46 protein-coding genes and 8 pseudogenes (2 of these 54 only partly in view) are annotated in these 57,671 nt (G+C 69.1%); 31 read left to right on the top strand and 23 right to left on the bottom strand.

Features of this window, described 5'->3' with window-relative positions; genetic code table 11:
- Together ACIP4Y_RS13005 and ACIP4Y_RS13000 are read right to left on the bottom strand one after the other, a co-directional pair.
- Positions 1-142, bottom strand: partial view of a helix-turn-helix domain-containing protein gene (locus ACIP4Y_RS13005; protein ID WP_401391711.1) — the 5' end (the start) only. Its footprint begins 728 nt before the window's first position; 142 of the gene's 870 nt are visible here — the first part of the coding sequence; the start codon lies at positions 140-142; the stop codon falls past the left edge of the window.
- 180 nt (positions 143-322) lie between these two features.
- Positions 323-904 (bottom strand): annotated as a pseudogene (locus tag ACIP4Y_RS13000) (transcriptional regulator); the annotation flags it as partial.
- A gap of 470 nt (positions 905-1,374) precedes the next feature.
- Between ACIP4Y_RS13000 and ACIP4Y_RS12995 the strand changes: the two are divergent.
- Together ACIP4Y_RS12995 and ACIP4Y_RS12990 are read left to right on the top strand one after the other, a co-directional pair.
- Positions 1,375-2,331: an NADP-dependent oxidoreductase gene (locus tag ACIP4Y_RS12995; protein ID WP_401391708.1), complete on the top strand. Its 957-nt coding sequence runs from the start codon at positions 1,375-1,377 to the stop codon at positions 2,329-2,331.
- Positions 2,332-2,397: 66 nt separating this feature from the next.
- Positions 2,398-3,384: an aldo/keto reductase gene (locus ACIP4Y_RS12990; RefSeq protein ID WP_401391705.1), complete on the top strand. Its 987-nt coding sequence runs from the start codon at positions 2,398-2,400 to the stop codon at positions 3,382-3,384.
- 427 nt (positions 3,385-3,811) lie between these two features.
- Here the strand turns inward: ACIP4Y_RS12990 and ACIP4Y_RS12985 are convergent, their stop codons facing one another.
- Positions 3,812-4,237, bottom strand: coding sequence for an STAS domain-containing protein (locus ACIP4Y_RS12985; RefSeq protein ID WP_401391702.1), 426 nt, complete (start codon positions 4,235-4,237; stop codon positions 3,812-3,814).
- Between the two features lie 322 nt (positions 4,238-4,559).
- Positions 4,560-5,156, bottom strand: coding sequence for a DUF5994 family protein (locus ACIP4Y_RS12980; protein ID WP_401391699.1), 597 nt, complete (start codon positions 5,154-5,156; stop codon positions 4,560-4,562).
- 492 nt (positions 5,157-5,648) lie between these two features.
- Between ACIP4Y_RS12980 and ACIP4Y_RS12975 the strand changes: the two genes are divergently transcribed.
- From ACIP4Y_RS12975 to galE, 16 genes are all read left to right on the top strand, one after another.
- Positions 5,649-5,894, top strand: coding sequence for a DUF5994 family protein (locus tag ACIP4Y_RS12975; protein ID WP_401391696.1), 246 nt, complete (start codon positions 5,649-5,651; stop codon positions 5,892-5,894).
- Positions 5,895-6,739: 845 nt separating this feature from the next.
- Positions 6,740-7,321, top strand: a complete 582-nt coding sequence (locus tag ACIP4Y_RS12970; protein ID WP_401391693.1) for a hypothetical protein — start codon at positions 6,740-6,742, stop codon at positions 7,319-7,321.
- 1 nt (position 7,322) lies between these two features.
- A complete protein-coding gene (locus tag ACIP4Y_RS12965; RefSeq protein ID WP_401391691.1) occupies positions 7,323-8,324 on the top strand; it encodes an ATP-grasp domain-containing protein in 1,002 nt (333 codons plus the stop codon).
- A gap of 32 nt (positions 8,325-8,356) precedes the next feature.
- Complete coding sequence (locus ACIP4Y_RS12960) at positions 8,357-9,070, top strand: PIG-L deacetylase family protein (RefSeq protein ID WP_401391688.1); 714 nt, start codon at positions 8,357-8,359, stop codon at positions 9,068-9,070.
- Entirely contained in the window at positions 9,067-9,579 is a 513-nt protein-coding gene (locus ACIP4Y_RS12955; protein WP_401391685.1) for an NUDIX domain-containing protein, read from the top strand. The genes ACIP4Y_RS12960 and ACIP4Y_RS12955 overlap by 4 nt, the downstream gene beginning before the upstream one ends.
- Positions 9,569-10,531 carry a nucleoside hydrolase gene (locus tag ACIP4Y_RS12950; RefSeq protein WP_401391682.1) on the top strand — a complete coding sequence of 321 codons (963 nt, stop codon included), beginning with the start codon at positions 9,569-9,571 and terminating at the stop codon, positions 10,529-10,531. The genes ACIP4Y_RS12955 and ACIP4Y_RS12950 overlap by 11 nt, the downstream gene beginning before the upstream one ends.
- Positions 10,528-11,376 carry a glycosyltransferase family 2 protein gene (locus tag ACIP4Y_RS12945; RefSeq protein ID WP_401391679.1) on the top strand — a complete coding sequence of 283 codons (849 nt, stop codon included), beginning with the start codon at positions 10,528-10,530 and terminating at the stop codon, positions 11,374-11,376. The genes ACIP4Y_RS12950 and ACIP4Y_RS12945 overlap by 4 nt, the downstream gene beginning before the upstream one ends.
- Complete coding sequence (locus ACIP4Y_RS12940; RefSeq protein WP_401391676.1) at positions 11,373-12,179, top strand: HAD-IIB family hydrolase; 807 nt, start codon at positions 11,373-11,375, stop codon at positions 12,177-12,179. Before ACIP4Y_RS12945 ends, ACIP4Y_RS12940 begins: the two co-directional genes overlap by 4 nt.
- Before the next feature lie 90 nt (positions 12,180-12,269).
- Positions 12,270-13,541, top strand: coding sequence for a sugar efflux transporter (locus tag ACIP4Y_RS12935; RefSeq protein WP_401392517.1), 1,272 nt, complete (start codon positions 12,270-12,272; stop codon positions 13,539-13,541).
- Positions 13,538-14,371, top strand: coding sequence for a hypothetical protein (locus tag ACIP4Y_RS12930; protein ID WP_401391673.1), 834 nt, complete (start codon positions 13,538-13,540; stop codon positions 14,369-14,371). Before ACIP4Y_RS12935 ends, ACIP4Y_RS12930 begins: the two co-directional genes overlap by 4 nt.
- A gap of 112 nt (positions 14,372-14,483) precedes the next feature.
- The gene (locus tag ACIP4Y_RS12925) at positions 14,484-15,731 is read left to right on the top strand and encodes an MFS transporter (RefSeq protein WP_401391670.1); all 1,248 of its coding nucleotides are present in this window, start codon (positions 14,484-14,486) and stop codon (positions 15,729-15,731) included.
- Entirely contained in the window at positions 15,728-16,999 is a 1,272-nt protein-coding gene (locus ACIP4Y_RS12920) for an aspartate aminotransferase family protein (RefSeq protein WP_401391667.1), read from the top strand. Before ACIP4Y_RS12925 ends, ACIP4Y_RS12920 begins: the two co-directional genes overlap by 4 nt.
- On the top strand, positions 16,996-17,910 hold the full coding sequence (locus ACIP4Y_RS12915) for an inositol monophosphatase family protein (RefSeq protein ID WP_401391664.1): 915 nt from the start codon (positions 16,996-16,998) through the stop codon (positions 17,908-17,910). Before ACIP4Y_RS12920 ends, ACIP4Y_RS12915 begins: the two co-directional genes overlap by 4 nt.
- Positions 17,911-17,934: 24 nt before the next feature.
- Positions 17,935-18,957, top strand: a complete 1,023-nt coding sequence (locus ACIP4Y_RS12910; protein ID WP_401391661.1) for a zinc-binding dehydrogenase — start codon at positions 17,935-17,937, stop codon at positions 18,955-18,957.
- Positions 18,958-19,002: 45 nt separating this feature from the next.
- Complete coding sequence (locus ACIP4Y_RS12905) at positions 19,003-19,422, top strand: peptidase inhibitor family I36 protein (protein WP_401391658.1); 420 nt, start codon at positions 19,003-19,005, stop codon at positions 19,420-19,422.
- A 34-nt stretch (positions 19,423-19,456) separates the two neighbouring features.
- Complete coding sequence (gene galE, locus ACIP4Y_RS12900) at positions 19,457-20,491, top strand: UDP-glucose 4-epimerase GalE (RefSeq protein WP_401391655.1); 1,035 nt, start codon at positions 19,457-19,459, stop codon at positions 20,489-20,491.
- A 173-nt stretch (positions 20,492-20,664) separates the two neighbouring features.
- Here the strand turns inward: galE and ACIP4Y_RS12895 are convergent.
- A pseudogene (locus ACIP4Y_RS12895) lies at positions 20,665-20,833 on the bottom strand (integrase core domain-containing protein); the annotation flags it as partial.
- A gap of 344 nt (positions 20,834-21,177) precedes the next feature.
- Here ACIP4Y_RS12895 and ACIP4Y_RS12890 point away from each other — a divergent pair.
- The 3 genes and pseudogenes from ACIP4Y_RS12890 to ACIP4Y_RS12880 all read left to right on the top strand — a co-directional run bounded on the left by ACIP4Y_RS12890 (position 21,178) and on the right by ACIP4Y_RS12880 (position 22,960).
- Complete coding sequence (locus tag ACIP4Y_RS12890) at positions 21,178-21,330, top strand: hypothetical protein (RefSeq protein WP_401391653.1); 153 nt, start codon at positions 21,178-21,180, stop codon at positions 21,328-21,330.
- Between the two features lie 79 nt (positions 21,331-21,409).
- Positions 21,410-22,126 (top strand): annotated as a pseudogene (locus tag ACIP4Y_RS12885) (NPP1 family protein).
- Between the two features lie 117 nt (positions 22,127-22,243).
- On the top strand, positions 22,244-22,960 hold the full coding sequence (locus ACIP4Y_RS12880) for a GntR family transcriptional regulator (protein ID WP_401391650.1): 717 nt from the start codon (positions 22,244-22,246) through the stop codon (positions 22,958-22,960).
- Between the two features lie 10 nt (positions 22,961-22,970).
- Here ACIP4Y_RS12880 and ACIP4Y_RS12875 read toward each other — a convergent pair.
- The 8 genes and pseudogenes from ACIP4Y_RS12875 to ACIP4Y_RS12840 all read right to left on the bottom strand — a co-directional run bounded on the left by ACIP4Y_RS12875 (position 22,971) and on the right by ACIP4Y_RS12840 (position 32,513).
- Positions 22,971-23,818 (bottom strand): annotated as a pseudogene (locus ACIP4Y_RS12875) (amidohydrolase family protein).
- Between the two features lie 136 nt (positions 23,819-23,954).
- Complete coding sequence (locus ACIP4Y_RS12870; RefSeq protein ID WP_401391647.1) at positions 23,955-24,278, bottom strand: L-rhamnose mutarotase; 324 nt, start codon at positions 24,276-24,278, stop codon at positions 23,955-23,957.
- Positions 24,275-25,831: a sugar ABC transporter ATP-binding protein gene (locus ACIP4Y_RS12865; protein WP_401391644.1), complete on the bottom strand. Its 1,557-nt coding sequence runs from the start codon at positions 25,829-25,831 to the stop codon at positions 24,275-24,277. The genes ACIP4Y_RS12870 and ACIP4Y_RS12865 overlap by 4 nt, the downstream gene beginning before the upstream one ends.
- Positions 25,828-26,855 (bottom strand): annotated as a pseudogene (locus ACIP4Y_RS12860) (ABC transporter permease). The gene ACIP4Y_RS12865 and the pseudogene ACIP4Y_RS12860 overlap by 4 nt, the downstream one beginning before the upstream one ends.
- Complete coding sequence (locus tag ACIP4Y_RS12855; protein WP_401391642.1) at positions 26,852-27,928, bottom strand: ABC transporter permease; 1,077 nt, start codon at positions 27,926-27,928, stop codon at positions 26,852-26,854. Before ACIP4Y_RS12855 ends, ACIP4Y_RS12860 begins: the two are co-directional and overlap by 4 nt.
- Positions 27,925-29,013 (bottom strand): mandelate racemase/muconate lactonizing enzyme family protein, encoded by a 1,089-nt coding sequence (locus ACIP4Y_RS12850; protein ID WP_401391639.1) that lies wholly within the window; start codon positions 29,011-29,013, stop codon positions 27,925-27,927. The genes ACIP4Y_RS12855 and ACIP4Y_RS12850 overlap by 4 nt, the downstream gene beginning before the upstream one ends.
- A 35-nt stretch (positions 29,014-29,048) precedes the next feature.
- Positions 29,049-30,133, bottom strand: a pseudogene (locus tag ACIP4Y_RS12845) (sugar ABC transporter substrate-binding protein).
- Positions 30,134-30,371: 238 nt separating this feature from the next.
- Complete coding sequence (locus ACIP4Y_RS12840; RefSeq protein WP_401391636.1) at positions 30,372-32,513, bottom strand: alpha-galactosidase; 2,142 nt, start codon at positions 32,511-32,513, stop codon at positions 30,372-30,374.
- Between the two features lie 176 nt (positions 32,514-32,689).
- On the opposite strand from ACIP4Y_RS12840, the gene ACIP4Y_RS12835 reads away from it, so the two are divergent.
- The 7 genes from ACIP4Y_RS12835 to ACIP4Y_RS12805 are packed head-to-tail and all read left to right on the top strand — an operon-like array spanning position 32,690 to position 42,598.
- Positions 32,690-33,895: an ROK family protein gene (locus ACIP4Y_RS12835; RefSeq protein WP_401391634.1), complete on the top strand. Its 1,206-nt coding sequence runs from the start codon at positions 32,690-32,692 to the stop codon at positions 33,893-33,895.
- A gap of 26 nt (positions 33,896-33,921) precedes the next feature.
- A complete protein-coding gene (locus ACIP4Y_RS12830) occupies positions 33,922-35,235 on the top strand; it encodes an ABC transporter substrate-binding protein (protein WP_401391631.1) in 1,314 nt (437 codons plus the stop codon).
- Positions 35,236-35,260: 25 nt separating this feature from the next.
- Positions 35,261-36,172: a carbohydrate ABC transporter permease gene (locus ACIP4Y_RS12825; RefSeq protein WP_401391628.1), complete on the top strand. Its 912-nt coding sequence runs from the start codon at positions 35,261-35,263 to the stop codon at positions 36,170-36,172.
- On the top strand, positions 36,169-37,095 hold the full coding sequence (locus ACIP4Y_RS12820; protein WP_401391625.1) for a carbohydrate ABC transporter permease: 927 nt from the start codon (positions 36,169-36,171) through the stop codon (positions 37,093-37,095). The genes ACIP4Y_RS12825 and ACIP4Y_RS12820 overlap by 4 nt, the downstream gene beginning before the upstream one ends.
- Positions 37,096-37,142: 47 nt before the next feature.
- A complete protein-coding gene (locus ACIP4Y_RS12815; RefSeq protein WP_401391622.1) occupies positions 37,143-38,954 on the top strand; it encodes an alpha-galactosidase D in 1,812 nt (603 codons plus the stop codon).
- A gap of 57 nt (positions 38,955-39,011) precedes the next feature.
- Positions 39,012-41,387: a glycosyl hydrolase family 95 catalytic domain-containing protein gene (locus tag ACIP4Y_RS12810; protein ID WP_401391619.1), complete on the top strand. Its 2,376-nt coding sequence runs from the start codon at positions 39,012-39,014 to the stop codon at positions 41,385-41,387.
- A 35-nt stretch (positions 41,388-41,422) separates the two neighbouring features.
- Positions 41,423-42,598: an SGNH/GDSL hydrolase family protein gene (locus tag ACIP4Y_RS12805; RefSeq protein WP_401392514.1), complete on the top strand. Its 1,176-nt coding sequence runs from the start codon at positions 41,423-41,425 to the stop codon at positions 42,596-42,598.
- A gap of 263 nt (positions 42,599-42,861) precedes the next feature.
- Here the strand turns inward: ACIP4Y_RS12805 and ACIP4Y_RS12800 are convergent.
- A pseudogene (locus ACIP4Y_RS12800) lies at positions 42,862-43,996 on the bottom strand (IS701 family transposase); the annotation flags it as partial.
- 575 nt (positions 43,997-44,571) lie between these two features.
- On the bottom strand, positions 44,572-45,636 hold the full coding sequence (locus ACIP4Y_RS12795) for a zinc-binding dehydrogenase (RefSeq protein ID WP_401391616.1): 1,065 nt from the start codon (positions 45,634-45,636) through the stop codon (positions 44,572-44,574).
- Positions 45,637-45,804: 168 nt separating this feature from the next.
- On the opposite strand from ACIP4Y_RS12795, the gene ACIP4Y_RS12790 reads away from it, so the two are divergent.
- Positions 45,805-46,344 carry a TetR/AcrR family transcriptional regulator gene (locus tag ACIP4Y_RS12790; RefSeq protein WP_401391613.1) on the top strand — a complete coding sequence of 180 codons (540 nt, stop codon included), beginning with the start codon at positions 45,805-45,807 and terminating at the stop codon, positions 46,342-46,344.
- A gap of 387 nt (positions 46,345-46,731) precedes the next feature.
- Positions 46,732-47,043 (top strand): DUF3500 domain-containing protein, encoded by a 312-nt coding sequence (locus tag ACIP4Y_RS12785; protein ID WP_401391610.1) that lies wholly within the window; start codon positions 46,732-46,734, stop codon positions 47,041-47,043.
- Positions 47,044-47,241: 198 nt separating this feature from the next.
- Here ACIP4Y_RS12785 and ACIP4Y_RS12780 read toward each other — a convergent pair whose 3' ends face one another.
- From ACIP4Y_RS12780 to ACIP4Y_RS12755, 6 genes are all read right to left on the bottom strand, one after another.
- Positions 47,242-47,835 carry a TetR/AcrR family transcriptional regulator gene (locus ACIP4Y_RS12780; protein ID WP_401391608.1) on the bottom strand — a complete coding sequence of 198 codons (594 nt, stop codon included), beginning with the start codon at positions 47,833-47,835 and terminating at the stop codon, positions 47,242-47,244.
- 19 nt (positions 47,836-47,854) lie between these two features.
- Positions 47,855-48,049, bottom strand: a complete 195-nt coding sequence (locus tag ACIP4Y_RS12775) for a hypothetical protein (RefSeq protein WP_401391605.1) — start codon at positions 48,047-48,049, stop codon at positions 47,855-47,857.
- Between the two features lie 120 nt (positions 48,050-48,169).
- Positions 48,170-48,355: a hypothetical protein gene (locus tag ACIP4Y_RS12770; protein ID WP_401391602.1), complete on the bottom strand. Its 186-nt coding sequence runs from the start codon at positions 48,353-48,355 to the stop codon at positions 48,170-48,172.
- Positions 48,356-48,671: 316 nt separating this feature from the next.
- A complete protein-coding gene (locus tag ACIP4Y_RS12765; protein WP_401391599.1) occupies positions 48,672-49,472 on the bottom strand; it encodes a hypothetical protein in 801 nt (266 codons plus the stop codon).
- Positions 49,473-49,647: 175 nt separating this feature from the next.
- Positions 49,648-52,770, bottom strand: coding sequence for a GH92 family glycosyl hydrolase (locus ACIP4Y_RS12760; protein WP_401391596.1), 3,123 nt, complete (start codon positions 52,768-52,770; stop codon positions 49,648-49,650).
- Between the two features lie 213 nt (positions 52,771-52,983).
- The gene (locus tag ACIP4Y_RS12755; RefSeq protein WP_401391593.1) at positions 52,984-54,342 is read right to left on the bottom strand and encodes a beta-1,3-glucanase family protein; all 1,359 of its coding nucleotides are present in this window, start codon (positions 54,340-54,342) and stop codon (positions 52,984-52,986) included.
- A 739-nt stretch (positions 54,343-55,081) separates the two neighbouring features.
- On the opposite strand from ACIP4Y_RS12755, the pseudogene ACIP4Y_RS12750 reads away from it, so the two are divergent.
- Positions 55,082-56,076 (top strand): annotated as a pseudogene (locus ACIP4Y_RS12750) (glycoside hydrolase family 19 protein); the annotation flags it as partial.
- Between the two features lie 11 nt (positions 56,077-56,087).
- On the opposite strand, the gene ACIP4Y_RS12745 reads toward ACIP4Y_RS12750, so the two are convergent.
- Positions 56,088-57,479, bottom strand: coding sequence for an APC family permease (locus ACIP4Y_RS12745; RefSeq protein WP_401391590.1), 1,392 nt, complete (start codon positions 57,477-57,479; stop codon positions 56,088-56,090).
- Between the two features lie 55 nt (positions 57,480-57,534).
- A protein-coding gene (locus tag ACIP4Y_RS12740) for a carbon-nitrogen hydrolase family protein (protein ID WP_401391587.1) crosses the window boundary here: on the bottom strand, positions 57,535-57,671 show its end. Its footprint extends 733 nt past the window's final position; only the last 137 of its 870 coding nucleotides appear in the window; its start codon lies beyond the right edge, outside the window; its stop codon occupies positions 57,535-57,537.

Raw genomic sequence — 57,671 nt, 5'->3', positions numbered from 1 at the left:
GCCGGGCGACCTCCTCCCGCCGCAGCCCGGGGACACGCCGGGGCTCACCGTTGTCGGGCAGACCGACGTCGCCGGGACCGAGCTGTGCACGGCGTGCCCTGAGGAAGGCTCCCAGTTCGTTCAGGTTCGGGTCGCGCTGCACACGCACAGCTTGGCATGGAGCCACGCCCCCGCGCACCGCCTGGTCGCGCGGCCATGCACGCGACCAGGCTCACGGCTGGCGCGTGTTCGCCGCAGACATGGATCGTCCGCCCGTCGGTGGGCTGCAGACGGCGGGGCCCCCGTGCGGTCGACTGCGAGGTCCCGCGGCCAAGGACACGGTTCAGCGGTTGCTCACGCGGTGCGGGTCTGCGGTTGCGCAGGCGTCTGTGGTGGCGGCCCAGGCGGCCAGCAGCTGCAGTGCGTCGTGGGCCGGGGTGTGCGGACCGGCGCTGTACGCGGTCAGGGTCAGGCCGGGCTGTGCAGGCAGTTCCATTGCGTCGAAGTCGAGGGTGATCTCGCCGACGACCGGGTGCCGGAAGGCTCTGCGACCGGTGTGGTGCAGGCGCACGTTGTGCTTGGCCCACGCGGTGCGGAACTCCTCGCTGCGGGTCCAGGAACTGGAAGCGGGCGACGTTGACCGGGCTCGGTGCGTCCTGCGTGTACAGCGGCGCGTACAGGGCGCGGCCGAGGCGGTTGACGGCGAGGATGTCGAGGGGCCGTTGCGGATGAAGGCCGGAGAGTCGGTCATGGAGTCAAGGACGCGCAGGACGCTGTCCGGAAGCGGGCCGCGGGTGCGTTTGGGGCGGCGGGCGGGGCGGCGGGCGACGGCGCGTGCCAGGTCGTGGAGGTGGGAGCGTTCCGCCTCGTCGAGCTGCAGGGCGCCCGCGACGGCGTCAAGGACTTCCTCGGAGGCTCCGGCGAGAACCAACGGCGGCATGAAGCAGACCGGCCGCGATGTCCGCCGACTGTTCTCCGACCGCCTTTTCGTCGGATCGGTGTTCATCACCGGTCTGACCTACGCTGCCCTGTTCGCTTACCTCTCCGGGGCGACCTGCATATTTCAGCAAATGCGCTCAGCGAAGAGGAATCGGAGCCGGTTTTCCGGCAAGCTGTCGAACTGGGTATCGCATTCTCGGACAGAGCCCGCTCGTGCGCGGCCGGCTCACCCGGCCATGGGGTGCGGAGACCCGACGATCGAAGACCGACCCCGCATACGGGCGCCTCTTCGTCGAAGATCACCATGCAGGGGAGAGATCCATCCTGGGAAAAATTCTTCCCCCCTTCGCTCTTCGAACACGGGGTACGGTCGATTTACGGCGTCAGTCGGCCACGCGGAATTTCACCTCGCTGCCGCACATCGCGGCGAAAACAGGAACGTGAGGAAACACCCGGATGAAAGTCATCGGACTGAGGGAGTATGGCGGCCCCGAAGTGCTGCGGACGTTCGAACTCCCGGACCCGCACCCCGGAGCACAGGAGGTGCTGGTGCGGGTCCACGCCGCCGGTGTGAACCCCGTCGACGCGATGCTCCGCTCCGGGCAGCTGCAGCAGATGTACCGGGAGAAGGCGCCCCCGTTCGTCCCCGGGATGGAGGTCGCCGGCACGATCGAGGAGGTCGGCAGCGGGGTGGATCCCCGCTGGGGCCTGGTGGCCGGTGCCGACGTCGTTGGCTTCGTAAGCAGTCAGGGCAGCCACGGTGGTTACAGCGAATATCTCGCGCTTCCCGCACGGTCCGTGGTCCTCACTCCCACAGGCGCCTCCGCCACCGCGGCGGCGGGCTTCCTGAACAACGCGCTCACCGCCCGGAACGTGCTCGACGCCTTCCGACTACCCCCGGGAGCCACCCTCCTGGTCACCGGCGCCGCCGGCTCGGTCGGCGGCTACCTGGTGGAACTCGGCGTCGCAGAGGGCCTGCACGTCGTGACCGTCGCGGCCGAGGACGACGCGGACCTGCTCCGCTCACTCGGCGCGCAGACACTCGTGCCCCGCGGCCCCGACATCGCCGAGCGCGTGCTGAAGGAACTCGGCGGCCCGGTGGACGCGGTGGCGGACGCGGCCCTGCTGCACGAGCGGATCGCTCCCGCCGTCCGGGACGGCGGCCAGATCGGCATCCTCCGCTTCTGGGACGGCGACCCCGGGCGCGGCATCACGGTCAGGCACCTCAATGTGCGGGAACGGGACGAGGACCGCGACGCGATCGTACGGCTCCGCGACCAGGCCGAGGACGGCACGGTCACCCTGCGTCCCGCCCTGCCCTTCGACGCGGACGACGCTGCCGCCGCACACACACGGCTCGCACAGGGCGCCCTGCGTGAACGCATCGTCCTGGCCTTCGACCACAACAGGTGACCATCCCACTCGGCCGGACAGACCCACTCGGCTGATCGAACGGGTTGACCAGCAAGGAGGAGAACGATGCACACACGAACGCTGGGACGGGACCTGCGCGTCTCCGCGATCGGGCTCGGCGCCATGGGCATGTCCCAGAGCTACGGCCCGAACCCCGGTGACCGCAAAGACATGGTCGCCGTACTCGGCGGCGCCGTCGAACGCGGCGTCACGTTCTTCGACACCGCGGAGGTGTACGGTCCGTACGTCAACGAGGAACTCGTCGGAGAGGCTCTCGCTCCGCTGCGCGACCAGGTGGTGATCGCCACCAAGTTCGGCTTCCGCATCGAGGACGGCGCCCCCGCCGGGCTCAACAGTCGCCCCGAGCAGATCCGCGCCGTGGCCGACGCCTCCCTCAGGCGCCTCGGGGTGGACACGATCGACCTGTTCTACCAGCACCGCGTCGACCCGGACGTACCGATCGAGGACGTCGCCGGCACGGTGGGCGAACTGGTCCGGGAGGGAAAGGTGCGCTATCTCGGACTCTCGGAGGCCAGTGCGCAGACCATCCGCCGCGCCCACGCGGTGCACCCGGTGACGGCGGTGCAGAGCGAGTACTCGCTGTGGACCCGGGATCCCGAGCCGGAGGTCCTGCCCACCTGCGTGGCTCTCGGCATCGGCTTCGTGCCGTTCAGCCCGCTCGGCAAGGGATTCCTGACCGGGACGGTCGACGCGTCCACGTCGTTCACGGACGGCGACGTCCGCACCACCATCCCCCGCTTCACCGCCGAGAACCGCGCGGCGAACCAGGCTCTCGCGGACCACGTCGCGACGCTAGCCCAGGCCAAGGACGCCACACCCGGCCAGGTCGCCCTCGCCTGGCTCCTCGCTCAGCACCCGTCGATCGTGCCGATCCCCGGAACACGACGCCTGTCCCGCGTCGAGGAGAACACCGGCGCCACTCAACTTCCGCTCTCGGCTGACGAACTCGCCGACCTGAACGAGCTGGCCGGCCGGATCGGCGTGCAGGGCGACCGCTACAACGAGCACCACATGTCCCTGGTCGACAAGTAAGAGAGGCACGTAAGGCGTAGTCAGCACCAAGTCAGCACGGCGGCCCGGTCGCCGGTACACCGTCGGCCGATCACTTGCTGCAGGCCGCGCTACGTATGCTTCACCGGCGACCTGGATCGAGGAACACGAACCGGTGAAGAGCAGTTGGTGAGGAGCAGCTCATTCACTGGGTCAACCGCATCGAACACACGGAGAAGGGAGTACGCGCGGTGGTGCGCGCACTCTCCACGCTCTGAAGCAGCAACGGGGCGGCCGCACCAGTGACGACGCGACCCTCTTCCTGATCGAATGGCGCGGGGGCGCACAGACGAAAGGGTGGCGGCCCCGCCGACGACGAGCTTCAGGCCGTGGTGGGAGGTCTTGCCGCGTTCGGCACTCACGGCGGGCGGTGAGGGTGAGGCTGCGGTCAATCGGGATCGGAGGCCGGTCAGTGCCCAGGCGTAGGGATCACGGTGGCCGTCGGTGCGCGGGAGGACCCCCCACTTGGGGCTCCGGGCGTCGAGGGAGGCGAAGAAGGCCGCGGTGGGAGGTCGCCCGGGTGGCCGTGGAGCAGGGTGCTGTTACCGGTGAGGGCGATGATGCGAGCCAGCGCCGAGGGCGGGTGGTGCAAGCGGAGGGATCCGCCGGCCACGGCGGTGGCCCGCGACGCGTAGAGGAAGGCGTTGAGGCCGGTCACGTCGCAGAAGGTGACCGTGGTCAGGTCGACGTCGATGGTGCGGATGCCGTCGCGCAGGCATTGCCCCAGTGACTCGCGCACGATGCGCTCCGTTGTCAGATCGATCTCACCCGCCAGGGTGATCAACGCCCGGCTGTGCCTGTCGCGCCGGTAGAGGGTCAGCTGTGGAAAGGGCATGGCACCTCGGTTCAGAAGACCGGGCTGGCAGCGCGAAGGACCGGGCATCCGGCTCTTTTTCCTGTGCTCGGATACACGGTCGTGCTCTCGTGCAGAAAGGCGAACGGCCGGTTCACAGCCTGTGTTTCAGGCGCAGGGCCGACTCAGGGCCTCGTGGATGCACCGGCGATCGGACGGAGTCCACCAGAGCCGCCACCGCCGGGAACGGCCGGAGGGCAAGGTCGCCATGCGATCAGCGTGGCGCGTGGTGAAGAGCTGCATCAGGAGCACGCCCAGGGCGATCATCGCCAGACGCCCACCGTTGTGACGGTCTCCATGCCTCTCACCTTCCTTCTGCCGGGGTGCACGTGGTCGATGACCGCTCGGCATGTGAGGCCGGGCGGCGAGCGTCATGCCCGCCTTCGGAGTCCCAGACCGCCTCCCAGAGCGAGTCCGAGCCGGCCGCTTCCTCTGCCGCGATCCGGAAGCGTTCGGCCTCATGGATCAGACCGGTAGCCGTGAGACTTCGCGACGGGTCGGTGGCCGTGGCCATCAGCCGGGCGGCGATGGCCGGTTCTGTCTCTGGTGGGATCACCAGCAGGTCCCAGCGGCCGACGGTGTAGGAGAGCAGCAATAGCTTGTGCGGGTCTTGCTCGGCTTCGAACCAGCCGACGTGCACCACGTGCCCTTGAACGGGCACCTTTCGCGGGATGACCGGCCAGAACGTGGGGTTCACCGTTACTCGGGTGATCCGCCCCCACAGAGGGTCGAGGACCTCGATGAGTGCCGGAAGCTCCGCAGTCAGGTCGCGGGAGCGGGGCCACCAGGCACCGTCGATCAGGACCGGGGTGGTCTCGCCAGGTGCCAGTACGAGTCGGGGCGGCAACGCAGAAGGGGCCCGCTCTTCGACCGTGGGGGTCAACAGAATGGTCGCAGTCATGATGCAGACCCAACCCCGGGCCGGTCACGACCGGCCCGGTTGTCGTGAATCGCCGAGAACGACCCGGCATGAAAGCCGGTGTACGAAATGCTCTCGGTAATCACCAGGGTACTCCTCGCCGAGGCCCGACGGACCGGGAGGGAGTGACGGGCTGAACGGAGCACGAGCATCACCCCCCACGTAACACAGCCAAGGAGTGCTGGGCCAGGGCACGCGAGCCATCGTGCGTGAGACCGGTCCGGCTACGACGCGCCCCGCCGCCCGCAGCGCACTCCCGCCGGTATCGACGGCCGCTTCGCGGAATGCGGGGACGTCTCCAGGGCCCGCCCCGGCGTGTACGGAGTACCGTCGATACCACCGAGGGCATTTCGCACACTGGCTTCCCCGCCGGGTCGTTCTCGGCGAGAGATGAAGCCCGGGTCGCTGTACAGGCGGCCCGGAGACGGGTTCGCATGGTCACGGCGACCTTGCCCCTACCCCTGCCACACCGATGTGCTGGACCCCTTGTGGGGCCGCATCACCCGCATCGCCGTCAACCCGAAGTACTGGCCGGTCATCCCGCACCACATTCCAGTGGACAGTCATGTCGTCAAGGCCGGTTGGTTCACCCCGGAGATCGCGCAGCTCATGGTCGTAGACGTCCTGGTAGTACGGGACGAGAGGGTCGGTGATCACGTCCAGCCGGGGACGCATGAGCCCGTTGACCACCTCACGCATCGGGAGCACGACGCGACGTAGCTGGACGAGCGATGTGCGGTGCACCCGAGGATCAGAGCACGGACTCGGTGCCGGCGGCGGGCGGCGAGCTGCTGCGCCACGCGGCCCCGCATGGAGGGTGCCGTAGACGTCGGCCCGGGTGGTGCCGCGGTCGCCCAGGACGGCGACGACGTCCTGGGCGACCAGTTCGGTGCTGTGCGGGGTGTCGGGCTTGCCGCTGTCGCCGGTGCCGCGGTAGCCGAGAGTGAGGGTGCTGCGGGCGGGGTGGAAGTCGGCACTGACGGTCTCACCAGGGGTGGTCGTTGGCCTGGCCGGCCAACAGGACCACGTCGGTCCCTCGCCTTGCCAGTTGGTAGGCGATACGGGTCCCGTCAGGTGCGGTCGCGTATGTCATCGGATGGTCCCCTCACTGCTGTGCCGGGCGGGCCGCCCAGTATCTGCCGCATGTGCTCCGTGAGTTGAGCGGGGAGCTGCCAGTGAGGGTGGGGGCGCTGCGCCCGGACGCCGAAGCAAGAAGGAAAACCAGCCACTCGCGACGATGCACGACTTTTCTTAACACGTGAAAAAGGTAGACCGGTCTCAGCGGCGCGCTGAGCTGCGGGGACTCCCACCGTCGAGCTCGCCCCGCGCGAGGTGAGTAGCCGGCCACCACCCCGGCCGCAATCACCGATTGGGGGGCGAATCTGATCATATCCACCCCGTTCGATGCAGCGAGAAAGTTGCTGCCGTTCCCTGGCGTAACGATCTACGTTTGAGGCCGCGGCGAGAGAGAGGAGCTTCGCCGCGGCAACCGGAAGCCCTCCCCCGGTAGGGGAAGTACGCCAGATCGAACGGGCCTTGACACGTGTCCGAATACGAGGAGGAACATGTCTCTTCCGCCGTCGACGAGAGATCCCTGGGCAGACGTCACGAGCGTGCGCGGTTTCCGGTGCGATGAGCTGATATCGGCCCTGCAGAAATACATCCGCCGGGGCAATCTGGAAGAAGCGCTTCTCATCGCCCGGGAGATGTACGAGACCAGCCCGGAATTGGAAGCACACCTATGGACGCGGCTGATGGTGATCTCCGCGTCGGACTGTAATGACGGGACGTTTCAGCAGACACTCATCGTCGAGTCCCTGCACCGTGTGGGAATGCGCATGCAACGAGGCACCGGCGAGCGCTGGCTTTTCCTCGTCCAGGCCGTCCGCTACTTGGTCGGTATCCCCAAGGACGAGACCACGGACGAGATCTGCATGTGGTCGCGTCACACGATGAACAAGCGTCTCCGCAACCCCGTCATACCGGACTACGCACTCGACATCCACACCGAAGCGGGCCGCAAGATGGGCCGGGGGATGACCCATTTCCTCGACGAGGGAACCGTCATCGCCAATCCGTACGAGGGTGCCGACCCGACGTTCGGGAAGCGCGTCCGGGAAATCGTGGCACGAGGAGAGTGGGATTGACGTGAAACGGTTGGTCGTTACGGGAACCGGCGGCGCGTCCGGCTACGCGGTGGCACTGCAGGCGGAGCAGTTCGGTTACGACGTCCTGTGGGCCGACGCCGATCCCCTCTGCCCGGCCCTGCTGGCCAACTCCCCTCAGGCACAGCTGCTCCCGCCGGCCTCGGAAGGCGTTGCCTACCTCGATACCCTCGCGAAAGCAGCGAGGAACTTCGGAGCCACCTGCGTCAGTTTCAACACGGACGCCGAGGTGCGGTACGCCGCGGGCCACCTGGCCGCCCTGGCCGAACTGGGTCTGTCACAGTGGATACCGTCGCCGGGAACTGTGCGTATCTGCTCGGACAAAGCGGAGTTCGCGAACCATCTGGCCCGGGACTCCCGGTTCCGTACGCCGGTCTCCTATGCGGTCGACGACCTGGAGTCCGATTTCCCGGCCACCGGCGTCTTCGCCAAAAAGCGCGCGGGAAGCGGCGGAGCGGACTCCATGATCTGCTCTTCCCGGCAAGAACTCGATGCCTGGCTGTCCCGCAACCCGGACGGATTGCTCCAGGAGGTGTTGACGGGGCAGGAATTCTCCGCCGACTGCCTGTACACGGGCTCGGACCTGCCGCTCGTCGTGCCCCGGCGGCGGCTACGGACACGCTCGGGCATGTCGACGGTCACCGAGACCTTCCACGACGCCTCGCTCGAACGGCTCATCGCCGATCTGGTGCAGGAGCTGCAGGTGGTCGGCCCCTCCTGCGTGCAGGGATTCCTTCAGCCGGACGGTGTCGTCTTCACCGAGGTCAACGTGCGGTTCGGGGGCGGCTGCGCGGCGGCGTTCTGGGGCACGACCCATCTGGTCGAACAGTATCTGACCCTGCTGACCACCGGGGAGCGAAGCCTGCCGGCCGGGCTGTACGGAACACGCACGTCCGGCACGACGACGCTCGTGCGGGTTCCCGGCTATGTGACGCTCCAGGCCGGACCGGAAACGGGTGCACCAGCCGCACCCGAGGAACCGTGAACGGGGGAACTCCAGAAATGAGCCGTGGGAGCGTGCTCGTCATCGCACCACATCCCGACGACGAAACGTTCGGCTGCGGTGGCACCATCGCCACCTTGGCGGCCTCGGGCATGAACGTCTACGTACAGCTCATCGTGCAGCACACCATCAACACGGGTGGCCCGTCGGCGGCGCGCATTGCAGCCGACAGAGGAAAGGAATTCGCGCTCGCCTGCAGCAAGCTGGGCGTGAGCGATTACCACGTGATGATCGAGGACGGCGACCACCGGGACACGCTGCACACGAGCACCGCGCGACTCGTCGAGACGATCGAGTCCGCCTCTCCCCTCTCGATCGACCGGGTGCGGCCACAACTCGTTCTGCTGCCGGCGCGGGGCGCTTTCCACCAGGACCACCAAGTGGCTCATCAAGCCGCGTTCGCCGCGTGCAGGAACCGGGGAACCGGGCATCACACGCCCTCCGTGATCCTGGGCTATCAGTGCCCCGAGGACACCTGGAGTTCCCACTTGGAGCAGGCGACATGCTCTCTCGACATCACCGCGCACTACGGTCAGAAGCAGGCCGCGATCGAGTGTTATCAGTACCAGACCAAGCCGGAACCGCATCTGCGGTCGCTGAGCGGTATCGAACGAGCCGATGCCGTCCAGGGCGCGGCCATAGGAGTCCCGTACGCGGAGTCCTTCGTGACGTACCGGACCACTCTCAAATTCCTCGCTGAGGCGGCTCGCGTGCGGGACCCGGCATGAGGGAACACCTGGAGGACTGGGCGTGGGCCCAGACAATCGTCCGGTTCACCGGCCGGCGCCCCCCGGACCAAGTGGTGCAGAGCGTACGGGCCATTGCTGTGGTCGACGACGGTGTCGTGGTGTGCAGCCTTTCCGACGGCACGCCCTTTCTTCCGGGCGGCACCCGGGAAGAGGGCGAGTCCGTGGACGACTGTCTGAGCCGCGAACTCACCGAAGAAGCGGGGTTCCTGATGAAGGGGCGGCCCCATTGGTTCGCGGCGCACAGCGGTGTTTCCTATCACCGGATCCCGTACAAGCCGTACGCCCCTTTTCCGCTGAAGGCGTGGCTGTGGGGTGCGGTCAAGGGCGAGTTGGTGGGTCCGCCCACGAACCCCGCGGGCGCCGAGCAGGTGGCCGCCGTACAGGTGCTGCGACCGGAAGATGCCGTAGCAGTTCTCGAAAGCGAAGGGCGCGGCTACGCGCAAGCACTCCGGTACTGGATGAGCTTGGGAGCCCCTGTTGATCTCTGAGGAAGACACCGAACGCGATGTGATCGTCGACACCGACACCCTCGGCATCAACGACGACGCTCTCGCGCTCTGCCATCTCTTCGCCCTGGGACTCGTTCCCCGCCTCATCACCACCGTCTTCGGGAACGCCTCCGCGGTCTCCTCGGCGGGACACGCTCGGACGCTGGCCCGTGCCCACTCCCTCGACATCGATGTCGTCCGCGGATGCGAGAGACCCCTGTGGTGGCACGAGCCGTTCCGGGAACAGGTGCGCGCGGTCCTCGCCGCCCTGCCGGCGTCGACCTATCTCGCGTCGCTGAGCGCGGACAACACGCGTTTCTGGGACACCGGCGCCGAGGACGGGCCCGCTCCCGACGCACTGGCCACGGCTCTGACGCGCTCCCACGGGACGGATGTGCTCGCCCTCGGCCCCACCACGAACATCGCCCGGGCACTGCGGCTGGTCGATCCCTCGGTGCCGGCGCGGCACCGCCTGTGGATCTCCGGAGGATCCCTCGGCGGCGGAAACGTGACCGAGCACGCCGAATTCAACACGTTCGCCGACCCCGAAGCCCTGCAGGCGTGCCTGGCGGCGCGCTGGAAGGCCGTGGTGATGGTTCCGCTGGAGGTGATGGAAGCCCCCCGGCTGCTGCCGGCGGCGGTGGAGCGCATCCGGCGCACCGGCACACCCCTGGGTGCCGCCCTGGACAAGCTCGAATGCGAGTCGCCGCGGGGCGAGAACAAGGACCGCGAACCCATCTGGGACGTCGTGGCCGCCGCCCTCCTGGCGGACGCGAGCCTGCCGTACAAGCAGGAGACAGGAGTGATCTCCGTGGCCACCGGTCTGCCCGACCGCGGCACGATCCGCTTCCGGCGAGGAGAGGGGACGCACCACCTGGTGACGGCCATCGATCCCGAGGCGGTGGTCCAGCGATTCGAAGCAGCCGTGAGCCGTCCGAGGAGGTCGCCTTGACCACCGGGAACGCCGACGCCTCGCGCGACCTGACCATCGTCGTCCCCGTGTGCGACGACCCCCTCATCTACCGCTGCCTGGCCTCCATCGACGTCACCTGCCCGGTCGTCGTCTCCACGAACGGATCGCCGGACTGGTTCCTCGAAGGACTCCAGACCTACGCCAAGGCGGCACCGCACGTCACCGTGCTGAGCACCTCGGAACGCGGGATAGGCCTGGCGTACAACAGGGCGATCGCGCTGGTGGACACCCCCCTCGTGCTCCTCATGGACTCCGACTGCGTCTTTGAGCCTGGAGCGATCACGGCGATGCTGGCGGCGGCGTCCGGCGGGCTGGTGAAGGGACGGGTGCGGTTCGAGACCCGGGGACACGGCACCCGCCTGGTCGCCGCGGCGCGGCGGCTGACCGAGGACCCGCTGGTGACCAAGAAGGTCAACGCGTACAGCCCGCCGCTCCTGTACCGCACGAACATCGTGGAGAACATGGGGGGCTACCACTTCGACACAGCCATGAAGTGGCGCGAGGACCGTGACTTCGAGCTGCGCCGCCGCAAGGCCGCGTTACCGGTCCGGCTGGTCCCCGAAGCCGTCATCTGGCACAAGCCCCTCAGCCTGCGCGACGACCTGAGAAGCGTGTGGGCCTACGGCGTGGGCCAGGCTCACGGCGAAGCGCTAGACGTGCTGCCCCGGATGTCCCTGAGACATGAGCTGAAGAAGGCGAGCACCGTGGCCTGGAGAGGGGTGCGGCGCGGCGAAGCCGGCGCGGGCGGCTACGCGGCGGTCAGAAACCTCGTCGTGCTGGCGAGCCGGGGCATCGCGGTACGGGGCCTGCGGGGGGCGCGGTGATCAGGATCCTCTTCTGCGACCTCGACGGAACCCTCGTACGCCCGGGCAACCGCGTCCTCGACGAGGACATCGGCATGCTGCGCGAGGCGACCACGTGCGGAGTGCGTCTGGTCTTCGTCACGGGACGCCCCTCGCGCTGTCTCGACGACCTGCCGCGGGCCGTCACCGAGCTGTCCCGCGAAGTCGTCACCTCCAACGGGGCCTCCGAAGTCGTCGAGGGCGGAACACGCGTCCTCGCTCCGCTGGACGGGCGATGGGTCAGGGACTTCGCCGAGGCGCTCCGCGCGGCCGATCCGAAGGTCAGCTTCGCGACGGAGTTCGAATCGGCCTTCGGCTTCGAGCCAGGGTACGCCTGGTGGCCGGCCACGGACACGGGAGCGGACTCGGTCTGCGCGGACATCCCGGACCTGACCGGTGGCAGCCTCCCCATCACCAAACTGCTCTGCCGCAGCACTGACCTCGACGCCGGACGGCTGGCCCGGACCGCCGAAGCGCTGGGCTTCGACGCGACCGTCACGTACTCCTGTCTACCGGAGGAGGGCGGACCGGTCGAAGTACTGTCGCCCCGCGCCTCCAAGGGGCACGCGGTGCGGCGGATCCTCTACGAGGCGGGCATCGCGCCGGCCGCCGCGGTGGCCTTCGGGGACCGGTCCAACGACATTCCGATGCTCGCGTCCGTCGGTGCCGGTGTCGTCATAGGAACTCCCTCCGAAGCCCGCCTCGCGGTCTTCGAGTCGGCGGCATCGGTGGGGACATGGCTCGCGACGCACCAGGAACGCTGGCGAGGACACCTTGGCACATAGAGGAGCGATGTGAAGCTCGCCCGTTTCGCCCGACCCGGACGTGCGGACGGTCCGCCCGGGTCGCGCCCGTTCAGCCGGACGGCGACGTCACTGGGCGTCGCCGCGGGATGCTACGCCGTGGCGATGTCGGTGTTCGGCACCACCACCAGCCTGTTCCTCGCGGACGCGGTCCATGCGGGGCCGGGACTGATCGGCCTGTACTTCACCGGCTGCGCCGTGGCCGCCGTCGGCATCAACCTCGTCACGGGATGGCTGTCCGACCGGGTGACCGACAGAAGGGCCGCCCTGGCCGCGACCGCGCTGGCCGGGGTCGCCGGTGCGCTGGCGTTCACCGCCGTACGCAACTACGCGGTGGTGTTCGCCACCGGGGCGGTCCTGCTCAGCCTGAACGACGCCTACATCTCCCAGCTGTTCGCATATGTCAAAGAGTTCGCCGAGTCCACCGGCCGGGAGGTGACCCCGTTCAGTTCCGCGGTCCGGTCGGTCTTCTCCGCCGGGTGGGTGGTCGGCCCGCCGACCGGCCTCTTCCTACTGGCCCACACGGGTTTCGGGCTCCTGTACACGAGCGTCGCGTGTCTGCTCCTGCTGACCGCGCTGCTCGGCCGCTGGCTCCTGCCGGCCGTGCCCGCGCCGCCCGGACCGGTGGCCGACGACGACGCCGGCGACAGGGGTGAACGCCGCCTGTCCGGGATGCGCCGAGCCCTCGCCGTCGTGCCGCGCCGCACCTGGCTGCTGCTCGGCGCCGTCACGGCGGTCAACGTGGCGGACCAGATATACCTCATCGCCATCGCCTTGTACGTCACCAAGGACCTGCACCTGTCGGCGGCCCTGGTCGGCGTGATGGCCGGGGTCTGCGCGGCACTGGAGATCCCGCTGATGATCGCGGTGGGCCGGGTGGCCGACCGCGTCGGAAAGCTGCGCGTCGTGGCCGCTGCCGTGGTCCTCGCCGTGGTCTTCTTCTGCCTGCTGCCCGTGGCCGGCTCGGCACCCGTGCTGATCGCCCTCCAGCTGCCGAACGCCATGTGGACCGCGGTGGTGACGAGTATCCCGATGGTGGTGGTGCAGCAGGAGGTGCCCGGCGGCACCGGCTCCGTGTCCGCGCTCTACTCGTCCACCTTCCCCGTCGCCCAGCTGCTGGCGGGAGCCGTCACCGGGGTGGTCGCCGCGCAGGCCGGATACCGCGACGTGTTCTGGATCTGCGCCGGGCTCTGCGCGCTCGCCGCCGTGCTCCTGCTGTGCCGCAGGGCTGCGCGCGGCGCGGACGACGGCCGCAGACGCGCCCCGGGCGCAGCGCTTCGGTACGCCCCTTCGACAGACAGCATCGAGAGCCGTACAGAGGAAGACGGGAGAGACCTGACGTGACGATTCGCTTCGTGTCGGTCGTCGGCGCCGACACCGGCCTGCTGGATGCCGCCATCACGCACTACCGCGACCTGGGGGTCGAGTCCTTCCACATCGCCCGGCACATCGAGTCGTTCGACGACCCGGACTTCCAGCGGTCGCAAGAGGTCGTGGCACGGCACGGGTTCTCCTTCGCCGCCGTGCACCAGGGCCCGTGGGACGAGGACCTGAACGCGTATCTGATCCGGGCCCAGATGCGGCGGCACCCGGCCGACTGGTGGGTCGTCGCGGACCTCGACGAGTTCCATGTGTACGACCGGCCGCTGACCGACGTCATCGCCGCCTGCGAGGCCGGCGGGTACGACTACGTCAAGGGCGCCCTGCTGGACCGGGTGGCCGCCGACGGCAGTCTGCCGGCGTTGCAGCCGGACGTGTCGATCTGGGAGCAGTACCCGCTGGCCGGACTGCTGACCCTGCGCGTGCCGGGAGCGGGGTCGTCGAAGGTGACGCTCGCCCGCGGCAGCGTGCCCCTGCACCTGGGCCAGCACGGGGCGGACGCGGGGCGGCCCATGCCTGCGGAGGAGGCCTTCCCACAGGTGCACCACTTCAAGTGGAACGACTCGGTCCTGCCGCGGCTCATCCAGCGGGAGAAGGCGTACTCCTCCGGCGACTGGCACCTGACCTATCCGGACACCGTCGACGAGTCACGCCGGATGCTCCGCCACCTCGAGGCCAACGGCGGTCGCATCGACGTCACCGCCGAGGAACTCGCGCTGCACCCCTGCGGCAGTGACTACGCGGACTACAAGCCGTGGCCAGACCTCGTTCCCCTGCTGAAGAAGCGCAGATGAGCAACACACCGGCGGTGGCTCGCCGGCCGATCGCCCGGTCCGGCCGAACCGCCGCCCGGCCCCTCTGACAACGCCGCGGGCAGCCGGCACCCACGACACAGGAGGCACCTGAATGGAACCAAGACGCACGGCGGCCCGCGCCGCGGTCTTCGGATACTTCGGCATCAACGGCACGGCGCTCGCCCTGTGGGTGGCCCATGTCCCCGACATCAAGCGGGACCTGGACCTCAGCCCCCTGCAATTGGGCGCGGCGCTGCTGGTCGTCGCCGGTGGAGCGCTGGCCGCCATGCAGGTCGCCGGCCGGCTGATCGACCGCGTGGGGTCGGCCGCCGTGACCAGGGTCAGCGGTGTCCTGCTCCCGCTGACCCTGGTGGGGCCGGCTTTTGCCCCTTCGCTGCCGTGGCTGGCCGTCGCGCTCGCTCTGCTCGGCGCCGCCAGCGGCTTGATGGACGTCTCCATGAACGGGCAAGCCGTCGAGGTCGAACGGCACTACGAGCGGCCCATCATGTCCGCCTTCCACGCCGTCTTCAGCGTCGGCGGAGTCGCGGGCGCCGGAGTCGGCGCCCTGCTGCTGAGCCTGGACGTCCCCCGCGAGATCTCGCTGCCGGTGGCGGCCGCGGTGCTCGCCTCGGCGGCCTGGGCGATCAGCGGCGGGCTACTGCCGAAGACCGTGGCCACGGACGACGAGGACGAAACGGGGCAGGGCGCCACGGGCCGGCTGCCGCTGCTCGCCACGCTCCTGGGCTGCGTCGCCTTCAGCAGTATGGTCGTCGAGGGGGCCGCCGCGGACTGGGGCGGGGTGCACCTCCAGGAGACAGTGGACGCGGACACCGGTGTGGCGGCCCTCGCCTACGCCGCCTTCGCCGGAGCCATGACCACGGGCCGGGCGCTGGGCGACCGCGTCGTCGCCCGGTACGGATCGGTCGCGGTCGTCCGCTGGGGCGGCGCCACGGCCTGCGCGGGCCTCGCGCTGGTCGTCTGGTCCGGTCACCTGGCGCCGATCCTGGTGGGCTGGCTGCTGGCCGGTGCGGGCGTGTCGACCGTCGTACCGCAGATCTTCACCGCCGTCGGCAACCTCAGCGCCGACCAGTCCGGGGCGGCGCTCGCCCGGGCCGCGACGCTGGGCTACTTCGGATTCCTCGCCGGCCCGCCGCTCGTGGGCTGGCTGGCGGACATGACCGACCTGTCGACCGCCCTGTTGATCCCGCTCCTCCTCGCCGCCACGGTCGCACTGAGCGGCCCCCTGGTCCGGCGCGCCGCCGCGGCCAGATCCATGCGGGCGCAGCCCGTCGCGGCAGCGCACTCCGACGCTCTGTCACCTGCGGGACATCACCGGAACGAACCACCGGGAGAAAAATGACCACGGCCGACCACCGGGTGCCGGACGGCATGTACTACCCCGTCTCCGAGCACAAGATGACGCGCGGAGAGGGCGTCTACCTCTACGACTCCCAGGGCCGCGACTACATTGACTGCGCGGCAGCCACGTTCAACCTGAGCCTCGGCTACGGCCACCCCGAAGTCGTGGCGGCGATCCAGAAACAGGCCGAGCAACTGGTCCACGTCACCTCGAGCTTCCAGAGCGAACCGGTCAACGAGCTCGTCGACCGCCTGGTCTCCGTCTCGCCGGCGAACCTGACCAAGGTGCACCTCAAGGTCTCCAGCGGCTCCGCCGCGAACGAGGGCGCGATCAAGATGGCCCAGGCGGCGACCGGGAAGCGGGACGTCATCACCCTGTTCCGCAGCCACCTCGGCCAGTCGATGATGATGGCGTCCCTGTCCGGCAACGCCTTCCGCAAGGCGCCCTTCCCCTCCCTGCTGCCCGGCGGTCTGCAGGTTCCCGACCCGTACTGCTTCCGCTGCTTCTACGGCCAGAACCCGGCGAGTTGCGGGATGATGTGCGTCGACCGGATCGACGACTTCATCGAGTACGCCAGCACCGGCCAGATCGCCGCGGTGATGGTCGAGCCGATCTCCGGGAACGGCGGCAACATCGTGCCGCCGCCGGACTACTTCCCGCAGCTGCGCGCCTTCTGCGACGAACGCGGAATCGTGCTGATCTTCGACGAGATACAGACCGGCATCGGCCGTACCGGCCACATGTTCGCCGCCGAGTACTTCGGCGTCGAACCGGACGCCATCACCGTGGCCAAGGGACTCGGCGGGTCCGGCGCCCAGGTGGCGGCGATCCTCACCAACGAGCGTCTGGCCGGCCTGGACGCCCACCACCACTCCTTCACCTACGGGGCCAACGTCATGGCCGCCGCCGCGGCCAACGTCACCCTGGAGGTCATCGGCCGCCCCGGCTTCCTCGACAACGTCACCGCCGTCGGCGAGTTCGTCGTCCAGCGTCTGCACGCCCTGCAGAGCAGGTTCCCCCAGATCGGCGATGTGCGCGGGGTCGGACTCATGATCGGCGTCGAGATGGTGGACGACGCCGGAGCACCCGCCGTGGAGCTGACCAACACCGTGGCGCAACGGGCGATGGACCACGGCCTGATCATCCGGACCTCCCGCTACGGCTTCGGCAACGTCTTCAAGATCAGGCCCCCGCTCACCATGACCCTCCAGGAGGCCGACCTCATGTGCGACCGACTCGACGCGCTACTCACGGAGGTCCTTTCGTGAAAGACCTGCTGATCGGCGCGGCCAAGGAGATCCGCGGCAGTCTGCGCGCCGCAGGCCCGGCCCAGCTGTCCCGGCGCGTGCTGGGCGTCTCCCCGGGAGGTGACGCGCAATTCGACATCGACGAGGTCGCCGAGGCCGCCGTATGGAAGTACCTGATGGCCCATGCGCCCGTCCCGCTCGCCGTGCAGACCGAGGACAACCACCGCCGGGACACCGGGGACGATCCGCGCCACCTGCTCGTCATCGACCCCATCGACGGCACACGGCCGGCCTCAGCGGGCCTGGAGATGGCGATGATCTCCATCGCGGTCGCCCCACTGGACAAACCGGACCCCACCATCGGCGACGTCACACACGCCCTGCTGATGGAACTCAAGTCGGGCGCCTGGATGTACGCCGGCCCCGAAACCGACGGTGTCGAGGCCGAGGGCTTCGCCGCGCCGGTCCCGGCCCTGAGCACCACTGCGGACCCCCGGCGCATGTTCTGGTCGCTGGAGTTCAACGGTCACCCTATGGCGCTCATGTCGGACGCCTACGCCCACCTGGTCGACGCCTCCGCCAACACCGGCGGCGTCTTCGTCTTCAACAGCGCCTCCTACTCGATCAGCCGCATCCTCACCGGCCAGCTCGACGCCTACGTCGACATCGGCAACCGCGTCCTGCGGGACCGGCCCGAGACGGAGGCCGACTTCCGCCGGGTCGGCGGCGGCAAGGTCCTCCACCTCTTCCCATACGACATCGCGGCCGCCGTGGTCCTGGCCCGCCGGGCCGGCGTGGTGATCACCGACGCCTACGGCGCGGGCCTGGAGGAAACGGACCTGCTCGACCTGTCCCCCCTCAACCAGCGCTCGTGCGTAGCCGCCTCCACCCCGGAGCTGCACGCCCGTCTGCTCGACACGATCCGCTGGTGAGATCCGAACCCACAGGGAGTATTCATGCGCGCGCTCACGCTCGCCGCGAACGGCACACTCGTCCGGACCGAGCGGCCCGACCCCCAGCTGACCGGGCCCGACGACGTACGCGTCCGTGTGGTGCAGACCGGTATCTGCGGCACCGACCGCGGGGTGCTGACCGGCAAGTTCCCGGCGGAGACCGGCGTGGTCATGGGACACGAGGCCGTCGGTCTGGTCGACCAGGTCGGATCGGCGAGCCGGCTGGCGCCGGGCGACCGGGTCGTCATCAACCCCACGCTCTACTGCTCGGCCTGCCCGCAGTGCGCCGCGGCACGGTTCAACCACTGTGTGAACAAGGCGGGCACCGAGGTCGGCCTGGACCGCGACGGGTCCTTCGCCGACTACATCGTGCTGCCCGAGCGGTTCGTGCACCGGCTGCCGGACGGCATGACCTGGGACCGCGCGGTGGTCGTGGAACCGCTGGCCTGCGTGCTCAACAACCTCGACGCGGCGTCGATCGTCCCCGGCGAGCGGGTGACGGTCCTGGGCGCCGGCCCCATCGGACTCGTCACCGCGATGGCGGCGCTCCACCTCGGCAGCGGCGTCGTACTCGTGGAGACGGACCCCTTCCGGCGCGAGCTGGCGACCAAGATCCTTCACGATCTGCCGGCGTCGACGCCGCTCACCGTTACCGATCCGGACGCGGCCGTGTCGGCGCCCCGAGCCCGCACGGTCATCGACACGGTGGGCAGCCTGCTCGACACGGCGCTGCGGCTGGTGGACACCGCGGGCACCGTCGTGATCATGGGCTTCGACGACCGGGCCCGCGTCACCGTCGAGCCGCTGGACATCCTCCGTCGCGGTCTGCGCGTCGTCGGCGCGGGCGACTACAACGCGCCGTCCTTCCCCCGCGCCCTCGCGCTGGCCAAACACCTGCCGCTGGAGCGCATCGTCACCCACCGCGTCCCGCTCGACGAACACGAGCGGGCTCTGGAACTCATCGGCGTGGGCGGCCACGGCTACCGGGGAGCCAAAGTCGTCATCGTCAGCAACGACGAGCAGTGACCGTCTCATCCACGAACCGTCTCAGCTACGAAAGGACTCCACGAGATGAACAAGCCTGCCGCGGACGACCGTGCGTCGGCACGACCCACGCGCAGGCGGTGGCCGGCCGCCGGCGCCGTCTCGGCGGTCGTGCTCGCCCTCGCCGCTCTGATCCCCGCCACGGCCCACGCCGCCGGGACAGCCGACTGCCCGTCCGGCACGCTGTGCCTGTACTCCGAGCAGAACTTCGGAGGTGATCGTCTGACCCTCTCCTCCCTGACCGGCAGCGGCACCTGCGTCAGCCTGGTCGACCACGGCTGGGCGGGACGGGTCGAGTCCGCCGTCAACACCCACTCCGCGAGCGCGGCCCTCTTCCCGGCCGACGACTGTCTGGGCGGCCCGTACCGCGTGGACGCGGGCACCGGCGTGGCGGACCTCGGTGCCTTCGTCCCGCTGAGCGCCTGGGTGCCCAGCGCAGCGAAGTGAACGTGCGGACATCCACGGCAGAGAGGCCGTCCGAGTGAAAGTACTGATCTCCGGCGGGGCCGGTTACATCGGCAGCACCGTCGGCTCCGCCTGCCTGGACGCGGGAATCACCCCCATCGTGCTGGACAGCCTGGTGACGGGCCGCAGGGAGTTCACCGAGGGGCGCGCCTTCTACGAGGGCGACATCGCCGACGGCGCCCTGGTCGACCGGGTGTTCGCCGAGCACCCGGACATCGCAGCCGTCGTCCACTGCGCGGCTCTGATCATCGTGCCCGACTCGGTCGCGGACCCGGTGGGCTACTACCGCGCGAACGTGTCCAAGAGCCTGGAGTTCGTCGGCCACCTGCTGCGGAACGGATGCGGGAGGCTGCTCTTCTCCTCCTCCGGTTCGATCTACGCCGCCGGTGAGGACTTCAGCGTCACGGAAGAGTCCCCGATCGAACCGTTGAGCCCCTACGCGCGGACCAAGGCGGTGTGCGAGGGCATGTTCGCCGACATCGCCGCCACCCAGCCGATCCGGGTGCTGTCCCTGCGCTACTTCAACCCGGTCGGCGCGGATCCCGAGTACCGCACGGGCTTGCAGCTGCGGCGTCCCAGCCATGCGGTGGGCAAGCTCATCGAGGCGCACACCGCGGGGGAGCCGTTCAGGATCACGGGCACGGACTGGCCCACGCGCGACGGTTCGGGCATCCGCGACTACATCCATGTCTGGGACCTGGCAGCCGCTCACGTGGCGGCGCTGCGGCGCTTCGACGACATCCTGCACGGGCCCACGCGGTCCACCGTGATCAACCTGGGCACCGGGACCGGCACCACCGTCCGGGAACTCGCGGACGCCTTCAACAGCGTGGTCACCCCACCGGTCGCCGTGGTGGAGACAGGTCCCCGCCCCGGCGACGCGGCCGGTGCGTTCACCCGCAGCGACCGGGCCAAGCGGCTGCTGGGCTGGGAGCCTCGGCACAGCATCGCGGACAGCATCCGCAGTGCGTTGCGATGGGCCGAGATCCGCGACGAACGACTCGGGGGCGGGGATGGCGAGAACGGGGACCGGGGCCTGCCGCATGCGTGAGCCGCGCTCGGGGCCGTCTTGCTCACTCCGGGACGCGGAGTGGGCAGCAGTCCGGCCCGGCCGGCCGGTGTGGCCTTCGCTCGGTCTGTGAGCAAATCCGCGGCGTCGCCGTGCCAGTGAGCCGCAACGGCGGTCTTCCGTCGACCGGCTGAAGCCGGATGCCCCACTGGGCCCTAGCTGTGCTGTTCGGACAGATTGGTGACGCGGCTAGCGGGGACGTGGCCGCCGATGCCGGTGTGGGGTCGGTGGTAGTTGTAGCCAGTCCAGCCAGTGGGGAAACGCTGCCTGCCGTTCGGCGTCTGAGGTGTAGGGCCGGTGGTAGGCCCACTCGTCGAGCAGGGTGGTCGCCAGCACGGCGGTTCTGGAGTCGCGCCAGCATGCGCATGAGGTGCTCGCGGCGTTGCGCGACAGGATCGAGACGACGCTTTGGCGCGGAGAGCGGGGGCGTACCGCGTTGCGGGTGCTGCGGGCGCATCTGACCTTCGCTGAGATCGCCGGCGGGCCCCTGCACCACGCCAGCGAGCGGCAGACCGCGGAGGAAGCGGGTATCTCCCGCACGACGCTCCGGGCCGTCTACGAAACCGTCCTCGAGCCAGGCGGCTGGCTGCAGCGCCTGAAGGTCGGCCACGGCCGGGAGGGCTCGACCTGCGTCCGGCAGCTCGCTGTCCCTGGACATCTTCTACATCGTGAAGCCGGGCGCGACCGCCGCGGACATCAACGCGGCCCTGGCGGCGGGCAAGAACCTCCTCGTCACCCCGGCCGTCTACCACCTCAGCCAGACCCTGCAGGTGAACCGCTCGATCCTCGGCGTCTCCCCGGGCGGCAACCTCTACTGCTGACGACAGCCACACCCAACAAGGAGTCCAGATCGGCACGTTGAGATCGCTCGCCAAAATCCTCCTCGGCGCGGTCGGCGCGATGACGCTCGGCGTGGCAGTCCCGGCGACTGCCCACGCGAACGTCCTGACCCCGCTGCCGCAGAACGCCCCCGGCATGGACCAGACCTTCTCCCCCGCCTACGACTACGACGGCGACGGCTGCTACGCCACCGCCGCCATCGGCGCCGACGGCACCATCACCCCGGCCTCAAGCTCGGCGGTGACGTCAACGGCAAGTGCCATGACTACGCCCAGCCGGCCAACGCCAACACCTACTCGCGTACCAAGTGCAACAACGGCTGGTGTGCCGTGATGTACGCCAGCTACTTCGAGAAGGATCAGATCACCGTCGGCCCGGCGGCACTCGGCCACACGCACGACTGGGAACACGTCATCGTATGGATCAACAACAACGAGGTCCGGTACGTGTCGGTGCCCCAGCACAACACCTACCAGACGGCCGCCCGCTCGGCGACCCGCTTCGACGGCACCCACCCGAAGATCGTCTACCACAAGGACGGCATCTCGAGTCACTGCTTCCGCTTCGCGGGCAGCAACGACGAGCCGGCGGAGAACGCCACCGGCAACTGGTTTTACCCGCGTCTCGTCGGCCGGGACGGCTACCCGGCCGGATACCGTGACAAGCTCATGAGCGCCGACTTCGGCTCCGCCACCATCAAGATCGCTGACGGTGATTTCCAGTGGGGCCCTCGACTACGCGAGTCCGGACGGAATCCCCTTCGATCCGTACGCCTGACGCCTCCCACATAATGTGACGAAGCGTCAGGGAGGCCCCCACAGGCACTCGCCCGCGGGGGCCTTCCAGCCCTTAAACTGCTGGTGGACGCAGCACACCGAAGGCAGGGAGACACGGATGCCGGCACAGGACCCGTCCGCCCCCGCCAATGCGGCTGGGGCGAGTGAGCCGCCCACCGCGCCGGTCCGGCAAGTCCTGTCCGACAGTGTCTACGAGGACATCAAGGCCAAGATCATGGACCACGAGATCGCCCCGGGGGCGCGGGTCGGCATCGAGGCGCTGGCTCGTTCCCTCGACGTCTCGCCGACGCCCGTACGCGAGGCGCTGGCCCGGCTCGAGAGCGACGGCCTCGTCGTCAAGCGATCCCTGTCCGGATACCGTGCGACCGAGTTGCTGACGCGTCAGGGCGTGGAGGAGCTGTTCGAGATGCGGCTGCTCCTGGAGCCGCGCGCCGCGGCCCTCGCCGCCCGTAACGCCGACGAGAGTCAGCTCGACGCCATCGAGGCGACGCTGGAGGCCATGCAGGCCCACCCCGGCCCCGGCGGTCCGTACCCCTGCTACCGCGACTTCGCCGCACTGGACCAGCGGTTCCACGACACCGTCGCGGACGCCGCACACCGGCCGCTGCTCGCGGACGCGGTGGAGCGGCTCCACTCGCATCTGCACATCTTCCGCCTCAGCAGCATCCAGGACGCGGGCGACCCCACCCTGAACGAACACGAGCGCGTGGTGCGGGCGATTCTGCGCCGTCGACCCGATCGGGCGGCCGAGGCGATGGCCGAGCACCTCACACGCAGCCTGGAGCGCCAGCTGACCCGGTTCGAGGGGGAATGACCCGGTTCGGTCAGTCGCTCAGTCCGTAGACGCGGCGAGCGGTGCCCTCCCACACCTCAGCCTGCTCGTCCGGAGTCAGGGCAGCGGTGAGGACCTGGGCGGAGCGCACGACCTCTCCATAGGTCGCGGCCATGGTGCACACCGGCCAGTCCGAGCCGAACATCAGGCGCCCGGGACCGAAGGCGTCGATCACGGTGTCCGCGTACGGTCGGAGGTCGTCGACCGTCCACGACGTCCGGTCCGCCTCGGTCACCATGCCGGAGAGTTTGCACACCGTGTTCGGCAGGGCGGCCAGCTCCCGCAGCCGCGCCGCCCATGGCTCGCGCCGCCCGCAGACGATCGGCGGCTTGCCGAGGTGGTCCAGGACGAAGGTGAGTGCGGGCACGGCGGCGGCCGCCCGCGCCGCCGCGGGCAGTTGGTGCGGCAGGACGACCAGGTCGTAGACGAGCCCGGCCGCGGCGACCGCGCGCAAGCCGCGCAGGACGTCCGGCCGGGTCAGCCAGTCGGGGCGGGCTCCGCCTGGACCTGGTGGCGGATGCCGCGCAGAAGTCCGCCGCCCGGCAGGGACCGCAGTGCCTGCAGGGCGTAGGCGACGTGCGGGGCCGTGAGGTCGGTCCAGCCCACGACCGCCCCGAGCGTGTCACTGGCTTCGGCGACAGCCAGCAACTCGGGCGTCTCCTCGGCGACGTTGACCGTCTCCACAACGACGGTGGCCGTGACCCCGGCAGCCCGGGTCTCGGCCTCCAGGTCTGCCATGACGAAGGAGCGGCGCAACGGGACCAGGTCGGGCCCTTGGATCCACTCCTGGTCGCGTACGGCGAGATCCCACAGGTGGTGATGGGCATCGACAATGCTCACGAGCGGCTTCCTCTCGGGATCGGCACACCAGCGGGCAGCAGCTCCCGCACGCGCGGTGAGGTCCTTGCCGTCACGGGGACGGGCTCATACCGCGTGGTGGCCAGGGGCGGCGCGGACGGATCATGGGGCGAGGGGTCTACTCCATGAGGAAGACCTGTTCCAAGTCGGCCCACCACCCACCGGGCCGGGCTTCTGCGACGGGCCGCTGGCAGGGTGCGGTGAGCCGCCACCATCGCTGGGTGGCCGGGTCCTCGGCGATCGCGGCGAGGTCGGACGCGAGGTCGTCGCCGTGGTACTCGAAGTAGGCGAAGAGCCGGTCACCGAGGATGTGGATCGAGTAGTTGGCGATGTGGGAGCGGCGCAGCCGGTCGAGGACCGGGCCGGGGACGCGCCGGTGCAGCTCCCGGTACTCATCCACCTTGTCGGGGAGGACGTGGATGACCTGGGCGACCCGCTTCACGAGGCGGCGCCCTTCTCGGCCACAGCCGATACTGCCGACACGGCACGGTCGTGGATGATCCGGATGATCTTCCCGCTCATGCGGTCGTAGTCGTGGTCGTTGTCCAGCTCGCCGCGGACACGGTGGTCGGCCATGACCACCACCCGGTCGGCGAGGGTGACCATCTCCGTCAGATCGCTGCTGATGAGCAGGATCGGCAGGCCGCCGCGGGCCAGCTCCCAGATCAGCTCGTGGAAGGCGTGCTTGGTGCGTACGTCCACCCCGACGGTCGGTTCGTCGACGACCAGCAGCCGGGTGTCGGCCGCGAGCCACTTCGCCAGACTCACCTTCTGCTGGTTGCCCCCGGACAGTTCACCGGCGTTCTGCCGCAACCCGGAGACGCGGATGCCGAGACGGTCGACGAGGTCCTGCGCGACCTCCCTCTCCCGGCGTGCGGAAATGTCGCCGAGGAACCGGCCGAGTCTGTTCCACACCGTCACGGTGACGTTCCGGACGATGGGCTGCTCCAGGAAGACCCCTTCCTCCTTGCGGTTCTCGGTCAGATAGCCGATGCCGTAGGTGTGCAGGGCCTCGCGCGGGGAGCTGATCCGCACCGGCTCGCCGTACACCCGGATCTCGCCGGCCGTCACCCGTTCGAGGCCGAGGACGGCCTTGACCAGTTCGCTGCGGCCGGCGCCGACCAGGCCGTACAGGCCAACGATCTCGCCGGGCCGGACGTCGAGCGAGACGTCCTGGTGTCCGGCCGCGGTGCACAGTCCCGACAGGGACAGGGCTGGTTCCGCGGAGGTGTCGAATGCGCGCGGCGTCATGTCGGTCACCGAGTGGGCCCGGCCGACCATGAGGGTGACCACGTCGTCCTGGGCGTACTCGGCGGGGGGCGCCGACTGAAGCACCGACCGGCCGTCGCTCAGGACGGTGACGGTGTCGCAGATCGCGAAGATCTCCTCCAGCTTGTGGCTGACGAACACCACGCAGGTGCCGCGCTCCTTGAGCCGGCGGACGACGTCGAAGAGGCGTTCCGCCTCCTGCGGGGAGAGCGAGGCGGTGGGCTCGTCGAGCAGCAGTACCTCGCTCTCCGTGTAGAGAGCCTTTGCCATCTCGACCAACTGCTGCTGTGCCACGGACATTTCGCGCACCGGGCGCTGCGGGTCGAGGTCCAGGCCGAGTTCGGCCAGGCAGCGCACGGCGGGTTCGGTCATCGCCTCCCGGTCCACCAATCCCCGACGGGCGGGCGGGCTCTGGAGCGTGATGTTCTCGGCCACGGAGAAGCCGGGGATCAGGTTGCGCTCCTGGTGGACCACGCCGATGCCGGCCCGGGTGGCCTCCAGCGGGGAGCGCGGGTGGATCTCCTCGCCGCGCCGGAGCAGTCTGCCGCCGTCGGGCGGGTGCACGCCGGTGATCACCTTGATCAGCGTGGACTTGCCCGCGCCGTTCTCCCCCAGCAGCGCGTGCACGGACCCGGCGGTCAGGGTCAGGCCCACGCCGTCGAGGGCGCGTACGCCGGGGAAGACCTTGACGATGTTCTCGCAGGCCAGCAGGACGTCGTCGGTCATCGGGCGCCTCCCGTGGTCGGCAGGGCACCGGCCGACGGCGCGGGCGGTGTGCGGTGAGGTGCCTTGCCCTTCTTCTCGAGGTGGGTCTGGTGGATGCGGCCGCCGACGACCGTGCCGAGGACGACCAGGCCGATGAGGAAGTTCACCCAGCTCGGGTCGAGGGAGAACTGGGCCCGCGAGGTGTCGATGAGCCGCATCACGAAGGCGGCGAGCACGGTGCCGAGCACGGCGACCGAGCCGCCGGTGAGCGCGACGCCGCCGATGATGGGAGCCGCGAAGCTGGGCAGCAGCCAGTCTCCGCCGACGCTGCGGTTGACGCCGGGCAGCGAGGCGGTCGCGATGAGTGCCGCGATGCCGACGAGCAGCCCGGACAGGGTGTGGGCGAGCACGATCTGCCGGTCGGTGGAGATGCCCGACAGCCGGGCCGCGAGCGGGTTGCCGCCGGCGGCCAGCAGACGCCGACCGGCGATGGTGCGGTACATGAAGGCGGCGAGCAGCGCGAGCGCGGTGACGAAGACGAGGGGGATGCTGAGTGGCGCCAAGTGGCCGAAGTCGCGCAGGGTCGCCGAGTATCCGTCGATCGTGCGGGTGCCGGCGAGCCGGTACTGCGCCCCGAGCAGGATCGTCATCGTGCCGAGGGTGACGATGAAGCCGTTGATGCGGGTGGCAACGATGAACACGCCGGTGAGCAGGCCGATCAGGGTGGCGGTGAGGACGCCGGTCAGGACGGCGAGGCCGGCGGGAACCCCGTGGTCGGCCATCAACACGCCCATCAGGCAGGCGGTGAACCCGCCCAGCGCGCCGACGGCGAGATTGAGCTGCCCGACGCAAGGGCCACCATCTGGGCCAGGCCGATGAGGATGGGCGTGGCGAGGTACTGGAGGAACGTGCGCAGCGAGGACCCCTCGAAGAAGGAACCGGACGAGGCGATGCCGAGGCCCACGTAGCCGGCGGCGACCACGCACAGCAGGGTCATCGTGGTGGACCGGCTGAAGCGCCGCATCCGGTCGCGGAGCGTCGTCATGTGGAGCGCACCACCTTGCGATAGGACACGACGGCGCGCACCCGGTCCGCGGACAGGGCCAGGAGGAGTACGCAGCCGAGGTAGATGTTGAGACTTTCCAGGCCGACGCCGAGCAGGTCGAGCCCCTTGCGGATGACGCCGACCAGGGCTGTGCCGAGCAGTGCGCCGATGACGGAGACGACGCCGCCGGTGAGGAGGGTGCCGCCGAGGACGGCGCCGAGGAACGAGGGGAGCATGAAGTCGTCGCCGATGGACGCGCGGAACGTGCCGGTGCCGACGGCGGCCATGAAGCCGGCGAGGGCGGCGAGCAGTCCGGACAGCGCGTGGGCCAGGATGATCCGGCGTCCGGTGGGGATGCCCGACAATTCGGCGGCGGCGGGGTTGGCGCCGGTCAGCAGCAGTTCCCGGCCGATGCGGGTGCGGGCGTAGAGGAAGCCGAGGCCGGCCAGGGCGAGCACGGTGAACTGGGCCAGCTGTGGGATGGCGGGTGAGCCGCAGACGGGGCCGACGCAGATGTCCGCGAGCGAGTAGGTACGCAGCTCCGCCAGGCCGTCCGGCCGCGTGGTGAACGCGGCGTTCTCGGTGAGGGCCGAGTAGAGCAGGGACACCAGACCCAGCAGGGCGAAGTCCATGGCCAGTGTCACGACGAACGAGTTCACACCGGTGCGGGCGATGATCCAGCCGGTGAGCGCCCCGATGGCGCAGCCCGCGACGAGGCACAGGACGAGGCCGAGGGGCAGCGGCAGTCCGAGCCGGTCGTAGCCGAAGCCGGCGAAGAGGGCGCCGAAGGCGGCCATGCGTCCGACGGCGAGGTTCATGTGCCCGATGGACAGCACGACCATCTGGGCCAGTGCCACCACGGTGAGCGTCGAGATGTCCCTCAGGAGCGGGAAGAGCACCAGCCGTTCGTCGAAGAAGGCGGGGCGCAGCACGCCGAACAGTGCGCCGAGCGCGACGACGAGTACGAGGAGTCCGAGCCGCTGGTTGACCCAGAAGGGCAGCCGGTGGGCCAGGCGGGCCCCGTCGGTGGGGCGGTCGGTCTCGCTGTCGGCGGGTGTGAGGGCCGTCTTCATGCGACCCTCCGGTCGTCGATGGCGTCCAGGTCCCAGTCGATGCCGATGCCGGGCTCGTCCGGCGCCACGGCGTGGCCGTCGCGCACGACCATCTCGGTGCGGGTGACGGCGCGCAGCTGCGGGATGTACTCGACGAACGCGCCGTTGGGCACCGCAGCGACCAGGCTGACGTGCAGTTCCATCAGGAAGTGCGGGCAGACCCGGACGTTGAAGGTCTCCGCGAGGTGGGCGACCTTCAGCCACGGGGTGATGCCGCCGATCCGGGCGACGTCCACCTGCACGATGGAGGCGCCGCCGGTCTCCAGGTAACTGCGGAACTGCAGGGGCGAGTACAGGGATTCACCTACGGCGATCGGGATGCGGGTGGAGCGGGCCAGCCGGGCATGACCGCCGATGTCGTCGGCGGGCAAAGGTTCTTCCAGCCAGCACGGCCCGTACGGTTCGAGGGCGGCGGCGAGCTGCAATGCGGAGGACAGCGACTGGGACTGGTTGGCGTCCGTCATGATGTGCAGCCTGGAGCCGACCCCCGCGCGGACGGCGCACAGCCGCTCGGCGTCCTCGGCGACGTGCGGCTTGCCCACCTTGATCTTGACCCCGGAGAATCCGGCGTCTTTCGCCGCGAGCGCGGACTTGACCAGGTCCTCGGTGCCGAGGTGGAACCAGCCGCCCTCGGTGTCGTAGACGGGCATCTCCTGGCGGTGTCCGCCCGCCAGCCGCCACAGCGGTTCGCCTGCCCGTTTGCAGCGCAGGTCCCACAGGGCGGTGTCCACGGCGGCGAGCGCCAGTGAGGTGATGGCGCCGGTGGTGGTGGCGCGGGTGTGGGCGAACAGGGACTGCCAGAGGCCTTCGACGTTGCGGGCGTCCTTGCCGGTGAGAAGGGGCAGCAGGTGCTCCCGGAGCAGCGCGAGGACCGAACTTCCGCCGGTGCCGATCGTGTAGGCGTAGCCGGTTCCCCCCAGGCCGTCGGCCGTGGTGATGGTGACGAGGAGGGTCTCCTGCTTGACGAACGACTGCACGGCGTCGGTGCGGTCGGTCTCCACGGCTATGTCGGCCAGCAGGGCGGTTGCGTGGGTGATGAGAGGCATGCGCGGGCCGCCTTTCTCTGTCAGGGACCTGGCGGTCAGGCGCAGGAGAGGAACTCGTCGGCGAACTGCTTCTTCAGCGCTGCGGTCTTGGCCTTGCGCGCGTCGTCGTAGTCGGAGATGTTGCCCTTCGTGACGACGAAGGAGCCGGAGTCGACGATCTTGCCGGGTTCCTTCATGGCGCACTGCTTGGTCTGCAGCAGGGCGAGCACCCAGGCCCCGATCTCGGCCTGGCCGACCGGGTTCTGCACGACGGTGGCGCTGACGGAGCCGTTCTCGATCGACGAGAGGATCTTGGCGTCGTCGTCGATGGCCACGACCTTGGCCTTGGAGCCGGACTCCCGCACGGCCTCGGCGGCGGCCACCGCCGGGTTGTAGGCGGTGGAGACGATGCCCGCGATCCGGGCGCCCTTGGCGGCGAGCAGGTCGGACACGGCCTTCTGTGCGGTCTGGAGGTCCTTGTCGATGTCGGTGATGGTCTGCAGCAGCGTGACCTTGCCGCCGGTCTCCACCGCCTTCTCCACACCCCGCTTGCGCAGTTGCGTGTTGGCGTCCACGTTGTTGCCGGTCAGATGGACGAGGGCACCCTTGCCGCCGATGGCTTTATGGCGGCCTTCGCGGCCTTGTACGCGGCAAGTTCGACGTCCGTGGAGAGGCAGAAGTCCGCCTCGTTGGTGTCGCCGGCCGGGCAGGAGGCCAGGGACGCCACGGCGAAGCCCTGGAACTTGAGGTCGGCGAAGGTGGTGTTGATGTCGGTCGAGGAGACTCCGAAGATGCCGAAGGCGTTGTAACCGCGGGCGGCAAGCGTCGAGACCAGGTTGTTCTGCTTCTGCTGGTCCCACTCGGCGGTCTCGTCGAAGGTGACGTCGCCCAGCCCGAGCGTCTTCTTCGCCTGCTGCCCGGCCTGCTTCCAGGGCTGGAAGTAGGGGTGGGCGCCGCCCGGGACGAGCGCGACCCTGACCCCGGAGCCGTCGGCCAGCTCGGCCGTTCCGCCGCCGGCCTGTCCGGAGGCGGCGTCGGCGGCGACCCGCTCGTCGGAGTTCTTGATGGTACAGGCCGACGAGGCGGCGGCCAGGAGTACGAGGGTGATGGCGGCTGTCATGGCGGTTCTGCGACGGCTCATGGTGATGCCCCACTCAAATCAAATAGGATTTCCTGCCGTGATGCTCGAGGAGCGCCTCGACCCGCGTCAAGGGCCGTACGGGACCGGATCGGCGATGCGCCTCAACAAACGCTCTGCATGTCTCAACTTGCCTGAATGGGCAGGGAAGTCCCGGATTGCGATCCCGGCAACCAGGACGGTCTACACATGCAGGATCATATAGAAAACGCACCCGGTGGACTTGGACGAGTCCGGGAACTCACCGGCCCTCGCCATGCGGCGGGAGGCGCACCAGGTGCAGCGCCTTGCTGGCCCAGTCGCCGAGCGGCAGGTTCAAGTGCAGGCCGTAGTCGGTGAGGACCGTCGCGTGGTGGACCGTTCCGGTGCGGGTGTCGCGGTAGCGGGCGCCCGGGAGCAGGCCGCGCAGGCGCACCGGTTGGCGCGGAGCACCGTGACGCGGGCCGCGCTGCCATGCCAGGACCAGCACCTCGTCGCCGCCCTCGGCGACGTACTGCACGACGGTCGGCCCCTCCCCCGCCGGCCCGCGCAGCCGGTGGAGGGCGCCCTGCTGGACCAGATGACGTACGCGCTTGTACGTGGCCACCAGTTCGGCGGCCTCGGTGATCTCCTCCTTCGTCCAGCGGGAGAGGTCGCCGCCGATGCCGAGCAGGCCGGACATCGCCACGTGGAAGCGGAACGACAGCGGTAGGGAACGGCCGGTGAGCCGGTTCGGCACGTCCGTCACCCACGCGGACATCGAGCACGCCGGGTAGATCTGCGCGAAGCCGTGCTGGATCGCCAGCCGGTCCTCGGCATCGGTGTTGTCGGACGTCCACGCCTGGTCCGTGCGGGCGAGGATGCCCAGGTCGACCCGGCCGCCACCGCCGCTGCACGTCTCGATGCGCAGCCGCGGATGGTCGGCGCGTAGCCGGTCCAGGACGCCGTACAGGTTCGTCACGTACCGCGTCCACAGCGCGTCGCCGCCGCCCGGATCCCCGGGCCGGCCCGCCTCGCCGAAGGCGCGGTTCATGTCCCACTTCAGGAAGTCGACGCCGTGGTCGGCGACCAGCCGGGTGAGCCAGTCGTACGCCCAGTCCGCGATCTCCCGGCGGGAGAAGTCGAGGACGAGCTGGTTGCGCATCTCGGTGCGCGGCCGGCCTGGCAGGTGCAGCACCCAGTCGGGGTGTTCGCGGTACAGATCGCTGTCCGGATTGACCATCTCCGGCTCGACCCAGAGCCCGAACCGCATGCCGAGCCCGTGCACGTGGTCGGCCAACGGGCCGAGTCCGTCGGGAAACCGGTCGCGGGCCGGCGTCCAGTCGCCGAGGCCCGTGCGGTCGCTGCGGCGGGCGCCGAACCAGCCGTCGTCGACGACGAACAGTTCCACACCGAGGGCGGCGGCCCGCTTGGCCAGCATCTTCTGGCCGCCCTCGGTGACGTCGAAGCCCGTCGCCTCCCAGGAGTTGTAGAGCACGGGGGCCAACTCGTCGGCGCGCGGCAGCACATGGGCGCGTATGTACGCGTGCCAGGCCCGGGTCGTGGCACCGAACCCGCCGTCGGTGAACAGCCCGGCACACACCGGCGTCTCGAACTCCTCGCCCGGACCGAGCTGCAGGACCGTGCCCTCGTGTCCGGCGCCAGCGGTGAAACCGGCCAGACCGTCGGGTGTGCGCTGCACCGTGACGCGCCAGCTGCCGCTCCAGGCCAGCGCCGCACTCCAGACCCGGCCGTGTTCCTCGTCGGCCTCGCCGACGTCCACCATGACCCATGGATTGGCGTGATGACCGGTGATGCCGCGGCGGCCGGTCAGCACGGTCTCCCCGTACGGCAGCGGCTCGCGGCGCAGTTGGGTCTCCGCCGACCACTGGCCGGTGACATGGCTGAGCCGGTACTCGGGCAGCGGCGGGAGCGTCCAGGCGGCGGAGTCGGCGCGCAGCAGGTCGATGTGGTCGCCGCCCGCGTTGCGCAGCACGGTCCGGCGCTCGATGACGTCGGTGTCCTCGCGTACCCGGTAGTGCAGCGCCACCTGGAGCGGGTACAGACGGTCGCGGAACCGCAGGACAAGTTCCTCCGCGCCGGGTGACGGCCGGAGCACCTCGTGGCCGTCCAGGCACCATTCGAATCCGCGGGTGCCGTCGGCGTGGCGTACCTGGAGCGACGGCGGCCCGTAGTGGAGTCCGTCGTCCGCCGGCAGTTCCTCGCCCACCGCACGTCGCCCCTCAAAACTGCTGTGCGCCTCCCCCAGTGGAACGGCGAGCTCAAGCGCCTCCGCCAGGGACAGCCTGGGTCCCCACGCGACATGGCCGGGCGCACCGGTCTCGTCGATGCACAGGGCGTACGACGTGCGCGGGGTGATGAGCAGCCAGACCCCGGCCTCGGGGGAATGGGAGATCAACGGCATGTGGCCTCACGTCCAAGCGGGGAAGATGCTGGCCCTCAGCCAACGCGACCTTCGATCAGCTGTCAACGGCTAGGCGAAGCAGCCAGTTTGAAAGTTTCAGGGGTGTACGACCAATGTTTCACGAGATTCTGCTTCTTTCATTGACACCGAAAAATAAGGGACCTAAGTTCCCGGCCATGCAGTCGACCGCCCCTCTCGAGGCCTTCCCTGCGCAGACGCCCGCCGTCGCCCAGGTCTTCACCACTGTGCTCTCGCACGGCCCCCTCACCCGTTCCGCAGTGGCCGAGCGCACCGGACTGTCCGCCGCGGCGGTGACCAAGGCGGTACGGCCGCTGATCGAGGCCGGGTATCTCGTGGAGGACACCGACGACGCCCGCCGCGCCCTGGGGCGGCCGGCCAATCCGGTGCGGGTCGACGGAGGCCGTGCGCTGTTCATCGGAGTCAAGGCGACCGGGGACGAACTCATCGGTGTCCTCACCGACCTGTGCTGCCGCATCCGCGTGGCCCGGCACCTGCCGCTGACGGACCCGGCCCCGGCAGCGGTACTCGCCGCGCTCTCGGAACTCGTGCGGGAACTGTTCACCGAGGCCGAGGGCTTCGGGGTCCCGGTGCTCGGTCTCGGCCTCGCCGTCTCCGGCGACGTGGACCGCGCCGAAGGAGTCGTCCGCTATTCGCCGTTCCTGGAGTGGCGCGACGTGGCACTAGGCGAACTCGCCACCGTGACCACCGGGTTGCCGGTCACAGTTGAGAACGACGTGCGGGCCCTGACGGTCGCTGAGCAGTGGTTCGGCGCGGGTGTGGGGCTGTCCGACTTCGCGCTGGTCACCGTCGGCGCGGGCATCGGCTGCGGACTCGTGGTGCATGGACGGGTTGTCGCCGGGGCGCACGGGGTGGCCGGCGAGATCGGGCATGTCGCGATCGATCCGGCCGGCCCGATGTGCCGGTGCGGCAACCGGGGCTGTGTGGAGGCGATCGCGGCCGACCAGGCCATCCTCGCCCGCATCACCGAGACGACGGGGGCCGGGGTCACGGACATCGCCCACGCCGTGGACCTGGCCCGTCGGGGACACCCGGGAGTACGGGAGGTCTACGCCGCCGCCGGCGAGGCGATCGGCCGCGGCATCGCCACCGTGGCCAACCTGTTCGGGCCCGAGCGAGTGATCATCTCCGGAGAGGGACTGGCCGCCTACGACCTGTTCGCCAAGCAGATCCGCGACACCTTCTCCGCGCACGCCTTCGGCTCGGCCGTGCAGTGCGACGTACAGACCCGCCCACTGCCCTTCGAGGAGTGGGCCCGCGGGGCAGCCGCCACCGCGATCCAGAGCTTCATCAGATCCGACACCCACCAGCAGCGCGCCATCGGCGCTGCCGCGCGCGCCTAGCGACGCACGAGCACGAGGAGCGACGAATGACGCAGCACAGCAGCTTCCCCCTGGCTGCGCGGGGCCCCGGCCGGCGCCAAGTCGTCGGCGGACTGTTCGGCCTGTCCACGGCGGCCCTGGCCGCTCCCGTCCTCACCGCCTGCGGCGGGGGCCCGGGGGGCGACCCCAAGACGGTCACCTTCGGCTCCAACGGCGCCGACGCCACGCCCAAGAAGGCCTACGCGGCCGTGACCCAGGCGTTCACCAAGGACTCCGGCCTGACGGTGAAGACGAACACGGTCGACCACGACACCTTCCAGACGAGCATCACCAGCTATCTCCAGGGCACCCCGGACGACGTGTTCACCTGGTTCGCGGGCTACCGCATGCAGTACTTCGCGAAGAAGGGCCTGGCGAGCCCCATCGACGACGTCTGGGACGTCATCGGCGGCGGCTTCAGCGGTGCCGCGAAGCAGCTGTCCAAGGGCGAGGACGGCAAGTACTACTTCGTCCCGCTGTACAACTACCCCTGGGCGGTGTTCTACCGGAAGAGCGTCTTCAAGGACCGCAGCTACGAGGTGCCCACCAAGTGGGACGAATTCATCGCGCTCGCCAAGCAGATGAAGAAGGACGGCCTCTCCCCGGTCACCGCCGGCTACGGCGGCGGCGACAGCTGGTCCGTCCTCGGCGCCTTCGACTACCTCGACCTGCGTGCCAACGGGTACGACTTCCACATGCAGTTGATGCGCGGCGAGGTCTCCTGGACCGACAAGCGCGCCGTGCGCATCTTCGACCTGTGGCGTGAACTGACCCCCTACTACCAGACGGGCGGCGGCGGCCGCTCCTGGCAGGACGCCGCCCAGTCGCTCATCGACAAGAAGTCGGGCATGGCGGTCATCGGCCTGTTCATCGGCCAGCAGATCACCGACGAGGCGATACGCGACGACATCGACTTCTTCCCCTTCCCTGAGATCGACAGTGCCCACGGCCTGGACGCCGTCGAGGCCCCTACCGACGGCTTCGTGTTGAGCCGGAAGCCGCAGAACGAGGACGGCGCGAAGAAGTTCCTGGAGTTCCTGGGCAGCGCCCGCGCGGAGGAGCTGTACATGGGCGTCGACCCGAGCAACCTCGCCGCCAACGACCAGGCGAAGACCGACTCGTACAACGCCCTGCAGACCAAGTCGGCCGAACTCATCGCCTCCGCGCAGCACATCAGCCAGTTCGCCGACCGGGACAGCGACCCCGGCTTCATCTCCACGGTCGTCCTGCCCGGCCTGGTCGAGTGGCTCGGCCACCCGGACGACGGCACCGCGACCCTCAAGAAGATCGAGTCCCAGCGCTCGCGCTTCTTCACCTCCTGACCGGGACCGGAAAGGCCTGCGCACCGTGTCCTCCGCGACCTCCCCCGGGCGGCTGAGCCGAGGCGACCGTCTGTTCCTGACGTTCGTCATCGGCCTGCCGCTGCTTGCCCTTCTCGTCTTCGTCTGGCTGCCCGCACTCGCCTCGATCACGCTGTCGTTCACGACCTGGGACGGCATCAACCTGTCCGACATCGCATGGACGGGCATAGAGAACTACACCCAGATCTTCACGAACTACCCGCCGTTCTGGCCGGCCGTCCAGCACAACGTGATCTGGCTGCTGTTCACGGCGCTGCTCCCCACCCCGTTCGGTATCTTCCTGGCCTACCAGCTCGACAAGAAGATTCGTTTCACTAAGGTCTACCAGACCGCGATCTTCGTGCCGATGGTGCTGTCCCTCGCGGTGGTCGGCTTCGTCTGGGAGATCATCTACAACCCCGACACCGGGCTGCTCAACAGCGTCCTCGGCGCCGTCGGGGTCGCTCAGCACATCGACTGGCTCGGCAATGCCGACCTGAACCTGTGGGCGGTCCTCGTCGCCTCGGGCTGGCGGCACACCGGATACATCATGATCCTCTACCTGGCCGGGCTGAAGAGCGTCGACCCGGCCCTGCGGGAGGCCGCGGCCCTCGACGGTGCCAACGGGCGCCAGACCTTCTTCAAGGTCATCTTCCCGTCCCTGAAACCGGTCAACATCATCATCCTCGTCGTCACTGTGATGGAGTCGCTGCGCGCCTTCGACATCGTCTACGTCCTCGGCGGGGGCACCGGCAGCAAACCCGGAATGGAACTGCTCTCCCTGCTGATCACCGACAACATCGTCGGCGAGGCCGGCCACATCGGTTACGGCTCCGCGCTCGCCGTGATCCTGCTGATCGTCTCGCTCGCCACGATCGGGACCTTCCTCGTGCAGACCTTCCGGAAGGAAGACCAGTGACCACGACCGTCAGCCGGCCCGCCTCCCGTAGCGAGTCCGCACGCCGGCGACCGCAGAAGAACGGACCCAAGCGGCCCCCGCGCCACCTCCGGCTCCATCTGCTGCTCGCCGGCATCGCCCTGCTGTGGCTCGTCCCGCTGCTGTGGGCGGTGTACACCTCGCTCAGGTCGTACGAGGACACCTCGGCCAACGGCTACTTCTCCTGGCCGCGCAGCTTCAGCCTGGAGAACTTCACGAACGCCTGGACCCAGTCCGGCATGCCGCACTTCTTCTGGAACTCCGTCCTCATCACCGTCCCCGCGGTGCTCGGCACCCTGCTGTTCTCCGCGGCCGTCGCGTTCTTCGTCTCCCGCTTCGACTTCCGCTTCAACCTCGCGCTGCTGATGCTGTTCACCGCGGGCAACCTGCTGCCCGCCCAGGTGCTCATCACCCCGCTGTACCGGCTCTACCTGCTGGTCCCGCTGCCGTGGTGGATGAGCGACTCGATGCTGCTGTACGACTCGATGTGGGGCATCATCGCGATCCACATCGCGTACCAGTGCGGCTTCTGCACCTTCGTGCTCAGCAACTACATGAAGACGATCCCGAAGGAGATCACCGAGGCCGCGCAGGTCGACGGCGCCCCGGTGTGGCGGCAGTTCTTCCAGATCATCCTGCCGCTGTGCCGGCCGGCCTTCGCCGCGCTGGCCACCCTGGAGTCCATCTGGATCTACAACGACTTCTTCTGGCCGCTCATCCTCGTCGACACCGGCGACAAGCGGCCCATCACCTCCGCGCTGGCCAACCTCCAGGGCGCCTACTTCACCAACCCCAACCTGATCGCGGCCGGTGCCCTGATGACCGCTATCCCCACGCTGCTGGTGTACTTCGCGCTCCAGCGCCAGTTCATCAGCGGGCTCACCATCGGCTCGAGCAAGGGCTGAGCCGCCCTCGTATCCCTCGCCGCACCGAACTAAAGGAGGTACGACCCATGCGGTCATCCTCGTACTCCTTCCTGCCCGGACGACGGTTGAGAACAGTCGTCGTCCTGGCCCTCACCGCGGGACTCGCGACGGCCGTCCCCGCCGCGCAGGCCGAGCCCACCGCGTCCCCGGCCGCCACGTCCACTCCCGTGGCCGCCAAGCCCTACATGGGCTGGACGAGCTGGACCATGCAGTCGTCGAAGTACCCGGGCCTCAACCCCAAGGGCGACTACAGCTATCTGTCCGAGGCGAACGTCCTCAAGCAGACCGACGCCATGGCCGCCAAGCTGAAGAAGTACGGCTACGAGTACGTCAACATAGACGCCGGCTGGTGGATGAGCTGGTCCTGGAAGTCGCAATTCGACGAGTACGGCCGGCAGAAGGCCGACCCGCTGCGCTTCCCCAGCGGCATGAAGGCCGTCGCCGACCGCATCCACTCCAAGGGCCTCAAGGCCGGCATCTACCTCCCGGTCGGCCTGGAGAAGGGGGCGTACAACGACGGCAAGAACCCGATCTGGAACGCCGAGGGCTGCACCACCGGCGACATCGTCTACGACGACCTGCGCACCACCAACGGCTGGGACAGCGCCTACAAGATCGACTTCTCGGATCCCTGCGCGCAGAAGTACATCGACTCCCAGGCGCAGATGTTCGCCGACTGGGGCTACGACTTCCTCAAGCTCGACGGCGTCGGACCCGGCTCCTTCAAGAACGGCGACAACTACAACAACGTCGCCGACGTCGCCGCCTGGCAGAAGGCCATCAAGACCGCCGGCCGCCCGGTCCACCTGGAGCTGTCCTGGTCCCTCGACTACGGGCACGTAGAGGACTGGAAGAAGTACTCCAACGGCTGGCGCATCGACACCGACGTCGAGTGCTACTGCAACACCCTGGTCACCTGGGAGAACTCGGTCGACGACCGCTGGGACGACGCCCCCGCCTGGACCGACCACGCCGGCCCCGGCGCCTGGAACGACCTCGACTCCCTCAATGTCGGCAACGGCGAGATGGACGGCCTCACCAAGGCCGAGCGGCAGAGCTACGCCACCTTGTGGGCGATAGCCAAGTCCCCGCTGTTCACCGGCGACGACCTCACCAAGCTGGACTCCTACGGCCTGTCGCTGCTGACCAACCGCGAGGTTATCGCGATCAACCAGAGCAGCGCCCCGCCCGCCGAGCCCGTCACCGCCTCCGACCCGCAGCAGGTGTGGGCCGCGAAGAACCCGAACGGCTCCTACACCGTCGCGCTGTTCAACCTCTCCGACGCCCCCGCCTCGGTGACCGCCAACTGGTCCACCCTCGGCTTCAAGGGCAAGGCCTCGGTGCGCGACGTGTGGAACGAGCAGAGCCTGGGCTCATACACCGACAAGATCACCCAGGCCCTGCCGGCGCACGGCTCGCGCCTGTTCACCGTCACCCCGCGCGGCACCGACCTCGCCTGGACCGCGTACGAGGCCGAAGCGGGCAGTCTGAGCGGCAACGCCTCCGTGGCCGACTGCTCCGCCTGCTCCGGCGGCCACAAGGTCGGCAACCTCTACACGGGCGGCAAGGTCACCCTCGACGACGTCGTGGTAGCCAAGGCCGGCACCTACCAGATCAAGGTCTCCTACATCAGCGGCGACGCCCGATCAGCCCTGGTCTCCGCCAACGGCGGCGGCGCCACCTCGCACAAGTTCGCTGCCACGGGCGACTGGGGAACGGTCAACACCGTTTATGTGCCGGTGAAGCTGAAGGCAGGGGCCAACACGATCACGTTCGACAGCGGAAGCGACGGCTACGCGCCGGACATCGACCGGATCGACGTACAGCAGTCTCTCTGACCTCCCGCCGACGGGGCCCGGCCGCGCGCCGGGCCCAGACGCCCCCCGGAGCCGCGCATGGACACCAACACGAACGAGCCGAGCAGAAGATCCGTCCTCTCCCTGGCCACCACCGCCGGCCTCACCGCCGCCCTCGGTACCCTGCCTGCCTTCACTGCCTCCGCCGCACCCACCCGCCCCGCCGAAGCGCCGTCGGTCTCCGGCTCGACCCGCCACCAACTGTGGTGGCAGGCCCCCGGTGACGAGGGCTCGCTGATCGAACAGGGCCTGCCCGTCGGCAACGGCCGCATCGGCGCCCTCGCGAGCAACGACCCCGGCCGCGAACTGCTGCTGATCACCGACGCCACGATGTGGACCGGCGGCCTCAACGACACCCTCGACAAGGACGGCCAGTTCCCGTACGGGCGCACGGACTTCGGCTCGTTCACGCTGCTCGCAAAGCTCGCAGTGGACATCCCCGACCACGACCTCGGCGCCGTCAACGGCTACCGCCGCACCCTCGACCTCGCCCAGGGCCTGGTCACCTCCTCCTACGTCCGCTCCGGCGTCACCTACCGGCGCGAGATGTACGCCAGCCACCCCGACGACGTCATCGTCCTGCACTTCACCCAGAGCGGCGGCGGCCGCTACACCGGCTCCATCACCCTGACCGGCACCCACGGCGAGACGCCCACCGCCGCCGAGTCGTTCGGGGCGACCCTGGCCAACGGCTTGCGCTACGGCGCCGCCGTCAAGGCTCGGGGCGACGGCGGCAGGGTCACCGTCGACGGCACCCGCATCGACTTCTCCGGCTGCAAGGACCTCACCGTCGTCGTCAGCGCCGGCACCAACTACGCGCCCGACGCCGCGGCCGGCTTCCGCAACCCCTCCCTCGACCCCGAGCGACTGGCCCGTACGAAGGTCCGCGCCGCCGTTGCGGAGGCCGCCGACGCGCTGCGGCGCACCCACGTCGCCGACTACCGAGCCCTGTACGGACAGCTCGACCTCTCCCTCGGCACGTCCACCGACGCCCAGCGTGGACTGGACACCTGGGAACGCCTCCACGCCCGCACCCGCAACCTCGAACCCGACCCCGAACTGGAAGCGGCCTACCTCCAGTTCGGCCGCTACCTCATGATCACCGGCTCGCGAGACAGCCTGCCGCTGAACCTCCAGGGCCTGTGGCTGCACGGCAACGACCCGGACTGGATGGGCGACTACCACACCGACATCAACATCCAGATGAACTACTGGATGGCCGACCGGACCGGTCTGTCCCAGTGCTTCGACGCCTTCACCGACTACTGCCTCGCCCAGCTCCCGTCCTGGAGCGACCTCACTCAGAGGCTGTTCAACGACCCGCGCAACCGCTACCGCAACTCCACCGGCAAGAACGCCGGCTGGACCGTCGCCATCTCCACCAACCCGTACGGCGGAGGCGGCTGGTGGTGGCACCCGGCGGGCAACGCCTGGCTGTGCAACAGCCTGTACGAGCACTACGAGTACACCCAGTCCCTTGCCTACCTGGCGAAGATCTACCCGCTCCTCAAGGGCGCCTGCGAGTTCTGGGAGGCGCGGCTACTGACGACCACCCTCCCCGGCACGACCCAGGAGGTGCTGATCGCGGACGGCGACTGGTCGCCGGAGCACGGCCCGCTCGACACCAAGGGCATCACCTACGCCCAGGAACTGGTCTGGGCGCTGTTCGGCAACTTCGCCGTCGCGTCCGCCCTGCTGAGGAAGGACACCGGCTACGCCGCCACCATCACCGGCATGCGGAAGAAGCTGTACCTGCCGCAGGTCAGCCCGAAGACGGGCTGGCTGGAGGAGTGGATGTCGCCCGACAACCTCGGCGAGACCACCCACCGGCACCTGTCCGGGCTGGTCGGCCTGTTCCCCGGCGACCGCATCCGCCCCGACGGTTCCACCCCCAAAGAGATCGTCGACGGAGCCACCGCCCAGCTCACCGCGCGCGGCATGAACAGCTTCGGCTGGGCCAACGCCTGGCGCAGTCTGTGCTGGGCCCGGCTGAAGGACGCTGAGAAGGCCTACCAGCTGGTGGTCAACAACCTTCGCCCGTCGACCGGTGGCAGCAACGGCACCGCGTTCAACCTCTTCGACATCTACGAGGTGGAGAAGGGCCGCGGCATCTTCCAGATCGACGCCAACTTCGGCACGGCGGCCGCGATGACGGAGATGCTGCTGTACTCTCGCCCCGGCCACCTGGAGCTGCTCCCCGCCCTGCCGGACGCCTGGGCCGCATCCGGGCATCTCACCGGTCTCCCCGCGCGTGGCGGATTCGTCGTGGACCTGAAGTGGCAGGACGGAGAGCCCACTTCGGTGAGGATCCGCAGCGTCGGCGGGCGTGTGACGAGGGTCGAGTTCGCGGGCCGCTCGCGCAGCGTCGCGCTCAAGCCCGGTGCGTCCGTCACGCTGAAGGGTTTCGACCGGTGATCCGCCGGATCGTGTCCGCGGGCGGGGCGCTCGCGATGGTGTTCGCGCTGGTCGTCCCGTCCGGGCAGGCGGTTGCCAGGGCTTCCGGAAAGGCGGGCGACCGGCACGACGTCGTCACCTGGGGCGCCAGTGCCGACCGCTTGGGCGAGGGGGTCGCGGGGCGCGGCTACCGGCTCGTCGTGCACACCAGCGTGGGCGGCGACAACGTGCGGATCCGGCTGTCCAACGCGTTCGGTGACCGGCCGGTGACCTTCGACAGCGTCTACGCCGGCCTGCAGAAGTCGGGTGCCGCACTGGTCCGCGGCAGCAACAAGCGGCTGACCTTCGACGGCGCCCGCTCGGTCACCGTCCCGGCCGGGCAGACGGTCTACAGCGACCTCCTGCCCGGCAGGCTGGCCGCCGAGTCCAACCTCGTCGTCAGCATCCACAGCCCGGACGCGGCGGGCCCCGGGACCGGCCACGGCATGGCCATGGCGACGTCGTACTTCACCCAGGGCGACCACACCGCCGAAGAGAGCGCCGCCAACTGGACCGGGAAGACCGGCTCCTGGTTCTACCTCGACGCGGTCACCGTACGGACCCGTTCCTCGATCGGCGCGGTGGTGACGCTCGGCGACTCCATCACAGACGGCTGGCAGTCGTCGACGGACCTGAACCGCCGCTGGCCCGACTACCTGGCCCGTCGGCTGCACACCTCCACCGCGACGACCGTCGGGGGCGTCGCCAACGAGGGCATCTCCGGCAACAAGGTGCTCACCGACGGCGCCGGACAGAGCGCCCTGAACCGGCTGGACCGCGATGTCCTGTCCCACTCCGGGGTCCGGACCGTCTTCCTCTTCGAGGGCATCAACGACATCAAGGCCCACACCGGCGTCACGGCCGAGGACATGATCGCCGGGTACCGCGAGATCATCGACCGCGTGCACGCGCAGGGCCTGTGCATCGTCGGCGCCACGGTCGGCCCCTTCAAGGGCTGGCCGGAATGGGACCCGGCTGGGGAGGCCGTACGGCAGGAGGTCAACGCGTTCATCCGGGACAGCGGCGAGTTCGACGCCGTGGCGGACTTCGACCGGGCTCTGCGCAGTCCCTACGACCCCGAGCGCATGCTCCCCTTCCTCGACAACGGCGACCACGTACACCCCAACGACAAGGGCATGCAGGCCATGGCCGACGCCGTCGACCTCGCAAGCCTCGACTGCTACTTGGCTTAGTACTGCAGTGGGACTTCACCATTACCGCTCGTCAGAGGCGTAGTTTCGAGCCTGGCTGGCTGACGGACCATCAGTATCCGGTTTCGGCAAGCTGCCTTCAGCCACGGGTGCGCCGACGGTAATGGCAGGCGCGGGCAACGGCCTGGTGACGTCTGCGCCAGAGGGACCAGCTCAGTGCGCTGGCGCGACGGTGTGCGGGCCAGGGGCAGACAGCTGCCAGCAGGCGCCGGACTTCCGTCACGGTGAGCGGCGCCAGGCCGGCTGTGTCGTTTCTGCCGCCCCCTTTCGACCGCCGCCGCGGCCATGGCGGTGAGGAAGGCGTGCGCGAGCATGGCCAAAGTGATGTGCCGATACCAGCCCGGATACCGGCGGACCTCGTACTGGTCCAGGCCGCACTCGCCCGTGGACGGCCTGGAAGCACGCCTCGATGACCCAGCGCGCGCCGGCGATCCGCACCAGTTGCTCGATCGTGGTCCCCTCGGACGCGCCACGTAGTGGGCGATTTCGTCGGGACGGGCCAGGCTGCGGCGGGCCATCACCCACCGACGGTGCGTGTGCGGATCCGGATCGACGACGATGTTGACGGGCAGCCGGGCGACGGCCCAGTCATAGGTGCGCGGACCCTTGGTGCCGTCGCCGCAGGACAGGACATGCCAGGCATCATCCGGAGCGTCGGCGATCAACTGGTCGATACGCCAGATCCCGGCCAGCGCCTTGATCTGCTGGGACTTCGGCACCGCCAGGACATAGCCGACACCGGCTTCCTCCAGCATCCGGCGGAAGGACCAGTCCTGCCCGTAGGCGCTGTCCGCGGTCACCCAGGCAATCGGCAGCGACGAGGCCGGTGCCCGCAGCCAGGGTGCGGGCCAGCTCCGACTTGGTCACGAAGCCCCGGTCCGCGGGAACCCGGGCCGTTCGGCACCGCGCGGCATCATCGGTCCAGGACTTCGGCAGATACAGCTCCCGGTCCACCAGCGCCCGCCCGCGAGCGGAGGCGTAGGCGGCGAAGACTCCGATCTGGCAGTTCTCGGTTCGGCCGGCGGTGCCGGAATACTGCCGCTGCACCCCGGCGGAGACGCAGCCCTTCTCGATGAAGCCGGTGTCATCGACGATCAGCACGCCATCCGGCATGCCGAGCCGCTCGGCCACATACTCCTGCAGGTCATCGCGGAGCCCATCGACATCCCAGCGGCTCCAGGACAGCAGGTGCTGCAGCCCGTACGGCCCGGTGTGGCCGGCGTACTCGGCCAGCTGCCAGCTGTTCTTGCGCCCGACCGGGCCCAGCAGGCCCCGCACGTAATCCCGCATCCGGCGCCGCACCTCGACCCGGCTGCCCACCCGCAGGAACAACTCCTCCAACTCGGCCGTCCACGGCCCCGTGACGAAGTCCGCCGTCATGACCCGATCGTGCGCGGCCTCGACCGCCGCATCGGGTCAGAGGCGAGCAGAAGCATCTCCGGCGCGCACAGAAGGTGCGCTGGTTCGCTGACCAGCCATCCAACTGAAGGCCTTCCGTCTGACAGAAGCCCTCTTGCACGGCGGCTGTAGCCGTCAAGGCCCTGATGCCAACCACGCACCGGGGGTGACGACGCCCCACCGACAGGGACGGAAACGCCATGCCCAACACCACCGCCGTCGCCGGGAACCAGTGATTGCCGCCATGAGCGGTCAGCGAGATGGTCTCGCCAGCCAGCACTCCAACAGGATCCGCTACCGGACGCACCATCGGTGATCGAGTTCAGCCAAAGCGGGTCGACACGAAGACACCTCGTACATGTACTTCCGATACCTCCGGCGCCGGGATGTCCACTACGGGCTCGCATGGAACCACATTTGGCGCCCGGAATGCCGGATATGCCGCACGCATAGTGGACAGGGGCGACGATACTCACAGCCCGAATTCGCCCCGGATTCGACTTGGAGCCACGGCAGTGGTCAGGCCGCCGATGCCCGCGCCGGCGATCACTGTGTACTCAGGCGATGTCGACAACAACCTTGCCCTTTGAACGTCCGCGCTCCACGTACGCATGAGCGGCGGCGATGTCGGCCAACGGATAGGTCTGGTCGATGACGGCCCGCACTTTGCCCTCGGCGGCCAGGCGCGCGAGAAGCTCCAGGGCGGGTCGGTCGGGGCGGAAGAGAGTCCAGCCGTAGCCTCGGCGCCGCAGAGCCTGGCGCAGCCGTCGGCCGAGGAGCATCCCGGCGGCCTGAGCCCCACCAATGAGCAGGCCCTTCTCATCGACCAGCGGCATCAGGGGGTGCGCGATCGTGCCATAGCCCGCTCCCGGTCCGCGGTGCAGGATGGAAAGCATCTTCTGTTCCTCGGCCTGGTCGGCCAGGCAGATCGCGAAGTCGAAGTCGTGCAGCTTCTGCGCAAAGTCCTGCGTCCGGTAGTTGATCACCTCGTCGGCGCCGAGGCCCTTGCACAGGTCGATGCCCGCCGGTCCCGCGGTGGTGGCGACGTACGCGCCGAGTCCCTTGCAGACCTGTAGGGTCACCACGCCCGTACCGCCCGATCCGCCCTGCAGGAACACACGCTTTCCGGCGGCGGTCTCGGGCCGGAATCCCGCGGCCTGCAAGGCGGACCAAGCCGAAAGGAAGGCGTAAGGGAGCGCGGCCGCCTCGCGGTACGACAACTCCGCGGGCTTGGCCACGAGGTCGTCGGCCTTGACGACGCAGTACTCGGCGTACGTCCCCTGAGGTGAGGGCCGTTGCGCGCCGAAGACAGCATCGCCGACCCGCAGAGCGGAGACCCCCGGGCCGATCGCGACGACGTCTCCGGAGACGTCGTTCCCCAGAACGAGAGGGAAGTCGGCGAGCCCGCGCAGCTTCATCAGTTTCTGGCCGTAGCCGCCCCGCCGTCGGCAGTCGATCGGGTTGACCGAGGTGGCCCGCTGCCGGACCAGGACTTCGCCCTCGCCGGGCGTCGGCGTCGGCGCGTCCTCGACTACCTCAAAGACGTCCCGAGCTGCGCCGAATCGCGCGAGCCGGGCGGCCTGCATGTGTCTGGGGGTCGTGGGTGCGGTGCTGGAACTCATAACGGATGCGCTAGCACCGAAAAGCAGATTACGGCTACACAGACTCCGAAATACCGGAGTGCGGAGGGGAGAACCTTCATGACCGCGGAAAGCTCTGCCATTCCGGGAAGTCCGGCCTGGTGGGCGAGTCACCCGGCGGCCCCCGTCCACCGGCGCGGGCGGCCCCCCGTGGACGTGGGCAAGGTCATCGACACGGCCCTGAAGCTCATCGACGACGTGGGTGTCCAGGCACTGACCCTGCGGATGCTGGCCGACGCACTGGGATCGGGCACGGCGACCCTGTACCGGCACTTCGCCGGCAAGGACGAACTCCTGGCCCATGTCGTGGACCGGATACTGGGCGGAGTTCGGCTGACACCGGAGGCCGTGAAGGGGCTGACCTGGCGAGAAGCGGTCACGGTGGGGGCCGAAGCGCTGTACGAAACCCTGCGCCGGCACCCCAACGCGCTCCCGTTGCTGGTTTCGCAGGTGCCCGTCGGCCCGAATGGCCTCGTGAACCGCGAGCGCGCCATCGGGCTTCTCCTCGGCTTCGGATTTCCCATCGATCTCGCGGCTCGCGCATTCACCGCGATCGGCCACTACGTCGTCGGGTTCGCCATCCAGCAGCACGGCCCGGGCGCGGCCCAAACCGACGACCAGCCCCAGCTGCGCGACTACTACCGATCCCTCGACCCGGCCACCTACCCGGCCACGACAGCTGCCGCGTAGGAGCTCACCGGCGTCCCACTGCATGAGGAATTCCGCTTCGGACTCGACCTGCTGCTCGACGGCCTGGAGCGCGCCCGGCGGGCGAGGTGAGAGTCCGGCGGCGCACTGCGCTCACGCGTGCCAGGACCCCTCAGCAGCAGAGGGCGTCCGGCGGCAGGTCATGTCCGGCGGTCAACGGCAACGCCGCCGAGGTGAGCATGTCCCGATACTGCTCCGCAGGCTGGGACGGCCGATCCCGGCTGAAGGCGACGAGCTCGCGGAAAACGCCGGGGCCGATCCTCCGCGCGCGCCTCGCCCAGGCGCTGGGCACAGCGTTTTCCGGTGCGACCACTGATCACGGTGGGCTGGCTATCCAGGACCAGTCGCCCCCATCAGGAGAGCCTCGCCATGCAGTTGGTGGCGTCCGGACTGTCCGAGGCGGGATTCGCTACGGTCGCGACGGTGATGGGCCTTGAGAACATTCTCGACCAGGTCGAAGACTGGAAGGTCAACTGGGGCCTCGAGCGAGGCCGCGACCCGGGTCTGTACTGGCTCAGGCTGTTCGGCCGGCCTGGCGATCGGATCTGGGCCTGGCGACTCGGCGGACACCATATTTCCCTGAACAACCTGATGGAAGGGGCCGCAACGATCCGCCCAACAGCGCACTCTCTGCCGGGTCTGCGCCCAGAAAGCACGGCGTTGTCGCCAGGGCGTTGCTGATCACAAGGCCGGCGACGATGAACACGCCGATCGCGCGCCAGCCGTAGCGCTGCGCCCCATGCAGGAACACGAAGCCGACCTGCAACACGATCACCGGCATCGTCAGGCCGCGAACGAAGGCCGACAGGACCAGGCCGAGGAGGATAACGGCGGTGAAACACAACACCGCGGTGTCCTTGTTGGAACGGTGGACGACAGTCATTCGGGGGCTCCGGCTTCTGTGGGGCGGTTGTCCGCGAGCAGGCCGTTAAGGACCAGCGTGCTCATCAGCGTGTGGTCATCGGCGTCGTCGGTCCGGCCGAACATCCGCGCCAGCGGTACCTGGCTGTACATGGCCATCGGCTTCGTGACGGCGAAGTGGAACAGGTACCAAGGGATGTCTCGCAGCGTCCCCTCCTGCGCGAGCCGGTCGGAGGCCGGCCGGCCCATATCGTGGAGCGGGCTCATCGGCGTGTAAAGGTAGGCCAGGCGCGATGAGTCGCGGCCGGCTTCGTAATCGATGACCCGCGAGAGGTGGGGACGGCGGGCGGCGGCCTGGTGGAAGGCCCTCACACCGGTGATCAGCAGGGCGAGATCGTCGACGGGCTGCTCCCTGGCAAGCGCCTCTACGACCTCATCGGTCGCGTCGCGGATGGCGCATTCCATGACCGCCCGCCAGAAGGCTTCCTTGGTTCCGTACCGATCGTGGATGAAGGTGTGCCCCATACCGAGGCGCGCGTTGAGCTGCCGTACGGACACCGCCTCGTAGCCCAGTTCCGCGAACGCTTCCAGGCCACGCTGATGGATCTCCACCAGGTCTGGCAGCGGCGTGTCAGCCCGCGGTCTGCCCGGCCTGCGCTGCGTCCGGGCATTCCGCCTGGTTGGCATGGCATCTCCTGCGCTCGGCGAGACGCCATTCACCGTCGCTTAGGACGATGCCGCCGAGCATGCCGTTCGTCTCCTTGATCTGGGCGATCGCGCTGTCGAAGGCGAAGGAGATCTTGTCGTCGAGCCTCAGCGCCGTCACCCGATCCCTTTGACGGTGCTGGCGCGGTCGGCCGCTGATGTGCTGGATGAGGTCATCGGTCTGTTCGACCAGGCTGTCTCGGCGAAGGAGAGCCGGGCGCGTACGAAAATGCGTGACGCGCTAGCCGCCCGGGCCGCGGCCGGCGAGGGGCGGCAGGCCCTGCTGGACGAAATCCTGCCGGTCCTGGTCGACACCCAGGTCGAGGACGAGAAGGTCGGCGGACTGCTGCGGAACACCCTCGGCATGGACCGGCTGCGGGCCGCGCTCGCCCAGGCCCCTGGCCGGTTGCCCCGCGACCACGGGCACCTGGCCATGCTGGAGACCTCCTACACCTACCTGCGGCAGTTCAGCCCTCAGGTGCTGAAGGTAGTTCACCATGGCTACCACGTAGCCCGCCGGCCACCCGACCCGGCAGCACCATGCGGCGTCGCGTCTGGCCGCCTGGAAGGCGCGCGGCCCGGATGTACAGGGCTCCGGAGCAGCCCTCGGGCTCGTGGGGAGGCCTACTGCCTGAGTGCCGAACCGCCGGGAAAGCCGGGGTCGGAAGACCGGGTTGCCTCCGGTAGCGTGCCGCCGTTGGCAACCCGGGCCGGCGACGGGCACCAGCACCCGGCCGCGGCGGCTACTCGTAGCCGAGGACCTTGAAGTCCTCGCTGACGAAGATGTGGTGCGGCCAGTTGACGCTGATGTTGTGGACCTCGTATTCGCCGTCGCTCAGCTTCACCACACGGTCGTTGATGCCTCCGGGGACGACGGCCTGCGCGGCCTTCGTCGCCTTGTCCGCTTTCGTCCCGCTGACGATCGTCCCCTCGCCTTCGGTGTAGTCCGGAATCCGACCGACCGACTTCACCGGTGACGGCGTGCCCTTCTGGAAGGGAATCACCCCTGCCGCCTTGGCAGCCGTAGCTCCACCATCGCCCCCGGGTTGCACGATGACCCGCGTGGCCGTGATGGTCGCGCTGTCGACCGTTCCCAGGACGAGGACGCTTGCGCCCTTCTTCACGGCCTTGGCCGATGCGCGGTGCGCTCCCTTCCCATAGGTGGTGGACGTCGTCACGTCGACGGTGACCTCCACGCCCGTTGCTGTCGAAAAGGTGAAGCCAGACGCGGACGTGGTGTCGACAATGCCCGTCGCGCCCCCGGCGGCAGGGTCGGACCGGGTCCCGCCGCCTGCGGGCAGGCTGGGCGATGGAGCCGGTGAGGACGTGTCTGCGGCTGAAAGGGACGGCGCGGACGACGAGAAGTCCGCCGCGGCGGAGGTGCCGGTGAGTCCAGCCACCGCACACGTCAGTCCGGCGCCCACGATCCATCCGCTTCTCTTCTTCGAGAGCAACCGCCGCACACCCCGCCGAGGCGTTTGCACGGCCGCGGTCCCCGGGGCTGAACCGGCCGGCGAGTGGCTTGTCGGGTCGTAGTCGTTCATGATCGCACTCCTCGCGATTGGGGTGACGCCACAGAGCCTGCCGTCCGTTCATATGACGACGCCCAGGCTGATCTGAGGAACTCCTGTAAGTGATGCGGGCCAGGGCCGGCGCAACGCTGAGGGGGCTTTCATGAGCGTCGGCTCATGAAAGCCCCCTCTGATGTTCCCCCTCAGGTCAGCCGACGCCGATGCCGAACAGGTGCATGTTCACGTTGTCCGGCAGGGTGACCGACGCGATCAGCTTGCCGTCTGGCGCCTGGAACGGCTTGGTGGCGAAGACGTACGCGGGACCGCCGTGCCCGGGATTGCGGTACGCGGTCCGGGCCATCACGGAGTTACCGAAGACGGGTGCCCCGGAGTCGCTCCCGCCCGGCAGCACCCAGTCGCCGAACGACAGATCCGTCTGCTCCTTGCTGCCGTCCGTGAAGGTCACCGTGGCCGTCGTCCGCACGTCCCCGTAGATCGCGGCACCCACGAACGTCAGCCGCTGGACGGTGTCGGACTGTGTGGTCAGGTCGACGGTCTGGCCCGCCGCATAGAGGTGGTCGGGGCGACCGGGCGGGGACGCCGGCCAGCTGAAGGTGGTGCCGGAGACCTCCACCTTCGCGCCGGGCGTCAGACCGGCCGCGGCCAGTGCCTGCCGGGAGTAGCTGCCGCCCGAGCGGTCGAAGTCGCCCTGGGCGGTGTCGGTGTCGCTGGAGATGCCGGTGGCGTTGTACGCGGCCCCGAAGCTCCCCCTGGCGGCCACCTGGACGTACACGGTCTGCTCGACGGCCGGCCCGGTACTGCCGTGCACGGTCACCCGGATCTCGTAGAAGCCGTCGGCGGTGTCCGTCCCAGCGGTGGCGGTGAGTTCGACGCGGCCCGAGCCCGAGCCCTTGCCCAGCGTCAGCGTCTTCTGCTTGGCGCTCAGCTTGAGACCGGCCGGCACCTCGGCCGTGACTGTGAGCGTCCGGTCCTTGCCGCCGAGGCGCTGCGCAGCCACGGTGAACGTCGCGGACCTGCCCCGGTCGACGGTGACCTGGCCGGGCGAGACGCTCGCCAGGAACGGGTGCTCGCCCTCCCGGTACGACGGCGGCGCGGCCTTCGCGCCGGTCGCCCAGGTGGTGTCCGCGCTGTCTCCCAGCGTGAAGTCCAGCCTAGCTCCCTTGCTCACGGCGCTCCGCGGCAGGTAGGTGCGGTTCCAGGTGCCGCCGTCGAGCCTGAGCCCGTGGACGTATGTGGTGTCTGCTGAGGCCCCAGGTGCCCGGATGTCGAGGTCGTGCGTGCCCGGCAGGTCGAGCACGGCGCGTTCGAACAGCGGGCTGTGCACCGTCAGGTCGGCTGTTCCCGGGGTGGCGGGATACAGGCCCAGGGCGGCCCACACGTACCAGGCGGACTGCGCGCCCAGGTCGTCGTTGCCGGGTTCGCCATCCGGTGTGGGGCCGAAGAGGGTGGTCGCGATCCTGCGGACCGTCTCCTGTGTCTTCCAGGGCTCGCCGAGGTAGTTGTACGCCCACGGCACCGCGAAGTCGGGCTCGTTGCCCGCCCACATGTACGGCTCGTTGGGCCCTGCGTTGAGCTGGGTCAGGAAGGTGTCGAGGCGCTGCACCGCGACGTCCCGTCCGCCCATGGCTGTGGTCAGCCCGGCCATGTTCTGTGGTACGAGCCAGTTGTACTGGGCCGCGTTGCCCTCGTCGAAGCCGCTCTGCCCGATCTGGCCGGACGGCGGCGACTGGAAGGCAGGGCCGTCCGGGAAGAGGCCGTCCTCGGTACGCGGCTGGAGGTAGCCGGTCGACGCGTTGAGGATGTTCTGCCAGTTCTGGCCGCGCCGGGTGAACGTGGCGGCCGTAGCGCTGTCGCCGGCGGCCTGAGCGAGCTGCGCGATGGCGAAGTCGTCGATCGACCACTCCAGGGTGATGGAGGCGCCGACGAGCTGGTGGTCGCCGCGTGCGGAGTCGTTGTTGGGCAGGTAGCCGCGCTCGACGTAGCTCTGGATGCCAGGACGCTCGTGGTAAGCGCCGGGGCTGTCGTCCACCGTCGTCGCGCCCTTCACGAGGTACTTCAGCGCCGTCTTCACGTCGAAGTCCCGTGCTCCGTAGGCATACAGCGCAGCCACCAGCGGCACCGAGTTGTCGCCGGTCATCTGGCCGGTGGACTGGTTGGCCATGGGCCAGCGGGGCCACCAGCCGCCCTGTACGGCGTCGTTGACCAGTGACTGCGCCATGTCGCTCGCCTCCTTGGGCCAGAGCATGGCCTGGAGCGGGGCGAGTGAGCGGTAGGTGTCCCAGTCGGAGAAGTTGGCGTACTGACTACGGCCCCTGGGCAAGGTGTGGATCTTGTCGTCGAAGCCGATGTAGCGGCCGTCGACGTCGTTGAAGGTGTTCGGGTGCATCAGGGAGTGGTACAGCGCGGTGTAGAAGGTTTTGAGTTCGCCCTCGTCACGACCGGCCACCCGGACCTTCCGCAAGGTGTCGGTCCACTGGTCACGGGTCTTCTTCGCGACGGCGCCGAGGTCCCAGCCGGGTATCTCCGCGTCCATGTTGGACTGCGCGCCGGCCACGCTGACGTAGCTCATGGACACCTTCGCGTGCACGGTACGGTCCTGCCCGCCGCTCGTGTCGAAGGTCAGGTAGGTCCCGGCACGCTTGGCGCCCACCGAGTCACCGCCCGGACGGACGGTCAAACCGTCCCAGGTGCCGTGTGAGGTGAACGGACGGTCGAAGGTGATCGCGTAGTGGACCGTGTAGGTGTTGGACTTGCCGCAGAAGTGGCCCGTCGTGGCGGACCCGGTCACCTGGCGGTCCCCTACGATCCTCATGTCGGCCGCGTCATTGCCGCCGAGGCTGGCGCCGCCCTTGACCAGCACCTGGGCCGCGTCCGTGGCCGGGAAGGTGAATGCGGCGAGGCCTGTGCGGGTGGTCGCGGTCAGTTCGGCCCGGACGCCGGAGTCCTCCAGCGTGACTGCGTAATAGCCCGGCTGGGCCTTCTCGGTGTCGTGGCTGTACTTCTCCGTGCGGTCCCAGGGTGTGGAGCCGATGTCGCCGACCACCGGCAGGATCGGTACGTCGCCGAAGGCGCTGCAGCCGACGGAGGCGTGGTCGAGGCTGAAGCCGCGGATCCGGTCGCTGTGGTACTGGTATCCGGCGTAGCTGTTCTGCGTGTCGGGCGAGAACTGCATCATCCCGAACGGGGCGGCGGGGCCGGGGAAGTTGTTGATCTCTCCGAACGAGCTGCCGCTCAGGCCCGTGCCGATCAGCGGATCGACGAAGCGGGACGGATCGTCGACGAGGGAGGCAACCCTCGCGGATGGCGACAACGTTGCCGTCGGTGCCGACAACGTTGTCGGAGCGGCTTCGGCTGTGACGGCAGCGCCCGTGAACAGCGCCGTCGCGGCGGCGACGGCGCTCAGACGACTGCGCAACTTTCGATGTCTCACATGGGACTCCTGTGACGGGACGGGCTGTGCGGGGCCCAGCGACACCTTTCAGTGCGATGGCCCCGCGGTCAACCCCTTCGCATGCGTTGGCGGTTACCAGCCGACGGCGACCAGCAGCCACTGCGGGTTGCTGTGGGAGATGAAGGAGGACTGACCCGCCACGTCGTCGTAGGGGAAGCCGTAGGCGAGGTTGTTGATGGCGTTGTCGTGCCAGAACTTGGCGTAGTAGTTCGCCGGGGCGGCCTTGTAGTACTGGCTCGGGTCGGCCTGCTGGGAGGCCGGCAGCGTGGCCACGTGTCGGTTCAGGGCAGCACACATGTCCGGGTTACCGGCCAGGGAGGCGGCACAGCCGAAGATGTCGGAGGTGGCCGCGTTCACGCCGACGGACTGGGCGTAGGAGGTGAAGTAGTTGGCGTTGGCGCCACCCGCGCGGAAGCTCGGGTCGCTGCCGGGGGCGATGATGCGATACGGGGCCTGGGTCTGCGCCAGTACCTTGAACTGGGACGGGACCGCGTCGGTGAAGCGCTGGAACGTGGTGGCGCGGTCCTCGGCGAAGGTCTGCCGGTTCTCGCCGACCTCGACGTCGTAGCCGTCCTCGGTGTGCAGCCGCATGGCGAGTTTGAGGCCGAAGGCGTCGACGCGTGTGGTGTTGCCGTTGAAGACGTTGTTGCCGACCGTGAACTCGATGAAGTCGTAGTAGGGGCTGTTGGGCGAGCCCAGGTAGAAGTACATGCGGCCCGCGGAGTTCGCCGGCATGTCGAGATAGGGCTGTTCGGCGATGGAGTGCGTCTGGCCGTTGAAGCTCCAGTAGACCTGGCTGTCGGGGTACTTGCCGTTGGTGCGGTTGAGGATCTTCACTTCTACGGCGTTCTGCGCGGGCGGGATGTCGCTGGTGCTGCCCCAGAAGTCGTCCGGCGGAGTGGTGCCGCCGCCTGGGCCGTAGACCTGGAACTCCCAGAGGGAGTAGCCGTATTGGGTCGCCCTTGCCGTTCCGTAGACGCGTACGTAGCGGCCGCTGCCGGTGACGGTCAGGTTCTGGGTGCCGCCGGTGGCGGTGGTGGTGGAGTAGACCGTCGTCCAGTTGGCCGCGTCGCTGGAGGTCTGGATCTGGTAGGCCTTGGCGTAGGCGGCCTCCCAGGTGAGGGTGACACGGCTGATCCGCTGGGCGGAGCCGAGGTCCACCTGGAGCCATTGGGGGTCGGCGAAGGCTGAGGACCAGCGGGTGCCGGGATTGCCGTCGACGGCTGCGGTTGCGGGGAAGGACGCGTTCTCGGTGGAGGACGCGGTGGCGGGCCGCCCTTGGGACAGCAGTTGGTCGTCGGCCCGTGCGAGCGAGGGTGTCAGGGCGACGAAGCAGGCGGCGAGCAGGGCGATGACCAGGACCAGCGCCGTGCGGGAGCGCGCCATGTGGGCTGCTGGTCTGTGCGTGAGCGCACTTAAGGAAGTCTGCATGGGGGGCTCCGGATGCCGAGTGGGCGGGCGTGGGGGGATGGAGGAACAGCAGGTGGAGAGCGCTCTCGGGGTTTGTACTCCCGCCTCTGCTCCGGCGTCAACAACTGAACGCGAAACCAGCGGAGTTCACAGCAACGGAGACGGCACACCTGCGTCTGTGACGACGGAGTCACGTACAGAACCGCCCATCCTCATCGGAAGCTGTTCAATTGGCCGATCCCAAGCCCTCTTCACCGTTCACCACTTGACTTGCCTGGTACAGACCTTCCAGGTTCCGGCCGACGGCCTTCATGAACGCGCCCACGCTTCACGTCAGATGAGCTGGTGTGTCGTCCCCGTGCCCCCTAGTTCCCGAAAAGGCTGTGATCGTCCTCCATGGCCGGACACTCCCCCACACGTTTCACCGCGTTACGGTGCAGCCTCGTCGTGGCCGCGCTCGCACTCTCGGCCTGTCTTCCGACAGCCTCCGCCGCACTGGCCGCCCCCCCCCAGAAGGCAGACGTCCCGGCTCGGCGGAAGCCTTGATCCTGACGCCCGTCACATCGTCGTCACCCAGCAGGTTGAGCGCCGCTCGCCCAGAACGCCCGTATCCGCCAGGGACGTTGAAGGGTAGCGCTCGTCCCGATGTGTGTGCCTGAGTCCCTCACCATCAGCAACACGCCCAAGGAGCCACCTCAGCCATGTCCACCCCCACGTCATACGGCCCTTCCCCAGACGCATGGCCTTCGGCCGGCTCGGGGCCGGCGCCGGCAGCGCGAACGGCACCGCCGTCCAGCTGTACGACTGCAACGGCACCGCTGCCCAGCAGTGGTCCAACCCCTGTGACGGAACTCTTCGGGCACTCGGCAAGTGCCTGGACGTCGTCGACCGCGGTACGGCCGACGGTGCGGCCGTCCAGCTGTGGGACTGCTCGGGAGAGGCCAACCAGCAGTGGGTGGTCACATCGGCCCATGACATCGTCAACCCGGCTGCGAACAAGTGCCTCGACGTGCGGGACAACAGCAGCACCAACGGCGCGCGTCTGCAGATCTGGAGCTGCACCGGGGCGGCGAACCAGAAGTGGAACGCCCCGGCGAGCGGCGGCAGCAGCACCCCGTCCGGATTCGTCGTCTCCGAGGCCCAGTTCAACCAGATGTTCCCGAACCGGAACAGCTTCTACACCTACAGCGGCCTCGTCCAGGCCCTCGCCGCCTACCCGGCCTTCGCGAACACCGGAAGCGACACCGTGAGGAAGCAGGAGGCCGCCGCCTTCCTCGCCAATGTCAGCCATGAGACCGGCGGGCTGGTGTATGTGGTCGAGCAGAACACGGCCAACTACCCCACCTACTGCGACTAAAGTCAGTCGTACGGCTGCCCGGCCGGTACGGCTGCCCGGCCGGTCAGGCTGCCTACTGCGGCCGTGGCCCCCTCAAGCTCAGCTGGAACTTCAACTACAAGGCCGCCGACGACGCCCTGGGCATCGATCTCCTGGACAACCCCTGGCTGGTGCAGAACGACGCCTCCGTCGTCTGGAAGACCGGCCTGTGGTACTGGAACACCCAGTCCGGCCCCGGCACCATGACTCCGCACAACGCCATGGTGAACCGGGCCGGCTTCGGGCAAACCATCCGCTCCATCAACGGTTCCCTGGAGTGTGACGGCAAGAACGCCGCCCAGGTGCAGAGCCGAGTCGACACCTACCGGCGCTTCGCGTCGATTCTCGGCGTCAGCCCCGGCAGCAACCTGTACTGCTGATCGGACCCCGGTCACTTCGTGTTCTGCAGAGGCGCGGCGCCTTGGACGTCTTCCGGTGCGGTCTCCGTGAACGACATCTCCGGCGGCGGAACGCGGAACATCCGGGTCAGGTAGGCCAGGTACACCACGCCGAGGCTCAGCCAGATCAGGCCCAGGGTGAGCGCTCTGCCGTCCAGGTTGTACAGCAGGTAGAGGTCCACAGCCGCGCCGATCGCGGGTGCGACGAGGTATGACAGCGGGCTGGGGGACTCGCCGACGCGGCGGCGCCGTACGTAGGTGGCGAGTACGGAGACGTTGACGAAGGTGAAGGCGGTGAACGCGCCGAAGTTGATGAAGGACGTCGAGGTGGCCACGTCCAGGCGCAGGGCGATCAGACCGACCGCGCCGGTCAGCACGATGTTGAGCGCGGGGGTGCGGTAGCGCTCGTGGAGTCGGGCGAAGATCTTGTGCGGGAGGGCGCCGTCGCGGCCCATCGCGTACAGCAGGCGTGAGGTGCTCGCCTGCGCGGCGATGCCGGAGGCGAACTGCGCGACCACGAGTCCGGCCAGGAACACCGAGGAGAACAGATCGCCGCCGATGGTCTTCGCGATCTCGAAGGCGGCGGAGCTGGGGTCGTCGAAGGCGCTGCCCGGGTGGGCGAGCTGGGTGGTGTAGGCGACCAGGACGAAGATGCCGCCGCCGATCAACGCGGTGAGCAGGATCGCGCGCGGCATGGTGCGCTTCGGGTCGACCGTCTCCTCCGTCAGCGTGGTGACCGCGTCGAAACCGAGGAAGGAGTACGCGGCGATGGCGGCGCCCGCCGAGATCCCGGCGGCGGTGGTCGCGCCGTTGGCGAAGGGTGTGGCGTTCACCAGTGCACCGGCGCCGCCCGTCTGGAAGACGTGGCGCACCGACAGGACGACGAAGATGCCGATGACCAGCACCTGGAAGACCATCAGCAGGTCGTTGACGCGCTCGGCGGTCTTGATGCCCCGGATGTTCAGCGCGGTGGTGACGGCGACGAAGCCGATGATCCAGATCCAGTGCGGCACACCGGGGAACTGCGCCTGCAGGTAGGCGCCGCCGATCAGCCAGATGACCATCGGCAGGAAGAAGTAGTCGAGCAGGGTCGCCCAGCCGACGAGGAAGCCGAGCCGCCCGTCGATCGCCTTGCGGACGTAGGTGTAGGCGGAGCCGGCGACGGGATACGCGGCGGCCATCTTTCCGTAGCTGTGGGCCGTGAACAGCATCGCCACCAGGGCGAGCAGGTACGCCGTCGGGACCGCGCCACCGGTACTGGCGGCGACCACGCCGAAGGTGCCCAGCACGATCAGCGGGGTCATGTAGGCGAGACCGAAGAGGACGACGGCTCTGAGGGTGAGGGTGCGCGCGAGTGCGGGCGCGCCGGGGGCGTCGTTGGCCATGGAGGGGCTCCGGGGACGTACGGGCGGGGACGGAAAAAGGGTGAGAGCCGAGATGTCAGGCTCCCGGACGCCAGGTGCGCGGGTCGAGGCGGCCGCCGTACAGCGGCAGTTCGATAGGGGCGTCGGTATCCGTGAACTGGTCCCACATGCGGTTCACGCCTGCGGTGCCGTACCGCCGGACGCGGGTCACGT

It is taken from the genome of Streptomyces sp. NPDC088810, assembly GCF_044750305.1.
In the GTDB taxonomy this organism is placed as follows: Bacteria; Actinomycetota; Actinomycetes; order Streptomycetales; family Streptomycetaceae; genus Streptomyces.
The sequence above is the reverse complement of the archived record's forward strand: the minus strand, read 5'-3'. Positions and strand labels throughout refer to the sequence as shown.

Coding starts and splice junctions, on each gene's coding strand:
- ACIP4Y_RS12995 (WP_401391708.1), top strand. CDS start 1,375: ATGAAAGTCATCGGACTGAGGGAGTATGGCGGCCCCGAAGTGCTGCGG.
- ACIP4Y_RS12990 (WP_401391705.1), top strand. CDS start 2,398: ATGCACACACGAACGCTGGGACGGGACCTGCGCGTCTCCGCGATCGGG.
- ACIP4Y_RS12985 (WP_401391702.1), bottom strand. CDS start 4,237: ATGCCCTTTCCACAGCTGACCCTCTACCGGCGCGACAGGCACAGCCGG.
- ACIP4Y_RS12980 (WP_401391699.1), bottom strand. CDS start 5,156: ATGACTGCGACCATTCTGTTGACCCCCACGGTCGAAGAGCGGGCCCCT.
- ACIP4Y_RS12970 (WP_401391693.1), top strand. CDS start 6,740: ATGTCTCTTCCGCCGTCGACGAGAGATCCCTGGGCAGACGTCACGAGC.
- ACIP4Y_RS12955 (WP_401391685.1), top strand. CDS start 9,067: ATGAGGGAACACCTGGAGGACTGGGCGTGGGCCCAGACAATCGTCCGG.
- ACIP4Y_RS12925 (WP_401391670.1), top strand. CDS start 14,484: ATGGAACCAAGACGCACGGCGGCCCGCGCCGCGGTCTTCGGATACTTC.
- ACIP4Y_RS12920 (WP_401391667.1), top strand. CDS start 15,728: ATGACCACGGCCGACCACCGGGTGCCGGACGGCATGTACTACCCCGTC.
- ACIP4Y_RS12910 (WP_401391661.1), top strand. CDS start 17,935: ATGCGCGCGCTCACGCTCGCCGCGAACGGCACACTCGTCCGGACCGAG.
- ACIP4Y_RS12905 (WP_401391658.1), top strand. CDS start 19,003: ATGAACAAGCCTGCCGCGGACGACCGTGCGTCGGCACGACCCACGCGC.
- ACIP4Y_RS12880 (WP_401391650.1), top strand. CDS start 22,244: ATGCCGGCACAGGACCCGTCCGCCCCCGCCAATGCGGCTGGGGCGAGT.
- ACIP4Y_RS12865 (WP_401391644.1), bottom strand. CDS start 25,831: ATGACCGACGACGTCCTGCTGGCCTGCGAGAACATCGTCAAGGTCTTC.
- ACIP4Y_RS12855 (WP_401391642.1), bottom strand. CDS start 27,928: ATGAAGACGGCCCTCACACCCGCCGACAGCGAGACCGACCGCCCCACC.
- ACIP4Y_RS12850 (WP_401391639.1), bottom strand. CDS start 29,013: ATGCCTCTCATCACCCACGCAACCGCCCTGCTGGCCGACATAGCCGTG.
- ACIP4Y_RS12840 (WP_401391636.1), bottom strand. CDS start 32,513: ATGCCGTTGATCTCCCATTCCCCCGAGGCCGGGGTCTGGCTGCTCATC.
- ACIP4Y_RS12835 (WP_401391634.1), top strand. CDS start 32,690: ATGCAGTCGACCGCCCCTCTCGAGGCCTTCCCTGCGCAGACGCCCGCC.
- ACIP4Y_RS12830 (WP_401391631.1), top strand. CDS start 33,922: ATGACGCAGCACAGCAGCTTCCCCCTGGCTGCGCGGGGCCCCGGCCGG.
- ACIP4Y_RS12815 (WP_401391622.1), top strand. CDS start 37,143: ATGCGGTCATCCTCGTACTCCTTCCTGCCCGGACGACGGTTGAGAACA.
- ACIP4Y_RS12810 (WP_401391619.1), top strand. CDS start 39,012: ATGGACACCAACACGAACGAGCCGAGCAGAAGATCCGTCCTCTCCCTG.
- ACIP4Y_RS12805 (WP_401392514.1), top strand. CDS start 41,423: ATGGTGTTCGCGCTGGTCGTCCCGTCCGGGCAGGCGGTTGCCAGGGCT.
- ACIP4Y_RS12795 (WP_401391616.1), bottom strand. CDS start 45,636: ATGAGTTCCAGCACCGCACCCACGACCCCCAGACACATGCAGGCCGCC.
- ACIP4Y_RS12785 (WP_401391610.1), top strand. CDS start 46,732: ATGCAGTTGGTGGCGTCCGGACTGTCCGAGGCGGGATTCGCTACGGTC.
- ACIP4Y_RS12765 (WP_401391599.1), bottom strand. CDS start 49,472: ATGAACGACTACGACCCGACAAGCCACTCGCCGGCCGGTTCAGCCCCG.
- ACIP4Y_RS12755 (WP_401391593.1), bottom strand. CDS start 54,342: ATGCAGACTTCCTTAAGTGCGCTCACGCACAGACCAGCAGCCCACATG.
- ACIP4Y_RS12745 (WP_401391590.1), bottom strand. CDS start 57,479: ATGGCCAACGACGCCCCCGGCGCGCCCGCACTCGCGCGCACCCTCACC.